Genomic DNA, 50097 nt, shown 5'->3' on the forward strand with positions numbered 1-50097 from the left:
CGCTCCGACGGTGGCCACCGCAGCAGGTGCCAGAGCCTCTGCGTATATCGTTCCCTCACTCGGATTGAATGCGAGCTTGGTCAGGTCAGTAATGGCAGCACTATCTGCGGCGCGGGTGGCTTGGGCGGCAGTCGTGGGGACGTAGCTCGTGCGAAAGGCGCCCTGCGCGAGATCGCCTCCCCACGCGTAGATGCCAGACGTCCCATCGCCAGTGGTCGCAACGGAATCATTCGGCCAGAAATCTCCACGAAGCGCCGTCTCGGTCGACGTAGTCACCGTGAGGCTGCACCGATACCACCCATTCGGCAGCGGCGTGATTGCTGCGCTGGCGCCGGTGAACGTCCCTCCTGCGGCAGCCGCAGTGCTGATGGTTCCATTCGCCAGATTGAACTTGACCGATCCATTGTTCGCTACGGCGCCGGAATCAGAGATAAATAGGTGGACGGAATTGAATTCGGCAGCCTTGAAATGCCCGGTGATCGTGTAGGGCAATGCGCTGGCGGCCTTGGCAATACCGGCTTGCCTTACCCCGTTTGCAGTACTCGACCCCATCACCGCCGCATTGTTGACTACCAGCTTGTCAGCCGACACAGTGCCGTCCGGCGCTGCTGCCGCATTAGCGGAGACCGTAGTCGCCGCCTTTACCCAGGCGGCATTGTCGAACTGCTCGGAATAGAGCAGCAGATTCGTCCGCGACTCCTCCACCAGCAGCCCCCTAGCCGCCAGCGTGATAGGGTCATAGTCCAGGCTCGGCACGTTGGCCGCATCCTGCACCAGCACCCCGCCGCTGCTAAAGCGCATGCGCGTCGACGCCCGCGCAAAGGTGATCAGGTCGGCAAAATTTCGATTGAAAAGCATCCTTCATCCCTTCGATTTGAACACGCTGGTGGTGCCATACGGCCAGGTCGGGTCATCGACCCATGCACGGTAGCCATTGGCGACGAAATCGAGCTGCGCCGTCGGCTCGTTGAGCGCCAGGAAGTCCAGCGACAACGTTCCCAGCCGGAGGTCATCACCGTCGTAGCGGCCCGAGCGCCTACGGCAGACCACTGACAATCCCAGGCCGAGCTTCATAGGCCCACCAGATCGAGGGCAGTCGTCCCTGTCGCGTTCACGCGCAGCGCCCGGATGGGCAGCGTCTCGCCGGATGGACAGTTCTTGAATGTCACCGCCGTGCCATCGCGGCGAATCGCAACGACATCCCCGCCGGTACCGACTCGGATGCTGTTCGCCGGCCGCGCAAAATTGTTGGCCGCGCTGTCGCTCGGTGTGATCGCGAAGTAATCGAACGAGGGATCGGTAAGGCTCGGGGGATTGTTCTGAAACGGATCAGGCATGGCCTACTCCACGTTAGATGGACTGGTAAATCTGGTTTGCGAAGTCGAGCACCACCGTCGGCCCGGTCATCCCGGGGATTACTGCCGGCGGCGCGGGCAGGTTCTGCACGATGCTGGTCCACACGATGGTGGCTACCGGCTTCACGCTGTCGATAGCGGCATAGATGTCTGCGTCGGTTACACCGCCCTGGATCATCGACAGCGATGCGTACGAGGCCTGCGATGGCGTGCTGTAGCCACCCGTAGACGCGCCATAGCCAGCGATATTCGGGATGCCAGTGCCGGCGGGACGGAAGGCGATCACGAACGCCTGGAACGGCATCGACATCGAGCCGTAGGCGCCTGCATAGCCGTAGCCGATCAGCGGTCCACCGTACGCCCCGGTGTCCGCCGGGCGCGTTGGCTCGATCACCACCGGCGTGCGGCCGGTCAGGTCCTGCAGTACCCGGATCAGCCCCGCGCGCGTGGCGCGCTCGCGGAACAGGTTGATCAGGATGCGCGCCCGGAATGAGTCGTCCGACTGGTTGGCCGCGCGCAGCAGCGCCGAGCCGAAGAAGTCGGCCGCGATCATGTCGAGCCAGCCGTCGGTGGCGGACTTGATGCGCGTCTGCAGCCGCGCGTAGCTGAGCAGGCTGTAGATGAAGGCGCCGGTGTAGGCCAGGCCCTGCAGCAGGCCGGTGATGACCGGGGATTGGCTCTCATCGGGAAACCAGCGCGGCAGGTAGCCGCGCAGCCGCCGGTAGACATCGTTTTGATCGCCGACTGCCATTTATGCCACCGAGATCGTAGAAGCCTTGATGGTCTGCTTGGCCGTGGCCACCAGGTCAGCCGTGCTGCCATTCAGAGTAACGCCCGTCACGTTGGTGACCCCTGGCGATGCATCGTAGGCCACCTGTGCCAGGCGGCTATAGGGCAGCGTCATGGTCTGCGCCACCGGGTCGCGCGGCAGCGCGTTGATGAAGTTCGTCAACGCCATGTTGACGAGCTGCCGCGTGGCGGCGCCGTCGTAGCCCGCGCCGATCGTGCAGGTCATTGCCACCGAGGCATTCAACAGTGCCGGCGCGAACACGCCGAAGCTGCTGCACAGCGGACGGACGGCGTCGATCGCGTTCGCCACGGTGGCCAGAAACGTACTGCCCGGCGCGCCTGTACCGTCATCGACCACCACATAGAAGTAGCCCATCTGCACCACGCCGGCGTAGGTCTGGTTCTCCACCAGTGCGTAAGTGACGCCCTGCTTGAGGGACGTGATGGCATAGCCCACGGCATCCTTCGTGGCCTTGGACAGGCTGCGGATGTAGGCGATGAAGCGCGTGCGCAAGGCTGGGTCCGACTCAGCGTCAGCGCCGTTGGCAAAGCTGGCGCCGTTCGTGACGGTATCCACGCCCGAAATCGCCCCGGCGATGACCGAGACCGCCCCGATCACAGCGTTGCCGGCCGCGCCGGCCACCACCGCCAGGACGGGCACGCTCACGCTAGACGTGCCCGCCGCCAGCACATAGCCGCCTAGCGTGGCGCTGTAGGCCGGATTAGTCGTGTCGGCGACAACCGCATACTGCTGCGTGCCGTCGCCCGTCTGGACGGTGGCGCCGACCGGCACCACGGCCTGCTGCGTCGCGGTGAAGCGAGAAAACGTGACTTGCCCGGTCGCGTATGTGGCCGGCAGGCGGCTCACGCCGAAGTCGGCCACCCAGCTGTCCAGGTCGGCACCGCTGGACGTGGCCGCACGCGTGATCGCCAGGACCTGCATGATCAGGCTTTCGAGCCAGACCGTCACCGCGGCGTTCGCCTCCACAACCGCACGCAGGATCGACCCGATCGTGAGATCGAGCAGGACGCTCGCATAGCCCTGAATGGCCGTCACGCTCTCGCGCACCAGCGTGGTGAAGTCCTTCGTGGAAATGGCCATATCAGCGGTTCACGTCAAAGCTGAGGGTTACCGGCTTGCGCGTGGTCGCGCTGGTGTACCGGACGGTCACGGCGAAGCCGGAATTGATCTGCTGCAGGTCCACCTCGGGCTCGGGCTGCCGGGCAACTGCGTCTTCCATCAGGACCTGGCTGCGGATGAGCGCGCGCAGCCCAGGCAGATCGGCGTTCTGGCCGATCTTGGCCGGCAGACCAGCACCGTATTTCGGGTGGAAGATGTACTCACCCGGGTTGGTGACCAATCGGCGCACGATGCGCTGCTGCGTGCGCGTGTCAGCGCTGGCGTGCCCGAGATCGCCGGTCGGCGAGACACCAAGGTCGTTCCCGACCCAGTGGTCGATGTCGTTGAGAAGCTGCGGGGTCATACAGGTGTGCCTGTGTTGGCGCCGCCGTTGCCGTTGCTATGGCGGTGCGTGCTGCCGATGTCGACGCCGTTGTTGTGGATGGTGCCAGTGGTGTCCAGGTTGCCGGTCACCGTCGAGGTGGCACCCGAACCGTTGTCCCCCGAGATGGCCATGCCGCCCTGCCCGGTGATGGTCTGCTCGACCAGCAGCGTGTTGTCCATCTGCACGGGACCGACGAAGTGGTGCAACTGGGCGGTGTACTTGGCCGTGGTCTGTGCCACCACCTCGACGGTGCCATCGTTCTTGAACCGCAGCGCCGACCCGGACCGGTGCACGATCCAGAACTCGCCTGACGGCGCGCCGGGTGGCCTCGCCGCATCGCTGTACAGTCGCCCGCAAACGTAGCCAGTCTCGATTTCGCCCCCGAAGAACTTCACCTCGACCTGGTCGCCTGGGCTGGGCGGCGCGTCCAGTCCCCAGGTATTGCCGACCCATGGCGAGGCGACGGGCAGCCAGCCTGTCAGGGTACGGTCGGGGAAGTCCGGGTCGGCGGGTTCCAGGCGGACCCGGGCTGAAGCGTTACTGGGGTCGTAGCTGGTGACGATGCCGACGCAGCATTCCGCCCGCCCGGCCTGTGCCAGCTCGGCAGCAAGTGCCATCTGGTTGCGAAAGCGCTGCATCATAGGGGCGGCACCGAGTCGGGGTTGTGGTTCTTGGCCGAGATGTCCATCACGTAGCCGCCTTCCAGGCTCATCTGGCGCGTGATGCCATCCACGTAGTAGTCCTGATCGAAGGCGGTCCCGGTGCCCGTCAGGCGTACCAGGGTGGTCTGCGTCAGCACGTTGTCGCCCGGCAGCCGCGCGCGCAACTTCATCTCGTGCTGCGTGATCTCGCGGTGCGTCTTCTCGGCAAGCTTGTTGGCCCGGTCCTGATCCAGGCCACCGCGGTTGATCGGGTAGATTTGCTGGTTTCCGAAGGGCGACGCCTTGCCCGGCTGGATCGTCTTGCCCCGGCTCGGGTAGTAGGCCGTAATCGTCTTTGCCGTCTTCAGTTGCCGGGACCGCACCACCACCGTGACGCCCTTTGCGACCGTCAGGCTGCGCGACAGCCACAAATCCCGCACGTTGGCCAACGGGTTCCCCTGGTCGTCCACGACCCAGCGCAGCTCATAAACGTTGGAAGGCCCACCCACTGGCGCAGACGAGATGCCGCTGAGCTGTTCGTTCAGGTCGTGGTAGCGCTTCTTGTACAGCCCGCGCGCCCTATCCAGGGTTGCCGTCGCCTCTGCCACCTTGGCGAGCCCCGCCTGCTGCGCGGCTGCGGCCGCGGCGTCGTCGCCGGCGGCCACCGCGGCATCCTTCGCATCGGAATCGGCCAGCGCCTCCTTGTTGAGGGCCTTCGCCTTCTCCTGCTCGGCCCGCCACGCTGCCGACACCTCGTCGAACTCCTTCTGCAGGGCGGCCTTGTCCACTGGCACCACCGGCAGCGTGTCTTCCTGCCGCGGCTCGAAATGCAGTTCCTGCCCCTTCACGTAGCAGATGAACCCCTCCTCCGAGGCCAGCCACGTGAGCAAGTCCCACTCGCTGCGCTGATCGACCATCCGCACGTGGTCATAGGCATACAGGCTGCCGGCCTTTGTCGTGGTCGCCGTCACGACAGGCGTCAGCTTGTGTGCCTGCGCCAGCTGGATGGCGATCTCCGACGAGGTCAGGTTCTGGTACTGCATGGACGTCTTAGCGTCGATGAATGCGGCGGTCAGGTCGCGCCCGGTCAGCACCAGGGTGGTGGCTACCGGGTCGTAATCGATGTCGTCGACGCGCCCGTAAATGAGGCTTTGCAGGTCGGATTCGCTGAAGTTGGATGGGTCGCTAGGGAAACCGGCAAAGATCTCGACGAACGCCTCCGTCTGGGTCGCGAACCACGCCGCGTTGGTCTCGGCGGGCAGCGCGGTCACCGCGAAGGACACGCGGAACGTATCGGCCTGGTAGAACGTGTTATTGTCCACCGACCAGTCGATCCAGGCATCCACGCGCACGCCGGCGACCTTGACGATGCCGCGCGGCTGCCGGGAAGCAGGCTGCACAGGGAGTTCGTTCAGGCTCATGAGTTCACCAGCCCGCCAACCTGGTCCTTGGAAGGCGGAATCGTCACCGTCTGGACCGAGGGAGGCAGTTGCGGATCGCCGCCGAGCTGCGGGTTGGCCTTGGCCAGCCCCGTCCAGGCCATGGCGTCTCCCCACTCTTTCGCGGCGATGTCCATCAAGTTGCCGCCCGCTACCGTGACCTGCTTCGCGCTGGCGTAGATCGATCCGACGTTCAACTGCACCCGACCCATGACGCGATCAAGCTGGATCAGCGCCGGCAGCTGCTGCGCCGCCAGGATCTGGCCCGAAATTGTCTGCACCTGGCGTGCAATGGGGTTGTTCGGCAGGATGCCGCCCAGCGTGGTCACGTTGACCAGCGTGTTGTTCACCTGCGCGACGATGCTCTGCGCCTCATTGCGCAGCGCAGCGATCGGCTGCAGCACACTGTTTAATGTGGACTGCGCCGCGTTGGCAAAGCTCGACACGGTGCTGACGGCGTTCTTCACGGTGCCCATCATGCTCGACAGCGAGATGTTGCCGATGCCTGAGACCAAGCTGTCGGCCGAGGCGATGTCGCCGTTGATCAGACTATCGATGCTGGGACCGCCCGTGCCGGCGGTGGAGAGTGTGAGGTCTTCCACCACCTCGCAAGTGATGTGGTACGGGATCTGGTAGAAGCGCTCGAAGTCCGCCCGGAATTCTCGGATCAGCACGGCGTACACCAGCTCAGACCATTTGAGGACCACGGGCGCCCCTGCCACCCGCATCCCATCGAGCGCCCGCGCGCGCGCCAACGCCTTTGGCCCACGCAACCAGCCCGACCACTCGGGTGGCGCAGAAAACGCGCCCATGGCGTCCACGACCTTCACGCCGCCCACCAGACGGTGGACCGCCAGCTGCTGCTCGCCACCAAACGGGATCTTCTCGGGGACTTCTTCGCGATCAAACTGGAAGTCGCCGAGCTGCATGACAAAGTCGGCCATGGCTTATCTCAGTGCTGGCGGGCGCATGCCCATGCCGGTGTCGAAGGTGCCGGGGCCGGTCTGGGGTCGGGCAAGGTCCCGGGCCTGGTGGAAGCTGGTGGCTTCGGCCAGCACCCGACTGTCCAGCTTGATCGCAGTATTCACCTGGACCATCTGCGGCGCAGGGGTGCCGATTGGATCCGCCTTGGCCAGTCGGCGGTCGTTCTGGTCGCTGACATCGGGTGCGAGGTACGCCTTTAGCGCCCGATAGCCCATCCCAATGAAGCCGCCATTCCCTAGCCCGAAATTCGTAAGGGGCGCAAAGGGACCGCCAGCCGCTTTTAGTCGCTCGTTGAGCCCTTCATTCTTCTGACCCCACTCATTCACCGACCGGAAGAACTCGGTGCCGGTGTTCAGAAGCTTCGTCACTGCCGGCAGGATGCCTTTACCCATCTCTGACTTCATTGAATCCCACGCAGCGACAAAGTCCGCCTCGGCGCCTGGCGCGGTTTCTTTCGCTTCCTTGATCGTGCCCTCGACACCCTTGGCATTCTTCACTAGCTTGGCGTCGCGCAGCGCTTGCGCCTGCTGGGTGGTGAAGTTGGCCGCCATATTCGAGCCCTGCCGGTTCGACACCAGGCTGTTTGCGAATGCGATCTTTTCCGAATCAGACTTTGCACCAGCCTTCGCAGCCGCAGCGTCCATGTATTTCATGATCCAGCCAGCGGGGTCCTCGCGCAGCATCTTCTCGTCGACGATGTTCTTCAGCGCCATCGACTTGATAGTCTTGCCGCCCACGCTGCCGCTGGTGACCTCGGTAACCTCCGCGAGGCCGGCGTTCGCCAGCGCCGCCATGGTCTTCTTCGGCGTGCGGCCGGCGATCAGGTTCTGGTACAGCGACATCAGGGCCGTACCGGTGCGGGAACCGCCCTGCTCTTGTGCCAGCGTGGCCAGGTTCATGATCCCCTGGTCGCTCAGTCCCTTGAATGCCGCGCCGCCCGTCTTGGCCATGGCCTCTAGGTCGGTGAACTTGAGCGCACCGCCAGAGCCGGTCACCATGCGCTGGGCCAGATCCAGCCCGCGCATGAACTCTTCCTTGTTGTTGGTCAGGCCGCGCATGTCGTTGAAACGCATGACCGCGCGCACCGCCCCCTCGTCAAGGCTGCCCACCTTGCCGCTGAACAGCACGGAGTTGGCTGCGTTCAGGGCCGCCAGCGTCGGCGCGACCTGCTTGGCGACATCCAGATTGCCGAACATGCCCACGGATTCCCGAAGGGTTTCCATCAGCGTGGCGCTCGACGTGCCGAACACCTTGGTGCCGCGGGCAAACTTGTCGGCATCCTTGTTGACTTCATCGCCCAGGTTCATGGTCCGGAACCGAGCGGCGGCCAACTGGTATTCCTTGCCAGCGTCGTACAGGGCCTTGGTCACGTACAGCCCCGCGAAGCCGGCCGCCACAGGCGCCAGCGCGCCACCGGGCAGCCCCATGCCGACTGCGCCTACCCCGAAGCCGCCTGATCCGACGTGTACGTTTCCGCCGTGGCCGCCAAAACCACCACCAGCGCCGCCGGCAGCTGCGCCGCCGCCGTGACGCCGCGGCACGGGGATGAACCCGCCAGGGCCCGGCAGGCCGGGCGGGCGCTGCCCGCCGCCACCGGCGCCGAGCTGACCGATGAAGGCCGACCGCGATGCCGCGACGCCGGCGGCGTGCACGGCATTCATGCTGCGCGCAAGCTGCGCTGCCTCGGTGTTGGCCCTCCCCATGTTGTTCGCCATGGTGCCGCTGGCGCGCGAAAGACTGCGGATGCCGGCCACATGCGTGTCCATCTGGGCCAGATGTCGGTTCACGTTGGCCGCCAGAGCATCAATCCGCCGGAATTCGGTAGCGAGTTTCAGCAGTTGCGGCGCGATCAGGTCGTTCAGGACCAGGGTGGCGCCGATCTTATAAACGTCGATCATGGTGGCCTATACTCATCATTCCAGAGTCCGTTGCCGAACCCATGCGCCCGCTGAAGATCCGCATTCACGAATGGCTTGCTGACCACATATCGTGGGTGCAGTACCCAGAATTGGAGATCCCCGAGCTGCCGACGCCGCAGCAGCGCATGGCCACGCTGAACCGGCGCGCGCTATGGATTACTGGGGCGATCTTTCTGGTAACGGTTGGCGGCGGCGCCATCGTCGGCGCGATTTCTGGCCTACTTGAGCCGCGGGTTGCGCCAGCTCCGGCCCGCCAGCCAGGCAGCGACAGTCCGGCCAAACCGCGCCTGAATGTCTTTACCGGCACGGATAGCCGCCGGGCCTAGCACAGCGCGCGGCGGAATCGTCCGCGTCCCGAGCTCGTGCCAGACCATCTTCTGGTCGTTCGAACCCACCACCGCCTCAATGCCAATCACCGTCGTCTCGATACTGTCCCGCATCTGCCCGTTGCGCAGCAGTGGTGCGTCGACCGGATAGCCCTTCCGGATCTTGTCGAACTCGGTTTCAGCGGTCAGCTCTTCCCACTTCGCGAACGGGCCGACGGCCGGCTGGTAATGGGCAATCTCCGACTTGGCGATCTTCTGGATCAGCTCAGCGCCCTTCTCAGCGACGTGGTGCGTCACGGCGGGGGCCTCAGCGGCAAGCGCCGTCAAGTGGTTGGCGAAGTCGGCCATGCTGCGAAATGTCCTCATGTCCGCTCCCTGAAGGCCATCGCCTCCCAGTCGAACTTCTCGCCATCAAACTCTCGCATCACCACGCAGGCGGCGAAGCGCTCTTCGGCCGTGTAGGAAAAGGCCACGTCGTACGGCACGCCATTCTTGATCAGCAGCATGGCCTGCCTGAACGCCGGGGCCCGCGCTAGTTTTTTGCGGCTTCCGCGCCCCCGCCGCCGGCAGCGCCATCGATCTTGGCCATGCCCTGCTGCACGGCCACCATACCGGCCTCGTCCAGGCGCTGGATCAGCGCTTCGAGCTCCAGCTTGCTGGTGGGCGGCAGGACCGGCTCGCCATCGATCGCGGCCACATACAGCACCGGCAGGCACATGTACCGGTAGACGCTGTTCTCTGCTGCCTCGGGGCCCATGGCCTCGACCAGGCGGAACTGCGCCAGGATGCCAGGCTTCTTGAGGGTGATCTGGCGCCCGGTCGAATCGGACACCATCGTCTCCGCGGCGGCGCGCGCCACGACTTCTTCGGAGGGGCGAAGGGTAACGGTTGGGGTGCTCATGATTTAGCTGATCCGTTTGCGGCGCGTAGCCATGAAGGTGAGCGAGAGCTTGACCGAGGCGTCTCCAGCGGCCTCGCCGCCATCGTCGAGCGACAGCACGACGCCGTCGTACCGCCACTGGGAAATGGCACCGCTCGGCTCCGATACCGTCTCGTAGATCTGGCACGGCTGCTCGTTGATTCCCGAGTAGTAGTCCGTTTCGAGCTGGTCGAAGTACGACTCGATCTCCGGGCCAGCCCGGTTGACGCCAAACGAGCCGGACCAGCCATCAAAGAAGCGTAGGTGCACAGAGAGGCCGGTGATCAGCTTCACGCGTTCCTGCGTGGTGTCCTGCTTCTTCCGGAAGGTGGTCAGCTTCGGGATCTGCAGTGGACCGGTCGGGGTCTGGATGACCAGCGTGGTATCGCGCCCGACGGAGAGCCCTTGTTGCGGCATGTTGTTCTCCAGAAAGAGAGAAGCCCGGCGAGCCGGGCGGTGTTATCGGGTGCTTACTGCACGATCACGGTGGTCTGGCCGCCCTGTAGGTTGACCAGGAAGTTGCGGACGACCGCCATGTAGCGCGCCTGGACGTTTGCCTGCATCCAGCCCGCGCGGATACGCGCGTCAGGGTTGTTGGTCCTGTCGAGCACGACCTTGTAGGCGTCGATCATCTTGGGCCTCACGTCTGCCATGTTCGACATGAACTGATCCAGACCGGCAAACGCGTTCGAACGGGTATCGTCCTCGTCGTCGAAGCCTTGCAGCTCACCAGTGAACTTCCCGCCCCAGGCATCGATGCTGTACGCGATGTAGTTCGTCAGACGCGTGTAGCTGTCTTCGCGCAACGCCTGGTCACTGCTCGAATTCAGGCCCAGCACGAACGAGAAGTACTTGCCGCCCGGGGACGGGTTGGTCAGTACGTCGATCCCGGCCTGCACCAGTTGCAGCAGCTCGGCGGTCGAATAAGGCTGGTTGTTGTAGGTCCGCTGGGTGGCAACGATGCCCTGCAACTGCTTGTTCAACGTGCTCTTCTCGGGTGACTGGTTGACCATCAGGCCCAGCGCGAACGCTTGCGGCGAGATGAGGCGCACTTGGTTGATGGCCGTGTCGTTCACGTACACCCAGTCGCCGAAGATCACCTTGCCTGCGTATGTGTCGATGCCGGCAGCGCCCTTCGTCGTCGCGGCATTGCCGATGGTGTCGCCTGCCGGCCCGACCATCTGCATATAGGAACCCTCGACCAAGCCAAAGGCAACCTGCGTCGACCAGGTGGTCGAGTCGTCGCAGTCGGCCAGAGCAATCACGCTGGCGCCGGACTTGCGCAGGGCGTACATGCCCTTGCGGGGCGCCGTGTCCGTGCCCAACAGCATCGAACCGGTGACGGAGGTCGCCCCGTCGGTGCCACCGATGAGCGAGATGGTGGCCGGCAGGGTCGGGGGCGCGGCACCGGCACCAGCGGTGGCCACGCACATCGTCGACGGCCCCCGGAACTGGCTGTTGCCAAAGTTCACGGCCTTGACGAGGTTGTCGCGCAACGTGGCGCCGGCGCCCGGGATGTTGTCATAGACCTCAGGTTGGTAGCCGGCCAGCGTGATGGTCAGCTTGGTGGTGCTGGCCGCGGTGCCAGTGCCCAGGATCGCGGAGATGCTATTGCCCAGCGAACCGGTGTACTTCGACGTGAGGGTCACGAAGTTCGTGCTGAAAGTAGCGGCTGCGGCCACGTCGGTGCCGTCGGTCACGCGCACGAGCGCGAAGGCGCCAACGTTCCCCTGCATGGCGGCCCAGTTGAGCACGGTCAGCAGGTCGTACTTGCGCGCCTGCATCGGCCCGAACACCGCAGCACCGCCAGGATAGTCGGAGACCGGAACGGGCACGCCGACCGGCCCCCAGGTGGCCGTGCCAACGATCCCGCCGATGTTGCTCGGCACGCCGTTGATGGGCGCCGGGCCCGGTGGTTGGATGGCGACGATGACGCCAGGCACCTGCTGTGCCGTCAGGTTCACCTGCCCTGCTTGAACAACGGTCATGGATGGCTCCAGAAACGAAAAGAGCCACCCTCAGGTGGCCCGCATTGATGCGATGTGGGTTACTTGGACTTGGCCGGCGGGGCGGCCACCTTGACAACGTTGTTCGACTGCTCGGACGCGAGGACGACAGCCACCTCCTGAGCATCAGTGATCTCGTCGCCGATCTGGTAGCCGTTGAAGGGTGAAATGACGCGAAGAATCATGGTGGGCCTCACGTGTAGATGGTTTTGATGACGGCTGGCGCGTCGTTCTCGACGACGACCTGGCTCTGTGTCACCTCGTATTGCTGTGCCAGCACAGTTGTCGAATATTCGATCCAGCACGCTAGGTCGCGGCGATAGATCCGCTGCTTCTGTGCACTGTCGTCCCAAGAGTTCGACAGCGCGCGCGAGCGCAGCGTGCCAAACGACCCGTCCGGCAGGGTGATACGGTTGATGCCGGCCAGCGCAGAGTCAACGGCACCGCCCAGAAGATCCCGACTGTCATAGCTGTTTGCCCAGACAGAAATCAGGAACTCCTGATCCTGCCTGCGCACCTCGCGCTGCCTCGTCGCGGCGCCGCCAACGCGCGGCGAAATCGACGCTTCATGCAGCGTGGCGCTCTGGTAGACCTGGTTCACAAAGTCCAGCATCAGCGTCGCACCCTGCGAAATCGTGATCACCGGGCCGCTCGAGGTGGTGCCGGGGAAATCTGTCACGATCTGCGTCGCGAGCGCGGTAGCAATGCCGGTCAGCGTGTCGCCAGCCTGCACCGAGTACACGTACGCTCTTCCGTCGATCACCAGAGCAAGGTTCTGCGGTGTGGAAACGCTGCCACCCACCGTAACCACCTGCCCCGCCACACTCAACGTGATGGTACGCAGGGGCGGCGCCACGGTGCGCCACTTGGAAATGGCGCTGTCCACGGGCTTTACTGCGCGCGGGAAGACGCTGACGTTGATGATGTACTGAGGCAGGTCCGCGTCGAGTTGCGCCGGCATGGGCCAGCCCGCATAGACGCGCACGCCGACGCCGGCCACTGGTGTCTGACCAGTTCCGTTTGGATACACGGTCTGCGCGATCAGCGCTACCAGCGCGCGCGAGGCGTCGGAGAGATCTGCCATTACGCCTCCAGCCGCTCAGCCAGCAGGTTATGCCCCAATGAATTCCAATACGGCGCCGTGACCTGGTAACGCTGCCCCAGATCGTCCACGACGATATCGCCGCGCTGGACGGCGCCCAGCGTAAGTCCGCCGAGCGGGATGAACACGCGCCAGAGGGTCCGGTTTGCGGCATCCGCTGGCAAGCCGGCTTCGGGGCGCGCACCAGTGCTCTTGTGCTGGATCGACGCGGGCAGCCCGGTCGCGATCGCCTGCTCGAGAGCCAGACCGGCGCCCGACGGTGGCAATGCGCCGAAACCGGTCTGCGCCGCCTGGCGCAGGATGCTGACGGTGCGCGGGTAGATGAAGCTCATACAAAGGCCAGTACGCGGAACGGATCGAGCTTGCGCCGCGTATCCGGGTTGATCTGCGATGCGCTGAAGCGCTCGATCTCGGTGTCGCCGGCGCGGTATTTCTTCATGTCGCCCATCTCGGGCGTGGCCTGGATCGCCTGGATCAGGCTCGCGCAAGCCGTTTTGACCTGCGCCGGCAGGTTGACGTACTGGTAACCGGCCACGTAGCGCAGCTTCACCTCGGTGTAGTAGGCCAGCAGGATGCCGGCCGGTACCCACACGTTCCCGGTTGCCGCGTCGAACCCGGCCGCCGTGACGTTGAACAGCTCCCACGCCGGCGGGCCGCCGAACTTCTGCAGCGAGGCGATCAGGTTGAAGTCTTCCAGGTTGAACCGATTCGAGTCACCGCGGCGCCCGTAGCCGTAACGCCCGGTGCCGGCGATCAGGCGCATCAGCGGGCGGCGGCTGGTGCTGGTCAGCGGCCGGCCATCCGGGATCCGCCGCTGTTCCTTGATGACAAGGTCGGAATCGACGGTGGCGCCCGCGCTGTGCGCGAACAGCACCTGCTGCAGCAGCAGAACCGTCCCGGAGATCGACGCGATCACGCAGGCCTCGACTGTCGTCGGGGCGGTGCGATCGAGCACGACCACGTCGCCAACCTCGAACATGGCTGCCATCGCGCCGGCGTCGACCGGCACGTTCTGTCCAGGCGCGATCGCCGCGGGCAGTTGGAACGAGAACGTCGGATCGAGCGCCTTCATGTAGGCCGGCAGGCCCTTCGCGTCAGGCACCCAGATCAGACCTTCGGGGCGGCAAAGGTACGCATCGATCAGCGTCGAGGCCGCGGTGACCTGGTCGGCCGTAGCCGTCGGCACGCCGAACGCCGCATAGTCGCTCGGCTGCAGGTACACGCTGCTGGACATGGGTTACTCCGGCACGATGATGGGGCTGCGCTTGGCCAGATCGTTGTTCAGCAAGTAGCGCCCGAGGTTTTCCGACACCTCGGCCACACCCTCGACGAACACGACGTTGAACTGCTTGGGCTTCCGATCCTTCCCCTTGCCCTCGACGAAGTCGGAGATCGGGTGCGAGACGCCGGGGGCGACCATCAGGGTGTGCTTGCCGCGGCTGCCAGGACGATAGACTTTCATGCGGGGGGCCTCAAACGAAGAGGGCCGGTGCGATGCCCGGCCCATGTAAGGGAAAACAGCGATGCCACGGGGAAAAAAGACCGGGCGACTGCAAGCCGCCCGGCAAACGCTGCCCCCACGGCAACAACTGGTTAAGCGCGATTCACCACCACCAGCGCGTGAGCGTAGGTGGCGCCCTTCACGATCATGGTGTCGAACTTGACGCCGACGAACTGGCCGGACAGGTTGCCGACCAGGCCGAGCTGGAACATGCGCGGGTTCGGGTTGTAATCCGCGCCCGAGATGACGGGGATCTCGATTTCGGATTCCATCAGGATGGCCGCGTAGTAGTTCTGGTTGCTCGCCGGCGGTGCGCTAGCACCGTACTTGGCGGTGGTGTCGGTCGGCATGAATGCATCGCCGATCAACGGCAGCTTGCCGGCCTGCGTCGAGATCGCGGCCACCGTCACGCCGGCGGTCACCTCCATGGTGTCGAGCGTGATCTTGGATGCCTTGGCTTCCTGGTCGATGTAGTCGCCGAGCACCGGGTTCAGGTAGATCGCCGTCGGGCGGGCGTTGTACGCCGGGTTGGCCAGGATATTCGCCACGGCGGTCTTCAGGCCGTCGATGATCGAGGCGCCCGGCGCGATGGTGGTGGTGACGCCAATCTGCGCCAGCGCGCCCATCCACTCCAGGGTGGTCGGCGAGCTCATGCTGGTGTCGGTGCCAGCCCAGAACATCTTGGCGCGCTTCACCTCGATGCCGCTGATGATGTCGTCGACGTCCTTGGCGACCACCGAGGCGAACTGGCCTTGCTGCTCGGTCACATCCTTGTCGAACAGCGACAGGTTGGACTGAGCGGTCACGGCCTTGATGAAGGCCGGGCGCTCGACGCGGGTCGGGCCGGTGGCCGTCGCGGACAGGTTGCGCGGGTCAACTGCGGCGCCAGTCGCGATCGCGGTCTGCTCGAAGTAGCGGTGCGGGTGGCCGGTGGCCGGCACCTGGGGCACGCGCTGCAGGGTCACGCTGGTGCGACGCACCACGTCCATGATCTCGCGTTCGAAGATCGGGACCTCGATGGCGCCGGTGCCGAGATAGTCGGCTGCGGCCTGCAGGGACATCATTTCTGCTTGTTTGACGGACATGTTTTCTCCTGATTCCTTTGTGGACGCCGCTTACTGCTTGGTCGCGCTAAGCACGCCGCTGGCCATCAGCTTCAGCTTCGTCTCGATGGCATGGCGCCCCTTGATGCCCTGGGCTTCCAGCACCTTGTCGACGTCGGTCGCGGTCAGCGTGCCGGCCTCGGCGGAAGCGGTCAGGCTGTGCTTGTCGAGCAGCAGCTTCACCTCGGGGCTGAGCGTCTTGCGCTCGGGTTCCTTCGAGCCGTTGAAGGCGGCGGCACTGAGGTCCGTGACCTTGGTGGTCGCGGCGTCGAGCGCTTCCTGCATCGGCTTGAGCGCCGCAGCGACGGCGGCAGCGATCTGCTTCTCGGTACCGTCGCCACCCTTCTCGGCACCGGCTTCCACCCGGCGATTCAGGTAGTCGTGATCGGTGTAGATGTGCGGAATGTTGCCCTTGATGGCATCCGATTCCATCGCGGCGGCCATGTGGCGCAGCACGTTGGCGTGGCCTTGGGTGGCGTGGGTGCCGATGCCGGCGGCTTCCATCGAGGCGGCGCACGAGCGCAGTGCTTCGACGTGCGGCTTCACGCGGTCGCGGGTGGCACTGGCTTCCAGCGCGGCCTTGGCGGCGCCGGCTTCCATGCCCTCGACCTTCTCGCCAATCACCTTGACGGAGTTGGCCAGGCCGCTCACGGCCAGCAAGAGCTCTTCCATTTTGTCCATATCAATCTCCGGGTCGGCCTGTGCGGCCAGTGACGTAGTGGTGTAGGCGGCCAGGTCCTTGTAGAGGACGGCGGCGCCGGTAAAGGTGATGTGATCAACTACCCACGGGTCGGCTTCCAGGTTCCGGATGCGGGCGTCGGCTTCATAGCTGAAGCCAAGATCGTCCTGCTCGGATTGAATCAGCGCGACTTCCTCGGGGAAGTCCTTGGCGTAGAAGAAGCCCGCGATGTGAATCGCGTCCCCTTCCACGAATGCCTCGGTGATGAGGCCGATCTTCGAGCGGCTGTCGTGACCGTCGAGGTTCCGCTTGAAGTCGACGGCCATGCCCAGCAGCGAATCGATCGCCGCCTCGGCCACCGCCTTCGAGATCAGCGTCTTGTGCCCGTTCGCGCCGCCGACCGGGTTATCGGAAGGCGTATCAAGGCGGGTCAGGATGCCGGTGAAGGGGTGCCGGTTCGGGTGGCCAGCCACCTCGGGCACGGCAAGGCTCATCGCCTCGAAGGAAAACGACGCCGTGAGGCGCCAGTCCGCCGTGCTGATGCCGAGTTCATGCGCCCGCGTCAGGATGCGATCGCGCGCCAAGTTCCGTTCCGTGTCGCTCAGGCCCTTGGTGTCGCTGACCATATTCCACGCCATACGAACATGATTCGCGTCGTGAATGGGTAGCGCCCGCTTGCCTGGCACTGCGAAGTCGGATCCCGGCAGGCGGTCGCGTTGTTCTTTCGTGAGCGCCATGGGTGTTCCTTACAGCAGGTTCTCGAACCAGTCGAGCACGTGGCGGTATTCCTCGGCCACCTGGCTTTGGCTGGCTGCGATGGTGTTGCGCAGCTCGGCCAGCTTCACCTCGATGGCGTTCAGCACGCCGTGGGTGGCATGCTCGCCGGCCTTGGCGGCGTCGGCCGCCGCGCTGCTAACTGCTTCGCGCAGCGTCTGGCGCGCGGCCGGGAAGACTTCGGCAACCGCTTCTTCGGCACCACTGACGGCGCCGGCCAGCGAGTCGATGGGTTCATCCGGGGTCGACAACGGCAGCGGTGCGACAGCGGTCGTATCCGTGTTGAGCTGCACAGCAGCGCCCGCGCCAGCGGCATCGTTCGGCGGCGTGCCGCCCTGCCCCGCGCCGTCCTGCGCGCCGGCGGCATCGCCACTGGTTGCTGCGCCCGCCTTGGCGGCGTCGGCAACGGTGGTGTCGGCCGAGTCCGCCTTGGCGGCGGCGGCAGCATTCGTGTTGGCTTTTGCCATCTCGCCCCCTTAGAGCAGCGCTTTGATCGACGCGACCAGCGCGTCGGTGTTGGTGCCGAGGGCGCCAACCTGGTTGAGCTTCAGCCGCAGCTGGCCGACGAGGATCTCGATCTCGTTGATGGCCGCGGCGGTCTGCGGGTTCTTGGCCTTCTCAGCCGCCAGGCGCTCAGCAGAGACCTGTTGATGTCCGTTTGCCATGTTCTGGCTCCTACGAGAGCGACGCGATCACGGTCTGGATCGTCGCGATGTTGGCGTCGCCGTTCGGCAGACGAGCCGAAAGGGTGGTCAGGGTGGCCGCCAGTTCCTGCGCCTTGGTGATGGCCACACCGAGCAGGCTGGCGACGTCCGCGCCATAGGCTTCGGTGCTGCCGTTTTCCGCCGGCGTCGGGGTGATGGCGGTGAGAGTGGTAACGATGCCCATGTGGCCCCTTTAGGCGGTGATTACGACGTCGAAGGTGCCGGCGGCCAGCGTGTTCGCGGCCAGGCGCGGCGTGAGCGTGACGTTGAAGCCGACGGCCGTCTTGGCGCTGACGAACCAGGTGGCATCCTGGCCGGGGCTGACCACCACGGCGTACTTCGGCGGCAGCTTCAGGCCGCCCACGGCGACGGTGACCGCGGCGCCCGCGCCCCCGCCGACGCCATTGGCCACACCGATGATCGAGCCGAGGACAACCCGGTCGTTCAACTGCGGCTTGGCGCCATCCGGCGCCGAAACGGTATGGGATTCAAAGCTCATGGGCTCTCCTGTGTGGGCACGCGCCCAATGAAAAAGCCGCCCGAAGGCGGCCGGTGGTGGCGGGCGATGCGCCCCTATTCCTTGGTGGCGAGGTCGGGATTCATCGTCTTGGCGCCCTGGGCCCCCTTGACGGCGATCTCGACGTCGGCATACGTCATGTCCGCCCAAGCGCTCTCGAGCGGGGGCTGCCCCAGCTTCTCGCGCTGCTGGTTCGGCGTGATGGCGTTGTTCTTGTAGTACTTCTCGTAGATGTCGGCCGTGGCCTGCTCGTCATCGCGGTCCAGGCCGAGGAAGCGAAACCAGATCTGCGAGTAGCCCAGTTGGCCATGAATCGACTTGCGATTGATGTACGACTGGATCAGGCGCGCCAGCGGCGTGATGGTCACGTCCCAATCGGCGTCGTCCGATACCTCGGCGGTGCTGCGGTTCACGTCCTGCACCACGCCGAGCTTCATCGGACTGATGCCGAACGCGATTGCGATCTCGCGGATCACGAATTCCTGGTACTTCAGGAACAACGCATCGTCGTTCGTGCCCCGCAGCTTCAGGATCTGGGCTTCGTCAAAGCCGATGATCGGCGTCTGGCCCTGCCCCTCGATATCGTCGCGCCAGTAGTTCCGGAACGACTGCAGCGACGCAGCATCCATGCCCTTGAAGTTGAGCAGGTTCTCGGGCTGCGCGTTCGTCGTGAGCTGGCCGGCGTACTCGCCAACCCCCAACTGGCGGTTGATCGAGTCGAACGCTATTTCAAGTGGCCCCGCGCTGTACGGCGAGGACGTGTTCGGGTCCATCCGGATGTAGACGAGTTCATCATCCGTCAGGTCCTTGCCGTGCACGCCGCCGACGTTGCCGTAGCCGATCACCTGGCAGTAGCGCGCCTCGTTGCGGCCGCCAGCCCAGCCGGGATAGATCTGGATCGAGAGCGCATCGACCGGCCACATCCACAGCGGGCGCGCCGGGTCGCTGCCGACCTGGTGCTCGTAGGTGCCGGCCGCGCCGATCAGCAGATCCTCGACGAGCTGCTCGACGAACGACCGGAAGCTGTCATCGCGGTTCGGCGACTTCAGGCAGTTCGTGGTGACGTCGATCTGCTGCTGCAGCGCCCGGTTGCCCTTGACGCCGGGGATCGGCGATACCTCCCATTCCAGCTGGGCAATCGGGTTCTTGATGTAGTTGATAGCCCGGCGCGCGTACGGCGTCGAGGCGAACTTGCGCAGGCTCGTCGGCGACGGCTTGATCAGCGGCCGGTCCCGCATGTACCGCTGGCCGCCCAGGCTCATCAGCCGGGCGTAGGCCTGCGTGTCGCGCTGAGGCGCCTTGCGCAGCCGGCCCGCCACCAGAGCCTTGAATCGGTCGAGAAATGCCATATGGTTCCTATACGCTGCCAAAGGCAAATTTCGGCTTCACAACCGGCCAGCGCGAGACGATGAAGTAGCCAAGCGCGTCTGGCGGGTGGTCCTTGCCGGAGGCTTTGTCAGGCATGCCGTTCTTGTCATACACCTGCTGCTCAAGGCACTCGGTCACGGTCGGGCACTTCCGCGTGTTGACCTTCAGCGACCGGATGCCCGCGCCACTCAGGATCGATGCGTTCACGGCGTTCACCCGGTCTTTCACCGCCGGGTTCGTCGGATTGACCTTCACGCTGATGCCGTGGTCCCGCAGGATCTGCAGATCCGACAGCGAGGCATTCACCGTCTTGTGAGCCTGCCCGCTGGCATCTGGATACGCAGTGATGTGGTGCCCCGGGAATCGCGCTTTCAGCAGCGCTGCCATCGCCGGCGTATCCCGGACTTCCGTCAGTTCATCCAAGATCATCGGGTATCCGAAGCGGTCCACGCCGATCACCGCCGTGCAGTTGTAGACGTTGAAGTCGATGCCAACGTGCAGCGGCTCGTTCGGCAGGATCTCCGCGTCGGTATTGTTCTTGCGCCGGTCAAAGTCCGGATACACCGCACCGCTGGTCAGGTTGACGAACAGCCCTTCCAGATACGCTTCAAGCAGCTGCGGCGGGTAGATCGCCCGCAGCTGGTCAACATAGCCGTCCGGCAGGTACGGGTTACTCGACGTGGGCGCGCGGTAGAGCGCGTATCCATCCTTGGGATCCTTCTCCCAGGCCTGATAGACGAACCGGAAGCCTTCCGGTGTGGTCGCGATGGCGAGCGTGTTCTTCTCGCCGTTGGGCTTCTTCTTGCGGCACCGCGCGAGGCACTTGCGCCAGGCGTTGCCGGCCTTCTTCTCTTCGAGCGTGTCGAACTCGTCGATGCCGCCATCCGAGATCTCGAACCCGACGATCCGGTCCGGATTGTCCAGCGTCCGGAAGATCACGCTGCCGCCGGTCGAGAGCTTCAGTTCCTTGTCCGACTTGTTCAGCTTGTGCCGGATCCGCATCGAATCCAGCCGCTCCTCGAACTTCGGCCATGCGATCAGGCTGATCAGGTCGTAGGTCGGCGCGAAGTACCCGACGTTGAACTGCGGGTACAGCAGCTTCTTGATCATCAGCCGCGTCACCAGCGCGTCCGACTTGCCCGCGCCGAACCCGCCAACGAAGGCCGGAAACTGAGAGTCCGAGAAGACGAATTCTTCCTGCGGCGCGGTCAGCGCGAGATCGATCTCGAGTTCATTCATTCGACTTGCTGGAGCGGCGCACGGTAATGCGGATCGACTGAGGCGCGGCCCGGTCGGCATTGAGCTCAGCCAGCTGCGCGCGCTTCAAGTCGGCGTCCAGTGCCTGGTTGATCAGCACCAGGCGCCGCGCTTCCAGCGACTCGATCCGGCCGGTCAGCCGGTCGATGATGCTGACGTAGTCCCTGCGCTTGGTGTGGACCTCGGTGCTATCACCGTCCTTGCCGCCCTTCTTCTTCACCGCCGAGTCCAGCTCCAGCTTCTCGCCGTTCTGACTCTCCAAGGCCAGCGCTCGAGCAAGCCGGATGCGCGTCAGGCGCAGCTCGTCGTCGACGCCGCCCAGTTCAATGGCGTTGAAATCGCCCTGCTCTTCCGCCGTCAGGTGCTTGCTATAGAGGGAACCCGGCTTGACCGCGTTCTGATTCGTCTTGGGCGACTTGCCGCCGTGCATGCGGCAGCGCCCGTTGGCCATTGCAGCGTTCTTGCACGGGGCGCCCGAGCGTGTTTTCGCCCCGCACACGTCGGCCATGTGGGCCTCCTATGAGCCGGCCTGGACCTGCCTTGCATGGGGTGTTTTTCCAGAACGGCAGGTCTGGGCCGTTTATTCGTCACTCCTGAGGGTCAGGAAACAGGTCATCCGACACGTCCACATCGCCGCACGCGGCCACCGCCCGCTTCCAGTCGCCCTTCACGAACACCAACACGTTCTGGTGCGCCTTCCCTAGCTTCCGGCTGGCGCTGAACTGCTTGGCCGCGCGGATGGGCAGGCTCCCCAGCGCCGTCAGCAGGATGGCCTCGTTATACAACTGCATGCCGGCGTCCAGAAACGCCTCGATGGTGTCGGCCACGAAGTTGCGGTAGCACCCGGTACCGCGGTGGCTGCGCACGTCGCCGACGACGAAGCAGGCGAAGCGGTCGGGCTTGAGCTGCCCCACCGCACCGGAGATCACCTCACGGTAGGCGGTCACGAATGCCGGATAGTCCATCGTGGACAGGTCCGCCGGGTCATCCGAGTAGCGTTCCAGGTTCGCATATGGCGGGCACGAGAACACGAAATCCGCCTCGACATCCGCCAGGTGCTGCCCGATGTGCCGGCTGTCGCCCACGTGCCAGGCTGGCGCGGGGTCGCCGGCGTGCAACAGATCCAGCTGCGCACGGTTGGCCTGCACCTGCTCGGCCCGCAGATCCATGCCGATGTACTGGCGCCCCAGGCGCGCCGCGACGATGCCGCGCACGCTGCCACCCGCGAACGGGTCCAGCACCAGGCCGTCCGCCGGGCAGAACCAGCGGTACGCCAGCTCGCACAGCACCGGGTCAAAGATGCTGGTGCGATGCTGCGCAGGCGCGCCGCGATCTGCCTTCTGCTGGTCGGACGCCGACGAGAATGCCGGCGCGTCGCGGCCCAGCTCGGACTGGATGCCCAGCGCCAACCACGCCTTCTTGCGGTCCTGCCAGTCCGCGTCGCGCGCATTGAGCGTGCTGAACGGCGGGACCATGAACTGCTCGGCCAGCGAGCGACCGCCGCCCGTGGGACCGGGTGATGGCGGGTCCAGCAGCTCGGCCAGCTCGCCCGCGTCGAAGCCGATCACCGACAGGTCGAAGTCCGCGTCGCGCAGGTCCGCCAGCTCAATCGCCAGCAGGTCCACATCCCAGCCGGCGTTCTCGGCCAGCTTGTTGTCCGCCAGGATGTAGGCGCGCCGCTCGTCTGCTGACAGGTGCGACAGGTCAATCGTGGGCACCTGGCCCGGCGTCGGGCAGTTGGCAATCGCCTCGCCTGCCGCCCACATCAGCGTGGCGGCCTCGATCCGGCCGTGTCCGGCCAGCAGGTCGTCGCCGGCGACCAGCGCCGGGTTGGTCCAGCCGAACTTGCGCAGCGAGGCCTGAATCTGCTCGATCTGGCCGGCGCTGTGCGTCCGCGCATTCCGCTCGTACCGGACCAGCTCATCCGCCGCGCGGTAGGCAATGGCGAGCTCGTCGGTCTTTTTCATAGGCGGGAATAATGCGCGGGACGGGGAAGAAAATAGCCCGGCGGGAGGCCGGGCAATCCACCACGGGGTGGGTGGAGGAGACACTGGTATCGGCTACGAGCGAAGCTCATAGCCTTGGTGATGGTGCTGCATGCGGGTAGCGGCTACGGACGCATACGCTACGCCGTGCAGGGCTGCACCGTATTTGGCACATTAAATGCCTGCGCGAGCTTATTGATTCGCCTGCGACACGTTGCGCCACTTCACTCGTCGCGAAGTACACAAAATTATTTACTCAAGCCCTTGCCTTGGTAAACATTTTTGATTACTATACATCCATCGCAACAAACAACGGAGGTGCGGTGAAGCAAAGTGAGTTTGTCCGGTGGCTATCCCAACAGGGGGCGACCTTCAAGCAAGGCAGCAACCACTTGAAGGTCTACCTGAACGGAAGGCAAACGGTGATCCCAAGACACACCGAACTGAAGAAAGGAACGGTAGAAGGGATCAAAAAACAACTGAACCTAAAGTGAGGGCGGCCCCGAAAGGGGCTTGTCCCGCGACGCTTCACCGCACTGATCGAAAGGACCAGCATGCAATATCCCGCAGTCTTTACGCCGGACGTTACCGATGACGGTCGTCCGGCTGGCTTCGTCGTTTCCTTCCGCGACATCCCCGAGGCCATCACCCAAGGCGATACCGAAGCCGAGGCGCTCGATATGGCCGCCGACGCGCTTCTCACCGCGATGGATTTTTACTTCGAGGACAAGCGCCCTGTTCCGCCACCTTCGAAGGCCGAGGAGGGGGAACGGCTTGTTGCCCTTCCCCTCAGCGCGGCGGCCAAGGTTTTGCTGCTCAACGAGATGCTGGCGCAGCAGGTGCGCCCCAGCGACCTGGCAGCCCGCCTGGGCACTACGAAGCAAGAGGTGAACCGGCTAATCGATCTCGGCCATACGACCAAAATCGACCGCATCGCGGAGGCATTGGCAGCGCTCGGCAAACGCCTTGAGCTGAGCGTCGCGTAGCGGATGGATCAGGCGTCCGGCATTCGCCAGGGCGCCTGAATCCACACGTCCCAGAGCAGGAACCAATGGGGCGGCAGGAACATGGCTGGCTCCAGGTCTGCACCCAGTTTCCTGTCGCCATTGACGTCAGCAAACTGTCATAAAGCGGGTCTAAGGTAAGAGTTCGCCCCCTCTGCATTCCCAATGCAGCAGGGATTTCTGGAATCACTTACCGGAGGCACTATGTCTGTCAGTCTCAGGTGCTGGTCTGAAGACGGCGAGGAAGTCCTCGACGTGCCACAGTCCGCGCTAATCTTGGCGTTCGCACCTCACACGACGTTGCCACCACCGAAACAGGCGGTAGACGTCAAAGAAGAAGCCATCAAGTGGACGATGCCAGACGACCCTGATCGCTTTGGCGATTACGCGTAGCAAGTACGCCTAAGTGCCCAAAGCAAAAGGCCCGCGAGGCTGAACCTGGCGGGCTGCAAAAAAGCAAAAAGCCCGCTTGCGCGGGCTTTGGACGTAATTCGCAGGTGTATCGAATACGAGCCATTTTTGTGCACGATTTGCACATTGTCAAGAAAAACTCGGAAAACGGCCCTACGCAGCCTCCTCGACGCCGACCATCCGCGCGGCCTTCAGGCGACCGTCAATCGCCATCCAGGCGACCGCCTCAACGCCCGGCGCCGCGTTCAGACCCTTGCGGCCCTTCTCCCCTTCGATCCACAGCTTCAGCTTCGCGTTCTGGTCGCTAACCGTGTTGCGGTGCGCGCCGCACGCCTCGGCGATGTCGGCCAGATTGACCTTCACCCCAAAGATCTTTTCCAGGATCGACCGGCGCACGCGGTAGTGCGAGAACGACCCGGACAGCTGCTGCATGGCGCGCTCGGTCAGCCAGACGATGGCGTCAGCCCACTCCTTGTTGGGCAGCTGCCCGCTGCAGCATGGCCGGGTGCACTCGCACGGCACGTCGCGCGGCGCAACGCGCGCGGTCAGCACGGCCTGGTGCAGATCGGGCAGCGTACCCAATTCTCGACGGATCATGCCGGCCTGCGCCGCGCCATCGACGCCGACAAGCCCCTTGCCGGATCCGATCTGCGGCGTCATGGCCTTGTTCATCGCCGACGCCTGGTACTGCTGCCCGGAAAAGTTGAACGCGAACACGAGCGCCGCGTGAGAGCTATCGAACAGGCGTTCTTCGGTCATGGTTTCCCCAGTCAATTTCATTCCTTCAAGCCGCTTGTAGCGGCAGTTGTTCCACGCTGACGCACACACCGGGCGCGGTGCTGTAGCGCTTGCTGATGCGGTACTCGACCGCCTGGGCGTCGTCGACCCAGACGATGCCGTTCATGCCGTCCTTGACCGCCTTGAGCACGTTGTCGGCGTCCGGCTTCTTCGTCGCTGCCACCTGTCCAGCCGCGGCCAGCTGCTGGCGCTTCTTCGACCAGCTGCTCGGGATCTGCAGGTTGATGTCCAGCCACAGCTCCACCGGTCCCTCGATGGGCGGCTTACCGGCCATGGCGGCGGTAGCGGCCAGCTTGACGAGGTTCTCGTAGCGTGCGGTCGGCTCGGGGGTGTAGGTCCGCACGAACCCACCCTGGCGCGAGAACTTGGGGCGCCCCTTGGCCACCGGCTGCCCGGGCACCGAGAACTCAACGCGGCGCAGCGGCGTGCCGGCGAACAGCGATGTCGTCATGTCCGGTTCCTTTCCGCCCAACGGGCTGTAACCTCGTTCTCGATCTCCGTCGCCATGGTGTCGCCGTCGCGCCGGCGCCAGTAGTCGATCCATGCGCGCCGGATCTCGACGTGGGGCATTTTCAGCAGGAAGCGCACGCGGCAGCAGACGTGGTTGAAGTCGAGGCGGCCGCCCTTGGCCCTGCACAGGTCGCACTGCTCGAGCTGATTCATGCGGCCACCTGCCCCGGCGTCACGCCGTGAAAAAATCGGTACACGACCTCGAACTCGTTCGGGTTCATCCGCTCGGCCTTGCTGACCTCGCGCTCGACCAGCTGCAGGTCACCCGAAGCCTTGATGACCCGCCGGCGGAACCAGATCGGGTGCTCGTCGGCGCGCTGCGGCGCAAGCTGCAGCTCGTCGGCCTTGGCCTGCACGCCCTCGGGAGTTTCGTCCCAGCCGGCCGCCGGCGGCGCAGTGCGCAGCTCGGCCAGCGCCTCGTCCACGAACGGCTCAAGGAACCCAGGGTGCACCGGCCCAGGGTCCTGATCGGCCGTCCGTCGCGCGCACGCGAGGGCATGAGCCCGGAGCAACACGGGCATGGCGATGCGGCGGTCCGCAAGCCGGAGCAACGCCTCGTGCGCGCGCGAGGACAGGGCGACAGTTTTGCCCCGCTCGGCTTCCAGCTGCACCAGGTGGTTTCCGATTTCATCGGCGGAAAGCGGCGGCGGCGATGCCGAGTTATCCACAGGGCCACCCACGGTTGAGTCACAGTCGCCGCCGCTATGCTTTTGGTTATTGGGTAGTGGGGAGTGGTTACCCATGACAGGTGCCATGACAGAATCCGTGACCTGTTGTGACATGTCACGCTTTTCAGGTGTGACAGGCCGTGACGGGTAGCGTGACAGAAGCGCCTCTAGCTCCTTCATCGGGGTGTTATATGGCGGGACCACGCCATGACCGGCAAGCGCTTCGAACATCGTCTTCCGACGCTCGCGTGACCTGCGCTGCCGTTCCCGGTTGCCCTCCTTGGTGTTCTTCTTCTCAGGCTGCTCGGGGCGGTCCCAGTACTCGGCCAGGATCTCCATGGCGCGTTTCTGCACGAGGCCCTCATCGGTGCGCTCAAAGAACTTGCCGACCACGTAGTCGACGGCCTTGCGCTCCGTCGCGCTTGTAGCGCGCGCCATGCGATAGACCTCCTTCCGGTCCAGCGGCAACGGCTTCTCTGTCTGGTAGAGCTGATCGAGCAGGCGGCCATACGCGCCATCCTCGAGCATTGACAGACCCACCGTGTCGCGGATGTAATCGCCAATGTGGCGCTCGTAGTAATTCATGCTGCTCTCGCAATCGCAGGCAATGGCTGCTCTGCTGTATCCAGGGCCAAGCGCATGCGATCTAGCAAATCACGCAGGCGTCGCACCTCGGCATCCTCTTCCAGCCGGCGTGCTGCTGCGTGCGCGGCGTTGGTAATCTCAAACGTTCTGGCGTCGGGCTGAAGGCCCAGCGCCTGCGCCAGCTCGGCGCGCGCGCCATCAATCCGCGCTGCGTCTCGCTCGGCGTTCTTGCGCGCGTCGTCCAGGGTCTTGCGGTACTCGGCCTCGGCCGCCTTTGCGCTCTTGTTCAGGCTCTCGGTCGCGGACTCGTAGCGGTACCGCGCGGCGCGCCGGTCGTGCAGCAGCCGCGACACTTCCTTGCCGAGGCGCTGCTCGACGCGATGGATCAGCGAGTACTCGTCAGCCACATCGGCGAACCGCAGCTTCACTTGGCGCTCAAGCCCGTCGATGAGCAGCTTGATCCAGGCCTCCAGCGGCAAGTTCTCGACCGGGCGAAGCGTGGGCGCCTTGGCGGCACGCCAGCCGGCCTCGCTGCGCAGCAGCAGGCCGCAGCCCTCGGGAATATCGCCCTTGGTGATCAGCCCGGCCGGCGCGGCAAAGGTCACGCCAGCGGCATAGCGCAGGTAGCTCTGCCACTTGCCGGCAGTCACGTCGCGGCGGAAGTCGGCCACGGAGATCTTGACCTCGTAGGCCAGCGGCGTGAAGCGGGTGAAGCTGAACGGCAAGCTGTAGGCGTCGGGCCGCGGCGATCCGACTGGGCCCATCTGCATGTTCGTCCAGACCATACGCTGGGTCTTCTCGCGCAGGTACTGCGCCAGGTCTTCCTGCAGGGCGTCGTGGGTCCAGGTCATGCAAGCAACCTCAACTGTGAAACTTCTCGCTCCAGGGCGGCCGAGCAGGAAGGGTTCAGCCACACCACCTCCGTGCGCGATCGACCACCGTCTGCCATGTGGCGCCGTTCGTGCCTCTCCCAATCCGGGTAAAGCTCGGTGTCGTAGAGCTCGCTCGGATAGCCGGAAAGAACCACCATCGAGCCAGACTCGCGGAGTACTGCGGCCAGTTTGCGGTGGTCGTCGTCGGTCATTTCGTGCCGGTACCCGTGCGTTTTCGCCGACCGGCCCTGAATGGCAGACCTGGTGCTGTGCGCGTAGGGCGGGTCGGCGTAGATCAGCGTGCCAGGGTTGTCCATCCGCACGATCACCTCGAGCGCGTCGCGGTTCTCCGGCAGTACTCCCTGCAATCGGCGGGTGAAAGACGGAATAGCGTCCGGCCATCGCATCCACTCGGCGGACGGCAGGCCGCGCCCTTCAGTCAACTTCGATCGGAATCCGGTACGGCATCCCCGCGTCGCACTGTCGCTGCCATGGCCGAAAAAGGAACGCACGATCAGCTTGTGCGCACCGTCGATGTCGTCGACGGCCGGCTCATAGGACCAGTCGAATTCCTCGCGCGAGAATGGCGTCAGCAGTACGCGCCGCTGCAACTCGAGCGCTTTGTCTTGGTTGCGCAGCACGCGGAACACGTTGACCACCTGCCCGTCGAGGTCGTTGTAGCACTCAGCCGACACACGCTCTTTCTGCAGCAGGATCCCGGCGCCACCGCCAAACGGCTCCACATAGCAGGTATGGGCCGGGAAGAATCTCAGGACCCAGGGCGCGAGACGAAACTTGCTGCCGTGATACCGCAGAACGGGGCGCGTAACTGGCGAAGAACTGGCAGCGCTCACGCGTGGACCTCGTCGCAAACCTCATCCTCAACCGGCACGCCGCTGATCGGGCGCAGGTCGGCGTCGTAGCAGTCGAACTCAGTGTCCATGCCTGACACCCACGGCTTGTCTGCGTCCATGACGCGCAGCGGCGCGCCGGCCGTCTCGCACAACCAGGCTGAGCCATCAGTGATCCAGCGGCCCGGACCAAGCACCCGAACGATGTGGCCGAGATTCTCGGGATAGGGGTCGCGCGCGATGTAGGCGAGATCCCCAGGTTTGCAGTTCATCAAACATCCTCCTCGGGCGGGTCGGCCCAGCCGACCATCAGCTTCGCCTGGTAGCGCGTGTAGCCCTCCTCGAGGAGGTCGCGGTACCGCTCATAGTCAGCGTCGATGCCGGGATAGTGGCAACCCGCACACCACCGCGAGCCGTACACCTGCACTTCCTTCCGGCACTTGTAGCAATGCCCGTGACTCGTGCTCATGCCGGCCTCGCAATCCGCACGTACTTCAGCGGGCAGTGCGGCGCGGTGTGGCTGCTGCTTCCGCAGTTGGCGCAACGCAGATCGGCTTTCATGCCTCACCCCTCATGCGCCGCGCAGCGATGGCGGTATCCATCACGATCTTCTGCTGGTGGCCGTCGATAGTGGCAATCACCTCCAGGCCGGTGTAGTTGCCCATCCAGCCCAACCACTTCACGGTGGATGCGTCCAGGGTGACAGCCATCCCCTTCTCTTTGAACTGGCGCCGCGCGGCGCCAAGGATGCGCGCGGCGGTATCGGGCCGGCGCTTCTTGCCGACGAAGTGCTCTTGGAACGCGGCGCCCATGATGAAACGCACGGTGGCGAAGCGCTTGCTGAATTGGTCGTGTTGCGGGTTCATTTCCGGTTCCCCTCGTTATCCCAGTCGCGCCCGAGCAGCTTCGTGTGGTCCAGCGCCGCGTAAGGCCACTCGACCACCGCGGCGCGCATCGTGGGCGCGTGCTCGCGCTTGCGCATGGATACGAAATAGCGATTCAGGATCGCGGCCTCGCGCTCTGCCGCGTCCTTCGACGGTGCGGGAACGATGTCGTCCGGCCCCTCGATGTGGATCGCCCACAAGGTGTCAGCGCAGCTCATCGCCCCACTCCCATGGATATCGCCACCATCAGGGCCAGCACCACCAGCACCCAGCCGTTGCACAGGTCGTCCATCACTGCCGCCCTCCCCTCTGGTACTTGTCGATCGCCCCACGCAGCTTCGCGCGGGCCTTGGTGAGCTGGCTCTGTGCCGCATTCACCACGGCGATAGAAGCCTCGACACGGTCATCGCGAATCGGCCCGTGCGGGCCCTCCTGCGGATACCAATCAGCGATTTCCTCGCGGTAGCGCAGCAGCTCCACGGCGCGCGCGGCCTTGGCCGCATTGCGAACGCGAAGTTTGGTCTGGACGTCGATGGCCAACTGGCCGATCTCGCTCAACATCACGCGCCCCCCAGTCCCTTCTTGGCCAGACAGCGCAGCGCCTCGTACTCTTCGCGCGGCACGCAGACGACGCTGGCGTCGCCGGGCGCGACGACGTCCAGCTCGAGTACTTCGAGCAGCTGGCAAATCTTTGCGAACGACAGGCTGTGCCCGCTGTTGTTCAGGAAGCGCGAGAAGTTCGTCGGCTCGACGCCGATCAGCTCTGCGACGCGCTTCTGGGTCATGGGAGCAACGCGGTTCAAAACCATCGATTCCAGGCTAGGCATGCGGTGCTCCCGTGTGCATTAACCGTTCCATAAGATTCAATCCAACGAGACAACGCAGCTGGCGCGCCGAGGCCGCCGGCAGGAAAAGGGAAAAATGGGAAACGGATGCCATCACCGAGCGCCCCAGCAGGAAGCGGCCCGGCCGGCGCGTGCGCGCCTGCTTCGGTCATGTGCAGCCATCTGCGTACGTCGCAGCATGGTGATTCCCCCGGTCGGGCCGCAGCCCGTTCAGTTGTGGTACGCCGAGAGGCGCAGCAAAGGTCGAATTGGTCGGGTCGCTTTTAAGCGGCCTCGGGATGGTCTTCGTGGGTGGCGGCCTTTGGCTTTCGCGGCCGCTTCGGCGGCGCATCCCTCGGCGCGCCGACGCGCGACGCTCGCACGAAGGCCCAGTCGACCCTGTCGTTCAATTCCTCGCATGTCACTGCGCCGCCCGTGATGCGCTCGATCACCGGGCATTGCTCGGCAGAGATCGGGCGCTTCCCGGCGATCCATTGATAGACGAGCCCTTGGGAGACCCCGAGCAGCTTGGCAAAGGCCGCCTGGCTGGTCTTGGTCGAGTCGAGGTATTCGGCGAGTTTCATAAACACAATACTAGCATAGCTAGTGACAAAAGGAATAGCTATGCTCGTTGTGGAATCTAATAGCATTGCTAAACTCGCGCGCATGACGCGAGCAAGTAACTCCCTGGAGCAGTGGCAAGTCGAAGACTCCGTTCGACTGAAGGCGCTATACAACGAACGCAAGGGCGGGTTGAGCCAGGAGGAGTTCGGCAGCCGGTTCGAAATCGGCAGTCAGGGCATGGTCTGGCAGTACCTAAACGCGCGCCGCCCACTGAACATCAAAGCCGCGACCGGCTTTGCTCGGGGCCTGGGGATTGACGTCGACGCGTTCAGCCCCCGCTTGGCGGAAGAGATCCGGCGCGCATCGAGCTCCATCACCGAAGCCGTCCCAGTCCCCTCTGCTAGTTCGCTGGACTCGGGGCGCCCTGTCGACCGGCTGACTCTTGTTATGGCTGAGCAGCAGCTCGACCCAGCGGCTCTCGCCAAGGTACTGGGCGTCGAGGCGGCCGTCGTTCGTGCCTGGCTCGAGGGCGACGGCACTAAGCTTCCTCTTCATCACATCGTGAAGTTGCAGGAGACGTACGGTTACAGCCCGAAGTGGCTAGCGAATGGCAAGGGCGATAGCAAGCTTTCCGGCCAAATCGAGCCAGAGCTCGACGAACCTAGCCTCGCCTTCGACATAGTAGAAATCCCCCCAAACAGCTTCCGGCGCATCCCAGTGGTTGGCATGGCACAACTCGGCGACAACGGCCACTTCTCGGACATCGAGTATCCAGTCGGCCACGGCGATGGCTTTCTCACGTTCCCCACGAACGATCCCGACGCCTATGGGCTTCGATGCAATGGCGATTCCATGCGCCCGCGCATCAAGCACAACGAATTTGTCGTGATCGAGCCGAACCGCGCAATTACCAACGGCGACGAGGTCCTGGTGAAGTCCCAGGACGGCCGCGTCATGGTCAAGGAACTGGCCTATGTCCGCGACGGTGTCGTGCACTTGTCATCTGTGAACGAGCGCCACGGCATGCTACGGATTCCGCAAGACCAGGTCGATCGGATGCACTATGTCGGCGGCATTGTGAAGGCGTCGGCTTGGCGGCCGGACTAACGGAGGGGACCCCATGAGAACCGTTCTTGCTTCGCTGCTGCTGGTGGCGACTGCCTCTGCGAACGCTCAAGCCACGATTCAGACCGCCCCGGGCCCAGGCGGCAATACCCGGATCATGACCCCCTGGGGGGACTACGTAGCGGTCATGCAGGCCGGCACTCTCTTCGTGATCCCCGAGGCGGACTACGCGAAAGGGCTGATTAAGGATTTCGCCAGGAAGAACAACCAAGAGGAAGTGAATCTGGTTGGGGTGGGAAAGACCTACGTCAGTAGGAATAGCGTGACCGTACAGGTCGGCGCAGTGAAGCTCCGAGAGGTATCCGAGTCCATCGTGATCGGGGTACCGGCAAACAAGAAGCTCGGCCGGCCGCCCAAGCCGAAGGATTCCGAGTATGTCCAGTTCATGTGGACGCAGCAAGGAACTGGCAAAATCGGCATGACTCTGGCCATCGACGGGCGGACGCTCAAGCCCAATGTGTGCGGCAGCGACATGGGTTTCTTCCACTGCGAGTTCACCGTCTCACATAGCCTGATCCCCAAGCCAGCCACCGCCGTCTTTCTGCAGACCGGCCAAGCTCCAGGCCTTTGGGAGTTGGAGGCGTTGAGCCGGGCGCACCACGATGCTCTCAAGCGCAAGTACGCGGAACTGAAGATGCCTGTCGACAAAGAGGACGCGGCAGATCTTGCAGCGATCAGGAAGATAGATCCATCGATACCTATCAGCATCTCGGATTGAGATCCTACTGCGCTCGGCCTGCGGCCGGCTTAAGTACGGCAGCACCATGCAGCGCCAAGCTAGACTGAGACTCGTGAGAAGAATGGAAAATGGAAGAAGATCGGGAAATAGCAGATGCTGCGCGCAGGTTGTCAATTATCGCGAACGCCCATGTGGAATTGATGGCGCGGCTTCACGATTTGCTCAGCGCGGCCACCAAAGAAATCCGGGAGCGATCGGAAAACGACGAGCCAGCGCAGGAAGATCGATCGCTCGCCGACTTCCTGATTAAGCTAACAAGTGCGTTGGAAGATAGCCTAAACACAACGAAGGGGGCAATTCGTGGGCACGGTGAGTAAATTGGAGGATGCTGTTAGGCGAATTAGCCCACCGAGGCCACCTATTGACGGAGGCGGCGGCGGCGGAGATGATGACGGCATGGAAGCCCGAGTCAAAACCCTCGAAGAGGCAATCGGCGGCGTCAAACAAGACGTCGCTGTTATCCGTTCGAACTATGCGACGCGTGAAGACTTAGCCGGCGTTCGTACGGAAATGCAGGCGCTGAAGGCCGAGCTGCATAAATCTCTTAATGACCAAACCTGGAAGCTGATCGGCGCAGCGGCGGTACTTTCCGCCGCCGTCTATGCGTTCGCCAAGTACGTGCATTAGCGGCCTCCGTTGCCCTCCAGAAACCTGCTTCGGCGGGTTTTTGTTGCCCATTCATCACGGCTTCAGCGCCGCCCTGACCCGCGCATCCAGACCCAGCCGGTAAAGGGTCGCCCCCACGTCCGTCAGCAACACCCTCTCCTTCCCCTGAATAGCCGGATCGGCCAGAAGCACGGCCAGGCCGGCTATCGCATCGTCGATCGGTAGCTCGACTTCTTCATTCAGCGCCAGTTGCTCGAACTGGCGAATCACGTCGTCCGGTTCCATCCCACCTCCCCAGGCTCACCCCAGATCAGTCTAGGCCGACAGCATGACCGCCGCGAGGCGGCTTTTTTTTTCGCCTCGCGCACCACCGGATTCTGGTGCCCGCTATCAAAACTAGCACAGCTATTAAAACAAACAATTGAACGTGACTAGCTTAGCTATTGAAATGAACGACTAGCATCGCTAGTATTCATACACCGCTGAAGTTCGCAGCGGTTCGCCGGAGACAGAAATGACCGCCACCCGCCTTACGCACAACGAATGCCATGGTATCGCCACCCCCCAGGTAATCCGCCTGATGGCTTGGATCGATCTGCACGACCGGCCGGCCCTGACGACCTTCGATGCCGCCGACGGCACGCTGACGGTCACCAGCATCGAGTGCCACAACGGCGTCGCCCGTGAGGTGCAGGAAACCATTCCGGCCACCGTGGCCGCCGCCCGCGACCTGCTCGGCTACTGATCGGGACTGGCCATGACACCCGCCCAAATCCTTAGCCACCTGTCTCCGCAAGAACGGACCGACGCGCTGGCGAAATTCCTGCAGATCGAGAACTTCGATTACTCGGGCATGACCCGCGAGGACCACGACATCGTCCAGCTCGGCCACTACACCGACCTGCACGACGAGTTGGTCGCCAAGGCACGCGCCAGCGTCGAGATGGACCAAGAGCGCGCTACCGAGGCTCGCGTAATGCGCCAAGCCACGCCGAACCACCTTCTGTTCAACGGCACGGGAGTGATGGCGTGACCGCCGACCAGGCCGCGGCGCGCCAAGCCTCGCGCGACAACCTCACCCGCGAACTGGCCGGCGCACTGCAGACCGCGCGCACTTGGCTCAACAGCGACAGGTGGCGCTTCGGCACCGCTGAGCAGCGCGACGCATGGGAAGGCTTCACGAAACACCTCGACGACGTTCTCGCACGGGCAAAGGACCTGGCATGACCACCACCACCGAGTCCCCCAACGCCTACGGCACCACCGCCGAGCTGGCGTTCCTCAAGCACCTGGGCGGCCAGCTGACGCGCAAGGTCCTGCTGCGCAACTACATCGCCGCGGCGCAGCGCCGCACGGTGTGGGGCTCGATCGACAAGTACCGGGTGCTGGGCTACGCCGCGAAGCTGCTGGCCGAAGCCGAGGGCGCCGAGCAACTCGTGGCGAGGGCGGCATGAGCGCACGGCACAACGGCGGCCCGGCGTTCCCATGCGTCGAAGCGAGCCAGAACAACACGACCGGTGAGACCACCGTGCACCAGTGGGGCAGCCCCGGCGTCACGATGCGCGACTACTTCGCCGCGCGCGCGCCGCAAGAGATCCCGGCTTGGTTCCAAGGGCCGGAGGGTCACGTGCTCATTCGCCCGCTGCCTGGCGACCGCATTGTCCCGTGGGCCGATAACTGGCTTCAGGACCCCTGCTACGACCTGGTCGACGTGGTCGAGGACGATGCGCGCGACGAAGCGATCGCGTTCGAGGCCCTCATGCGCGACTTCTGGGCGGCGCAGACGCGCGCAAAGCAGGAACAGGAGATCGCCCGCTACTTCGCATGGCGCTGGCACTACGCGGACCAGATGCTTGCCGCCGGCGCTGCGGAGCTGCAGCAATGATCGCCCGCCTGCGCAAGCTCGCGCGCCACCCGGTCGCCCAGCTGATTGGCCTCTGGATCGGCACCACCGTGGCCATGGCCGCCCTGTTCTGCGTCTACGACGCGGCCCAGGCCAAGCCGAGCCCCATCAAGCCCACCGCTCACCGGAAGCTCACATGATCGCCCGTCCCATCGTCCCCGGCCGCAGCTACCAGGTGCATGGCGCCGGCCTGGATCTGACCGTGCTCGCCACCAACCCAGCCGATGCCATCTGCATCGCCATCGACTTCATCAAGGAACCGCAGCAATGAACATCGTCACCATCCGCGCCAGCTCGCTGGCCGAGTTGTTTGATTGCCCGGCGCGCTGGGAGGCCAAGCACCTGCTCGGCATGCGCATGCCTTCCGGTCCGGGCGCCCACCTAGGCACGTCGATCCATGCCGGCACGGCCGCGTTCGACCAGGCGGAACTGGACGGCCAGCCGATCACCGCTGACGACGCCGCCGGCGCGCTGGTTTCCACGCTGCGGGACAAGAGCGCCGAGGTGGACTGGGAGGACACCAACCCGGCAGAAGCCGAGCGCATCGGCCTGGCGCTGCACGCTCGCTACTGCGCCGAGATCGCGCCGCACCAGCATTACATCGGCGTCGAGGTGGCTTGCGAGCGCCTGGAGATCCCCGAACTGGGCATCGCGCTGACAGGCACCACCGACCGCGTGCGCACCACCGCCGCCGGCGCGGGCATCTCCGATCTGAAATCAGGCGGGCGCGCCGTGGGCGCCGACGGCATCGCCGTAACAGCCGGGCACGGCCCGCAGTTGGGCGTCTATGAGCTGCTCGCCGAGCACGCAGTCGGCATCCCCATCACCGCGCCCGCACAGATCGTCGGGCTGAACACCGGCAAGACGGCCGCCGCGCAGCGCGTCGGCGTGGGCGAGATCGACTCGCCGCGCACGGCCCTGCTGGGCACCGAAGAGAAGCCCGGCCTGCTGCAGCACGCCTCTCGGCTGATTCATTCCGGCGCCTTCTACGGCAACGGCAAATCCGTCCTGTGCTCGCCGAAGTACTGCCCGCGGCACGCCACCTGCCACTACAAGTCCTGACACCTACCGCTGACCGAGACCACGACCATGAACACCGCAACCGCCACCCTTGAACAGATGCGCGCGCCCGCTGTGCGCGAGCCCGCCCCCATCGTCACCATGGGCTTCGGCTCGTCGCAATCCTTCGAACTCATGCAGCGCGCCGCCAACCTGCTGTCGTCGTCCACCCTAGTGCCGGCAGCCTACCGCAAGGTGGTCGAGAAGCTCGACAAGTACGGCAACGTGAAGGAATCGCGCGAGAACCCTAATGCGCTGGCGAACAGCGTCGTGGCGCTCAACATGGCGCAGCGCATGGGCGCCGACCCGCTCATGGTCATGCAGAACCTCTACATCGTCGAGGGCCGTCCGTCCTGGTCGTCGCAGTGGATCATCGCCGCCGTGAACGGCTGCGGCCGCTTCTCGCCGCTGCGCTTCGACATCAAGGTACTCGGCAAGAAGGTTGTCGAGCGTGTCGAGACCGTCTGGGAAAACGGCAACCGCAGCAACGTCGTCAAGAAGGTCGAGATCGTCGACAAGGTGGCCATTGCCTGGGCGGTGGAACGCGAGACCAAAGAGCGCCTGGAATCGCCGCCCGTGACCATCGAGATGGCCGTCAAGGAAGGCTGGTACACGAAGAACGGCAGCAAGTGGCAGACCATGGACGAAGTCATGCTGCGCTACCGCACCGCCAGCTTCTTCGGGAAACTCTACGCGCCCGAGCTGCTGATGGGCCTGCAATCCGTCGAGGAAGCGCAGGACATCATCGACCTCAATCCGGACGGCTCGTACACCGTGGCCAGCACCTCGGTGGAAGAGCTGCGCGGCCGTGCTCGCCCCGCAGATGTTGTCCAACAGGGCGCCACCGATCCGATGAATCCGCAACCCGGCTGGCAGGACGGCGCATATGACGCCGAGCGCAAACCGGCGCAGCCCGAGCGCAAGCAAGCGGCCGCCTCAACCGAAGTCGAAAAACAGGAAGCCGGCAGCGCCCAGCCAGAAGACGAGCCGCCGCTGGATGACGGCCAACAGGTCGACCAGGAAGGGACGACCGACGGCGAAGCCGCCCTCACCTTTCAGGACGTGAACCGCGAGCTGCTGACGGCCAAGACCATCGACGACCTGGACTATGCGCGCAGCCTGATCAAGCAGATCCCCGACGAGAAGGCCAAGGCCACCCTGAACTCGGTAGCGGCGCGCCGCATGCGCGAACTGGCGCCGCCGGATGAGGCCGCCGCCGCTCAGCCTGCCCGCCGTGCACGCGCGCCAATCAACGCCGACTGAACGATCACGGGGGAAAGCGGATGCCACGGAGTCTGCCGCCGACCGGAAGGCGGCGTAGCAAGGCCGGCGGATGCAGCGAGTACCCCACCCCGACACCTGACAGGACACAGAGATGAACCAATCGCCTGAATTCAAGAACACCCTGAACATGACCGCCGGCACGCTGGGCAAGGATCTGCTGTCCGCTCTCGTGTTGGAAATGAAGATGATGCCCGACACCTGGGTGAAGCTGTCGCAGAAGAAGCAGGACGACATCCTCGATCGCCTGCGCAACCGCGTCGACACGTCCGTGAAGATGGCCGTCCACCTGATCGCCAGTCAAGGCCGCACCGTGGTGGTAGGCGACCTAGACAAGGTGACTTTCAAGGGCGGCGCGCAAGCAACGATCAAGATCGGCAAGTCGGCGCCCAACCTGCACGGCCTGGTCGATGCCGAGGGCCAGGCCGTGATGCTTGTCCTGAGTGGCGACAACGAATTCACCGACGGCATGGATGAAGTGCGCGGCGAATCCGACCAGCGCGCCTTTGACCTCGGCAAGGAATACACCGACGGCGATGGTGACGGCATGCCCGGTACCGACGGCGCCCCTGCCGACGACAACGTGGTCGACGCCACCTTCACCGAAACGCCGCTGGCGATCGAGCAGCAGCCCCTGCGGGAAGAGCTCGAAGCCGCGCACGAGGCCGGTCACAAGGCTGCCAGCGAAGGCAAGCCCGAAAGCGACTGCCCGAAGATCGCCGGCCAGCTCTGCATCGCCTGGGTCAAGGGCTGGAAGCGTTGGCACGAAGAGCAGGCCGGTGCCGATCCGCTTTACGACCAGGTCGTGGCCTTCGTGGTCGAAAAGCAGAAGGTGAGCATCACCCTCATCCAGCGCCACTTCAAGATTGGCTACAACCGCGCCGGCCGCCTGATCGAGCAGATGGAAGCCGATGGCGTCGTGAGCTCGCCGGACCTCGAAGGCCACCGCAACGTGCTGCGCACCACCGAAGAACAGGAGTAACTCGCCATGCGCATCACCGCCATCCACGCCCGTAACTTCCTCGGCATCCGGGCAGCCGACATCATCCCGGCCACGCCGGTGACCCTAATCTGCGGGCCTAACGGCGCGGGCAAAAGCTCGATCCAAGAGGCCGTCCGCATGGCGCTCACCGAGGAAACCGTGCGCGTGGGCCTGAAGAAGGAATACGGCAAGCTGCTGCGCGATGGAACCGAATCCGGCTCGATTGTGGTTTCCGTTGGCCCACAGGCAAACAGCATCGTGCTGCCCTCCGGCAAGGCCACCAAGGGCATTCCCACCGACACTCGCACGCCGTTCGTGCTGGATGCCCAGCGCTTCGCCCGCATGGATGTGAAAGAGCGCCGCGCGTTCCTGTTCGACCTGATGGGCCTCAAGATTGGCACCGACCAGGTGCGCGAGCGCCTCGTGGCGCGCGGCTGCAACGCCAAGAAGATCGAGGCCGTGCTGCCGCTGGTGCGCGCCGGCTTCGACGCGGCCGCCAAGGAAGCCGGCGGCAAGGCCACTGCGGCCAAGGGCGCCTGGCGCGAGCTGACCGGCGAGACCTACGGCAGCGTCAAGGCGGCCAGCTGGGTCGCCCCAGTGCCCGCCGGCGCCGAGGATCCGGCCGAGCTGGCCAGCCTGATCTCCGAGTCCGAAGACACCATCAAGGTCCTGTCCACCGAGGCCGGCGAGCTGCAGCGCCAGCTGGGCGAGATCGACGCAGCGGCGCGTCAGCGCCAGCAACGCGCCAGCCAAATCGCAGACCTGCGCGCCAAGGCCGAGCTGCTGCCCAAGGCACAGGACACCGCGGCCCGCGCGCTGGCCGAGCGCGACGCGTTCCTGCCCAAGGTGGCCGCCCTGCGCGACGCCGCCGGCGGCAAAGTAGCGGGCATGCCCTGCACCTGCCCGGACTGCGGCGCCATGCTGCTCTTCCTGGCCGGCCAACTCGCCAAGTACGAGCCGGCACAGATCGACCCGGAGGCCGCCGGCCGCCTGCCCGAGTACGAGCGCAGCCTGACCGTGCTGGAAAACGCGCTGAAGAGCCGCATCACCGAGCGCGACGCCGCCGACACCGCGGCGAAGCAGCTGCGCCTGCTGCAGGACCAGGCAGCTGGCGAGGCCACCGACAGTGCCGACGACGTGGAGCGTCAGGCCATCGCGAGCCGGCTGGAAGCCATCCAGGGCAGCATCACCCAGTTCGGCAAGGATCTGGACGCCGCCCGCGCTTCGCAGCGCGCAGCCGCCCAGGCCGGCGAGATCACCAAGCGGGCCGGCCAGCACCACGCCGACGTGGCCGCGTGGGATGCGCTTGCCGAAGCCCTCGGCCCCAGCGGCATCCCCGCCGACCTGCTGTCTGAGGCGCTGGACCCCATCAACGAGCGCCTGGCAGCCGCTGCCAACCTGTCCGAATGGTTCCGGGTCGGCATCGAGAAGGACATGACCATCGCCGCCGGTGACGGCCGACCCTACGCCTTGCTCTCCGAGTCCGAGAAGTGGCGCGCCGACGCGATGATCGCCTATGCCATCGGCGCCCTGACCGGCCTGCGCCTGCTGGTCCTGGACCGCGCGGACGTGCTGATCGGGCCGGAGCGCGACCGCCTGCTGTATTGGCTCGACGACCTGGCCGCCACCGATGCGATCGACACCGCGCTGATCTTCATGAGCCTCAAGTCGCCCCCGGGCGCGCTGCCCGAGTCGATCACCTCGTTCTGGATCGCCGACCACGAAGTCGGGACCGTCAGGGAGGCCGCGTGATGGTGAGCACGGCACAAATGATTACCCGGTTGGAAGGGCTGCTGGGCACCAAGGACCTCAACGACTGGGAAGCCAGCTTCGTGCGCGCGCTGGCGGCACGCATGCACGCCGGCGAGGTGACGAAGCTCACCGGCAACCAGGTCGACAAGCTGGACGAACTGCATGGGAGGCACTTCTCGTGAACACGGCACCGCAACGCCGGATCATCCGGATGCCTGAGGTCCGCACTCTAGTCGGCCTGAGCGAGGGCGCCATCCACGAACGGATCAGGGAAAAGAAGTTTCCTTCCCCGATTAAGCTCGGCCGCGCAAGCGGGTGGATCGAGGAAGAGATCCAGGCGTGGATCGACGCGCAGATCAAAGCCACGCGTGGAGATCACTGATGCCGCGCGCCATGAAATTCACTCGCAAGTCGGTGCTGACCTATCTGCAGGAACGCACGGGCCAGCGCTTCACACCGACGCAGATCGCGAACAACTTCAAGCGCAGCACAGCCGAGGCGCGCGAGGTGCTGGACGACCTGCACGAAAACGAGCTGATCCGCAGCGGCGTCGACGGCACCACCCGCGTGTTCTTCGTCGCCGCGCCGGGCGGCAGCGAGCCCCGCCCCGAACGCATCGTTGGCCGCGGCGAGCTCAAGGGCTGGGAAGCCGGCCTGCGCCGCTTTGAGGCGCTTTGCATGACCGCGCGGCGCTGAGACAGACGCCGAGAGAACAGCAGCACCAACCACCGCTACCCCCACAGGAACGACATCATGACGCCCATCCTCTTCTACGACACCGAGACCTCCGGCCTGCCGCAATGGAGCCTGCCCAGCGAAGATCCCAGCCAGCCGCACGTCACGCAGATCGCGGCCGAGCTGCACGACGAAGACACCGGCACCACGCTGGCCTTCATGGACCTACTGATCAAGCCCGACGGCTGGACCATCCCAGAGGAACTCGAGACGCTGACAGGCATCACCAACGAGAAGGCCACGCAGTTTGGCGTGCCCATCGAGCAGGCGCTCTCGCTCTTCATCGACATGTGGAAGAAGGCGCAGATGCGAGTCGCCCACAACGAGTCCTTCGATATGCGGATGGTGCGCATTGAGCTGATGCGCCAGCTCGACCACGACGAGGGATTCCATGAACAGTGGAAGACCGCCCCCGCCTTCTGCACTCAGTCGAAGAGCACCAAGATCATCAACCTGCCGCCGACCGAGAAGATGTTGGCCGCCGGCCGTCGCACGCCCAAGTCGCCGAATCTCGGCGAAGCCTTCCGGCACTTCACCGGCACTGAGCTGGTGGGCGCGCACAACGCCGCCGTCGACCTGGGCGCCTGCCGCACCGTGTACTACGGCATCAAGCGGCATCTCGCTACGGCGGCATGAACTGCCACGTCGCACTGGTCGTCACCGTCGCCGGCATGCTCATCTGCCTGGTGATCGGTGGCTACGCCCATTACCGCCTGCTCAAGAAGATGGCAGGCGAGGACAAGGAACCGAAGTGAGCCAGCAAACCGAAACCCGCGAATTGACGCCGGACGCCCAGGCGGACCGCGATGCATTTGAATCCACCTTTGGCACGGGCAACTGCTCCTGCCATCTCTCGCCGCCTTGCAATAGCTGTGTGCACCCGGGCAACCCCAGCAATCAGGATGAGGATGACAACTGCTGGCAGCCGGCTCAGCGCGGCGTCGTTGGTGCGCCGGAGCGCATCGTTCTTTGCGTCGGCGACGCGCCGGATGGAACGGCTTTCGCCGATCTGCACGAAGTGACGTGGTGCGCGGAGAGCCAGAATGCGGCCGACATCGGGTATGTCCGCTCTGATCTCGCCGCTCCCCCGGCACCTGTTGGCGGGGCGGAATGGGACATCGAAACAGTCAGCAATGCGTTTTCGACCGTGCGCTATGTCCTCGGCGTCCCCGCTGCGATGGCCGGGACCACACCGCGCCAGCACTGGCAGGAAATCGTAGCCGCCATAGCTGCATGGCCCCTCGTCGGTGACGCTCTGAACCGGAAGCGGGGGGAAGCGGCAATTCGTGCCCAGTCCGCTCCCCTCAATGAGGGTGGTAGCGAGCCAATCGGGCATATCCACAAGGACGCCATGCGTCGCCTGTTGGCTGGGGATACCGCCGCGATCCGGCAAAAGTCCTATGGTGATGATGGCGTGGCAATCTATGCACGCCCGCAACCGGTGGCGATCAGTGAGGGTGGCAAGGGCGAGGGGGTGCAATACGCGAAGACTGTCGACGCACCCTATGCGCCGATCTCGCAACCGAGCGCCAGGGCGCTGGCACTACTGCACGATCTGTTTGGCGTCCACCTGTTGTCTGGCGATCTCGATTTTGATTTCGACGGCTGGTTCGCTATCGAGGACATGCATCGTGTCCGCGCCCTCCTGGCCGCAGAGCAGCCCAGCGAGGACAAGCTTGACGCAACCCGGTTCGTCTCGTTCGTCGGTGCGCTCGTGGCCGACGCGAACGGCGAGCCTCTCACGGAAGACCAACGGCGTATCCGCGCAGCGTTTCAAGGGAAAGGCAAGCTCACGACCGACATCGTGCGGAAGTGTATCGACGCCGCAATCGTGAAAGGTGCCGCATGAGCGCCGGGCACCTGACAGAGCGCGAATCGCACTGGAATCGCGTTGTTGCGCGCGATCTGGATCGTAAGCACCGGAAGTGGCCGCTTGGCACGCCAGTCGCCGTTAGAACGCCTGCCGGCTATCTGCGCGGCCGCGTCGTCAAGCACTGGCGCAAAGGTGAGGTGCAGCACGGCGCTAGCGTCGAGTTTCCGCAGCTCGTCGACATGGAAGATGCCAACGGCGCGCGCTACTGCCACGTCATCCCGTTCCGCAGCATGAAGCCAATCGCAAAAGGAGAGGGGAAGTGAGCCGCGATCCGAACGCCGGGAAATACCAGCGCCTGGCGAAGCAAGAGTTCTCCATTGCCGAGAAGGTACTGGCCGACGCTGGCGGCCGTCTCCAATGGGGCACCAACGACTACGAGGCATTCCGCTTCGTTTCGCCGGATGTGACGCTGATCTTCTACCCGCACAAGACCAGTGGTACCGGCAACACGAGCATCCGTGTGCGTGACCAGGCGAGCAAGAAGAAGGGGAAGGCCGCTCATCTGATGGCTCTGCTGTACATCGGCGCCGGGAACAACAACACCTTCTACTGGAAGGACATGGAATACAACACCGTCCACCGCGTGGCTCAGTCTGCCGGACTGGAATGCGGCTGGGCCGCGAAGGAAGCACCATGACTGAAAGCACCCAGAAACTGAAGCCCTGCCCGTTCTGCGGACAACCGGCCGCCACGAAGATGAGCGATGGTTGGCACGCCGCTGGCTGCGCCACGTATATGGCCCCGGGCGTGCTGTGCTATGGGCAGTCCATCGCCCTGCAATACAAGACGGAATCCGAGGCCATTGCAGCGTGGAACAACCGGGCTCCCACGGGGGCCGCAGCGCCGGAGGGCCGCCCGACCGGTGAAGACACGCGCAGCACATTGCCCTACCCCATCGACCCGACGGATGCGCTGACTGAAGTACTCGGCCTGATGCTCTACACCACCACGCCGATCGCGCACGCGATGCGCGCGGCTGGCACGGACATCCCGACCAAGTGCGAAGCCGAGCAGGCGCACGTCCTGCACTGGCTGATCCAGCTGGCGCTGCAGCACGGCGACGCCTGGCGCGAGAAGGCGCGGGCGAGCATGGAAGAGCTGCGCGCGGCAATGGGCGACTGCAAGGTCAGTGTCACCACCGAATCCGCGCCTTGCGCCGGCGTCTCTCTCCCCCTCAACACAAAGGAACGCGCATGATCCGCCGCAAATACAAGACGTTCGGCATGTGCTGCGGCCTCGGCGGCGGCGCCAAGGGCTTCACGAAAGCCGCTTCCCAGGTAGGCAACATGGTCGCGACCTGGGAGTGCATCGGCGGTATCGACGTCGACCCGGCCGCCGCGCGTGACTTCGAGACGCTGGTCGGCGTGCCCTGCACCGTCATGGACCTCTTCACTCGCGAGCAGTACACCGCCTTCTGGGGCAAAGAGCCGCCGGCTGGCTGGCGCGAGGCCACGGCCGCCGACATCCGGCGCGCCGCCGGCAATGAGCGGCCGAACTGCGTGTTCATCTCATCGCCGTGCAAGGGCGCGTCCGGGCTGCTGTCCGAGGCCCTGAGCCGCACGCCGAAGTACCAGGCGCTCAATGAGCTGACGCTGCGCTGCGTGTGGCTGATGTGCGAAGCCTGGAAGGATGACCCCGTCGAGCTGATCGTATTCGAGAACGTGCCGCGGCTGGCAACGCGCGGGCGGCACCTGCTCGACCAGATCAACCAGATCCTGCGCCACTATGGCTATGCTGTGAACGAGACGACGCACGACTGCGGCGAGATCGGCGGGCTGGCCCAGAGCCGCAAGCGCTTCCTGCTGGTGGCGCGGCACATGGAGAAGGTCCCGGCCTTCCTGTACGAGCCGGAAATTCGCCGCCTGCAGGGTGTCGGTACCGTGCTGGGCCGTATGCCGCTGCCTGGCGACGCCACCGGCGGCCCGATGCACCGCGTGCCGTCGCTGCAGTGGAAGACCTGGGTGCGGCTGGCGTTCGTCGAGGCCGGTAGCGACTGGCGCAGCCTGAACAAGCTGGCGGTGCAGGACGGCTACCTCAGCGATTACCTGATCCTGCCGGAACGCCGGTCGGGGCACCTGGGCGTCATCGAATGGAACGAGCCGACGGGCACGGTGGCCGGCGAGTCGCTGCCGACGAACGGTGCTTTCAGCGTAGCGGACCCGCGCACGCGGCCCTCCGATCGTTGGAACCACGGCCAGAACTACGGCGTTGTGCAATGGGATTCCCCCACCGGGACCATCAGCGGACAGCAATGGCCTAACCAAGGACGCTTCGCTGTCGCCGACCCGCGCCACGCCGGCCCCGCCAAGCACAACAACGAATTCCGCATCGTGCCGTGGGACCAGGCCGCCGGCGCGGTCACCAGCGCCCACGGCACCGGCCAGTGCGTACAAGATCCGCGCCGGACCGGCCCGACCTTTGGCAAGTACGCCGTGACGCCTTGGGATACCGCCACCGGCACCGTGATCTCGGGCAGCACGACCGGCCAGGGTGCATATGCCGTGGCCGACCCCCGCCCGGGCATGCGGCGCAAGCGCGGCGACCACTACCTGACCGGTGGGCACTATGGTGTGGTGGGTTGGGAACAGCCGAGCGGCGCAGTATCGGCAGCTGCTGGCCACGACAACGGCCGCTGGTCGGTCGCTGATCCGCGCCTGCCCGCAGCGAACGACAAGCTGGTGGCGATCATCCGCGCGCTGGACGGCACCTGGCACCGCCCTTTCACGACGCTGGAGCTGGCCGCGCTGCAGTCGTTGATCGAGCCGGAGGAATACCTCGAGTTGGACGGGCTGAGCGATCAGGCCTGGCGCGAGCGCATCGGCAACGCCGTGCCGCCGGACGCCGCGTGCGCGATCGCCGAGGTCATGGGCACCACCCTGTTGCTGGCCGAGACCGGCGAGACGTTCAGGCTGTCGGCCACGCCGGTTTGGGTGCGGCCGGTGGCGATGGCGCTGTCGGTGGCACAGCCTGCGGAGGTCGCATGAGCGAGCCCAAGACATTTTGGAGCCCGGCGCGGCGCGCGCGCGACCACCATCGCGCTGGTAGCGAAGCGCCCGAGCCGAGGCTATTTGATCGTGTCAGCCACAACTGCAAGCGCCCACCCTGCAAAGAGGCAGACAGCAACCCAGCCGGAGGCGATAAGCGCGATGTCACGCCAATTCATTGCGCGGCTCCTTCAGCTGTCGATCGCAATAGGGTTAAGGGTAGTAACGATCACCAAAAAATCACGCGGTGAGATGTGAAGAAATATTGCGACGCACCCAAGTCGTGACGGCAATGCAGGACATGGAAAGAACGTCCATGCCCGACATATCGGCGCTGGAAAGCAAACCTTTAGGTATTTGGCATGAGCGAAACCACAAAAATCGAATGGACCGACGCCACGTTCAACCCCTGGATCGGCTGCACCAAGGTGTCGCCGGCCTGCGACCACTGCTACGCCGAGGTATCCACGCCGGCCCGCGCGCTGGGCGTGACCTGGGGCGCCAAGGAAGACCGGCACCGCACGTCGGCCGCCAACTGGAAGCTGCCGCTGCGCTGGAACGCCCAGCACGATGAGTTCTTCGCCGCGCACGGCCGCCGCCGGCACGTCTTCTGCGCCAGTCTGGCTGATGTGTTCGATAACGCCGTCAGCGCGCAATGGCGCTTTGACCTGCTCCGGCTGATCGTCGACACGCCCAACTTGGATTGGCTGCTGCTGACGAAGCGCGTCGGCAACGCCGCGGAGATGCTGGAGCAGGCCATGCGTGCGCTCACAGTTGGCCGCGAGGGATGGCGCGACAACTACCTGCCCAACGTCTGGATCGGCGCCACGATCTGCAACCAGGAGGAGGCCGACCGCGACATCCCGAAGCTGCTGGCGGTGCCGGCGCGCGTGCGGTTCCTGTCGATGGAGCCGCTGCTCGGGCCGGTGGACTTGCGCCTGCCGACACGGACATGGGCCTTTAGTGACGGCCACCTGGGATGCGACCACTGCTGCAACGGTGATCGCTGCGACGATTCCACGCATACGGACCGCGCCTTCTGCGGCCACTGCCGCGGAACCGGCAATGGGCGTCCGATCGACTGGGTGATCGTCGGCGGCGAGAGCGGCGCCAGCGCGCAGCCGATGCATCCGAACTGGGCGCGGAGCCTGCGCGACCAGTGCGCGGCGGCCCGCGTGCGATTCCTGTTCAAGCAATGGGGTGAGTGGCGACACATGGACGTGGAGGAGCAGAAGGCCAAACCAGACGCAGTAGTGCGCGGCCGCGTCGCCACATGGCCTGATGGCACCGTGGGTCATGGCGACTACCGGCTCAATGGTGGCTACGGCAGGTCAGTCTTCAAGATGGGTAAGAAGGCCGCCGGCCGCCTGCTTGACGGCGTGCAGCACGATGGATTCCCGGAGATCAAGGCATGAACATCCCCGACAAACTCACCATGCGCGAGACCGCGCACGGCCACGGCGCCCACGGCATGGCCTTCTACTGCTATGAGGACACCGCTGGCCTGGGCGTCCAGATGGAGGCGCGCCGCGAGAACGGTCGCTGCGCCTTCATTGAGACGTGGTTTCGCGAAGCGCTGCCGGAGCGCAAGTTCGCCACTTTGGCCGAGCTCAGCGCCGCAGTGGCCGCGTTGACCGATGAGCAAGTGGAGGCCGAGGCTGCCCAGTACCCACGCTTCCGCAGGATCGCGCCCGACACCTGCGGCAATGCCTGCCGGCTGTGCCCAAGGCCGCCCTACACGGGCGAGCGAGTGAAGCACGACACCTGGCGCGTGCAAGTCGCGAGGGGCTGGCGCGCCGTCACGGACTGGAGTTGCAGCCTGTGCGATACCCACTTCAACCAGTTCGACGGGAAGCCGGCTGAGCTCATCGCAGCGCTCGAAGCCGAGGTTGCAGATCGCAAAGCCCGCGGCGCGGCGAAGGGGCTGCCATGATGAAGGCCCTATCTATCCGCCAGCCATGGGCGTGGCTGATCGCCAACGGCCACAAGGACATCGAGAACAGAACCTGGGCGACGAAGTACCGCGGCACGGTGCTGATCCACGCCAGCCAGGGCATGACGCGCGGTGAATACGAGGATGTCGTCGACTTCCTGCTACTGGATCCCCGATTGCATGAGGCCGCACATGCATTGCCGTCGCACGACGCCCTCGATCGCGGCGGCATCGTCGGCCAGGTTGAAATCGTGGACTGCGTGCGCGCCAGCGATTCGCCATGGTTCTTCGGGCCGGTTGGGTTCCAGCTACGCAATGCTCGGCCGCTCCCCTTCCGCAAGATCAAGGGCACGCTCGGCTTCTTCGGCGTGCCCGACAGCCTTGTCGAGGTGCCGGCATGACGGTCTACGTCGACGACGTGCGCGCGGCCTACGGCCGGATGGTGATGTGCCACATGATCGCGGACACCGATGCGGAGCTGCACGCGATGGCGGCACGCATCGGCGTGGCGCGCCGCTGGCACCAGAAGCCGGGCACCGAGCGCAGTCACTACGACATCGCACTGAACAAGCGCACCGCGGCCGTCGCGGCCGGCGCGATCGAGATCACCTGGCGACAGACCGGCGCGATGGTTGCGCGGCGGCGCGCTACTGGCCAGCTCGGCGCGCCCGCGGACGCCGAACAGTGGCATCTAGGCCACCTTGCCGCGCGCCGCGCCGCAGCTTAGCAACCACACGCGTAAAACGCATTTACCCGTGTGATGAGTAGAAACAGGAAAGCAGTGGAAGCAGCAGCAAAACGAATCATCGAATTGACCCGCCAGGCTTGGCGAATTGGAGAAAGCAAGTGAGCGACACAGACCTGATTGAACGCCTCGCGGCCGCGGTGGCGGAGCGCGTCCAGCCGGCGGTACCGTTGAAGGTGCAGCTGTGGAGTACTGAGGCGATCGCCACATACCTGCAGCGCCCGGCGCAGGTGATCCGTGAACGCGTCGTCTGTCTGCCCGGCTTTCCCCGCCCTATCCGACTGCCTGCCCTCTCGGGTGGCAAGGCCACGGCGCATCCCCGCTGGAAGGCAGCCGAGGTAATCGCCTGGGCCGAGTCCTATCAGGACAAGCCGCGCAAGGGTGACTAGCGGAGCATGGTCGCCACGTCGGCGGCCGACTCGTTGTAATAGGTCATCAGCTCATTGAGATCCGTGTGTCCCGTCAAGCGCGCCAGCGCGAGTACGGGCACCTTCTTCGCGAGGCGAGTGATTGCCTCGTGACGCGTGTCGTGGAAAGTCACGTCCAGCACGCCAGACCGGTCACGCCCCTTCCGGAAGAGCACGTCCCGACTCGCGTCCGTGAGGTTGAACAGCGGCTTGCCATCCTCCACCGGTGGCAGCATCTCCAACAGTTCAATCGCTCGGGGCGAAAGCGCCACGTCCCGCGCGCCGCCGTTCTTCGTAAGCGGCAAGTGCGCGACCCAGGCGGTCTTATCCACCGTCTTGCTGGTCAGCCCCAGGATCTCGCCCGAGCGCATTGCTGTCTCAATGGCGAAGAGGAAGGCCACGGCCACGCGCTGGATCGGAAGCCCAACGGGCAACCCATCCTGAAACTGCAGCGCCTGGGTGATCTTGGTGATCTCGTCGTCCGAGATACGGCGAGTGCGCGGAGGGCTATCGGCGGGTCGGCGCACCTTCTTCATCGGCTCCGTTACGAGCCAGCCCCATTCCTCCCTGGCCACCTGCAGCGCATGCGATAGCAACGACATCTCGCGGGACACCGATGACCCCGCGACTTCCTGGGCGCGCGCGTCGCGCCAAGCCGTGATATGGCTCGGCTGCAGGTCGACAAGCTTGATGTCACGGAACGGCTTGCCGTTGATCTCCTTCCGGCCGATCAATTCCAGGCGCAGCAACTCCCAACGCGAGCCGCGTTTGGTCGGGCTTACCTTCTTCTGGTATTCGTCGAGCACGTCACCTACCGTATGGGTCTTGCTACCCTGCCCGCTGGAGATCGCGCGCAACTCGGTCTCGCGTTTCGCGGCCCATGCCTGCGCCTCGGCCTTCGTGTCGAAGTAGCCGCTATCGCGCTGACCTTTGACGTACAACTCGGCACGCCAGCCGGAACCGATTCGCCTGAATGACGCCATGCCTAATCTCGCCCTATCTATTCGCCGTCACTTTGCGGCACGCCGATTATAGGCCGGGTTGGCGTAATCCTTAGCGTAATTTTGGCGTAACGCTACTCAGTTTCGTGTGGTTTGGAGTGGTTTTTACGCCAGATCTTCGAGCATCA

The 50097-nt window shown here is 64.8% G+C and carries 77 protein-coding genes (1 of these 77 only partly in view); 32 read left to right on the forward strand and 45 right to left on the reverse strand.

What is annotated here, in order from left to right; genetic code table 11:
- The 30 genes from AC1Q7Q_RS26585 to AC1Q7Q_RS26730 all read right to left on the reverse strand — a co-directional run.
- A protein-coding gene (locus AC1Q7Q_RS26585) for a phage head spike fiber domain-containing protein (protein ID WP_492370714.1) crosses the window boundary here: on the reverse strand, window positions 1-858 show its 5' portion. 366 nt of this gene lie to the left of the window's left edge; the window shows 858 of its 1224 coding nt (coding positions 1-858); its start codon is at window positions 856-858; the stop codon falls past the left edge of the window.
- A gap of 3 nt (window positions 859-861) precedes the next feature.
- A complete protein-coding gene (locus AC1Q7Q_RS26590) occupies window positions 862-1074 on the reverse strand; it encodes a hypothetical protein (protein ID WP_492370715.1) in 213 nt (70 codons plus the stop codon).
- Window positions 1071-1337, reverse strand: a complete 267-nt coding sequence (locus tag AC1Q7Q_RS26595; RefSeq protein WP_492370716.1) for a spike base protein, RCAP_Rcc01079 family — start codon at window positions 1335-1337, stop codon at window positions 1071-1073. Before AC1Q7Q_RS26595 ends, AC1Q7Q_RS26590 begins: the two co-directional genes overlap by 4 nt.
- Before the next feature lie 13 nt (window positions 1338-1350).
- Entirely contained in the window at window positions 1351-2106 is a 756-nt protein-coding gene (locus AC1Q7Q_RS26600) for a UCP028438 family phage-derived protein (protein WP_492370717.1), read from the reverse strand.
- Window positions 2107-3246: a baseplate J/gp47 family protein gene (locus AC1Q7Q_RS26605; protein ID WP_492370718.1), complete on the reverse strand. Its 1140-nt coding sequence runs from the start codon at window positions 3244-3246 to the stop codon at window positions 2107-2109.
- Between the two features lies 1 nt (window position 3247).
- A complete protein-coding gene (locus AC1Q7Q_RS26610; RefSeq protein WP_492370719.1) occupies window positions 3248-3628 on the reverse strand; it encodes a phage tail protein in 381 nt (126 codons plus the stop codon).
- Entirely contained in the window at window positions 3625-4290 is a 666-nt protein-coding gene (locus AC1Q7Q_RS26615; protein ID WP_492370720.1) for a phage baseplate assembly protein V, read from the reverse strand. Before AC1Q7Q_RS26615 ends, AC1Q7Q_RS26610 begins: the two co-directional genes overlap by 4 nt.
- Window positions 4287-5711 (reverse strand): hypothetical protein, encoded by a 1425-nt coding sequence (locus AC1Q7Q_RS26620; RefSeq protein ID WP_492370721.1) that lies wholly within the window; start codon window positions 5709-5711, stop codon window positions 4287-4289. The genes AC1Q7Q_RS26615 and AC1Q7Q_RS26620 overlap by 4 nt, the downstream gene beginning before the upstream one ends.
- The gene (locus AC1Q7Q_RS26625; RefSeq protein WP_492370722.1) at window positions 5708-6673 is read right to left on the reverse strand and encodes a hypothetical protein; all 966 of its coding nucleotides are present in this window, start codon (window positions 6671-6673) and stop codon (window positions 5708-5710) included. Before AC1Q7Q_RS26625 ends, AC1Q7Q_RS26620 begins: the two co-directional genes overlap by 4 nt.
- Before the next feature lie 3 nt (window positions 6674-6676).
- A complete protein-coding gene (locus AC1Q7Q_RS26630) occupies window positions 6677-8611 on the reverse strand; it encodes a phage tail tape measure protein (protein WP_492370723.1) in 1935 nt (644 codons plus the stop codon).
- 239 nt (window positions 8612-8850) lie between these two features.
- Window positions 8851-9306 carry a phage virion morphogenesis protein gene (locus AC1Q7Q_RS26635; protein WP_492370724.1) on the reverse strand — a complete coding sequence of 152 codons (456 nt, stop codon included), beginning with the start codon at window positions 9304-9306 and terminating at the stop codon, window positions 8851-8853.
- A gap of 14 nt (window positions 9307-9320) precedes the next feature.
- Window positions 9321-9464 carry a hypothetical protein gene (locus AC1Q7Q_RS26640; protein WP_492370725.1) on the reverse strand — a complete coding sequence of 48 codons (144 nt, stop codon included), beginning with the start codon at window positions 9462-9464 and terminating at the stop codon, window positions 9321-9323.
- A 26-nt stretch (window positions 9465-9490) separates the two neighbouring features.
- Window positions 9491-9859 carry a hypothetical protein gene (locus AC1Q7Q_RS26645; protein ID WP_492370726.1) on the reverse strand — a complete coding sequence of 123 codons (369 nt, stop codon included), beginning with the start codon at window positions 9857-9859 and terminating at the stop codon, window positions 9491-9493.
- Between the two features lie 3 nt (window positions 9860-9862).
- Entirely contained in the window at window positions 9863-10294 is a 432-nt protein-coding gene (locus AC1Q7Q_RS26650) for a hypothetical protein (protein WP_416048945.1), read from the reverse strand.
- 53 nt (window positions 10295-10347) lie between these two features.
- On the reverse strand, window positions 10348-11865 hold the full coding sequence (locus tag AC1Q7Q_RS26655) for a phage tail protein (protein WP_492370727.1): 1518 nt from the start codon (window positions 11863-11865) through the stop codon (window positions 10348-10350).
- Between the two features lie 59 nt (window positions 11866-11924).
- On the reverse strand, window positions 11925-12068 hold the full coding sequence (locus AC1Q7Q_RS26660) for a hypothetical protein (protein ID WP_492370728.1): 144 nt from the start codon (window positions 12066-12068) through the stop codon (window positions 11925-11927).
- A gap of 8 nt (window positions 12069-12076) precedes the next feature.
- Window positions 12077-12967, reverse strand: a complete 891-nt coding sequence (locus tag AC1Q7Q_RS26665; RefSeq protein WP_492370729.1) for a hypothetical protein — start codon at window positions 12965-12967, stop codon at window positions 12077-12079.
- Window positions 12967-13317 carry a hypothetical protein gene (locus AC1Q7Q_RS26670; RefSeq protein ID WP_492370730.1) on the reverse strand — a complete coding sequence of 117 codons (351 nt, stop codon included), beginning with the start codon at window positions 13315-13317 and terminating at the stop codon, window positions 12967-12969. Before AC1Q7Q_RS26670 ends, AC1Q7Q_RS26665 begins: the two co-directional genes overlap by 1 nt.
- A complete protein-coding gene (locus AC1Q7Q_RS26675) occupies window positions 13314-14219 on the reverse strand; it encodes a hypothetical protein (protein ID WP_492370731.1) in 906 nt (301 codons plus the stop codon). Before AC1Q7Q_RS26675 ends, AC1Q7Q_RS26670 begins: the two co-directional genes overlap by 4 nt.
- A gap of 3 nt (window positions 14220-14222) precedes the next feature.
- Window positions 14223-14447: a hypothetical protein gene (locus AC1Q7Q_RS26680; protein WP_253927236.1), complete on the reverse strand. Its 225-nt coding sequence runs from the start codon at window positions 14445-14447 to the stop codon at window positions 14223-14225.
- 131 nt (window positions 14448-14578) lie between these two features.
- Window positions 14579-15571, reverse strand: a complete 993-nt coding sequence (locus AC1Q7Q_RS26685; RefSeq protein ID WP_492370732.1) for a hypothetical protein — start codon at window positions 15569-15571, stop codon at window positions 14579-14581.
- A gap of 30 nt (window positions 15572-15601) precedes the next feature.
- Window positions 15602-17005: a DUF6582 domain-containing protein gene (locus AC1Q7Q_RS26690; RefSeq protein ID WP_492370733.1), complete on the reverse strand. Its 1404-nt coding sequence runs from the start codon at window positions 17003-17005 to the stop codon at window positions 15602-15604.
- A gap of 9 nt (window positions 17006-17014) precedes the next feature.
- Window positions 17015-17509 carry a hypothetical protein gene (locus AC1Q7Q_RS26695; protein ID WP_492370734.1) on the reverse strand — a complete coding sequence of 165 codons (495 nt, stop codon included), beginning with the start codon at window positions 17507-17509 and terminating at the stop codon, window positions 17015-17017.
- A gap of 9 nt (window positions 17510-17518) precedes the next feature.
- Window positions 17519-17707 carry a hypothetical protein gene (locus AC1Q7Q_RS26700; protein ID WP_318233114.1) on the reverse strand — a complete coding sequence of 63 codons (189 nt, stop codon included), beginning with the start codon at window positions 17705-17707 and terminating at the stop codon, window positions 17519-17521.
- Window positions 17708-17717: 10 nt separating this feature from the next.
- The gene (locus tag AC1Q7Q_RS26705) at window positions 17718-17930 is read right to left on the reverse strand and encodes a hypothetical protein (protein ID WP_492370735.1); all 213 of its coding nucleotides are present in this window, start codon (window positions 17928-17930) and stop codon (window positions 17718-17720) included.
- Window positions 17931-17939: 9 nt separating this feature from the next.
- Complete coding sequence (locus tag AC1Q7Q_RS26710) at window positions 17940-18245, reverse strand: hypothetical protein (protein ID WP_492370736.1); 306 nt, start codon at window positions 18243-18245, stop codon at window positions 17940-17942.
- A 74-nt stretch (window positions 18246-18319) separates the two neighbouring features.
- Entirely contained in the window at window positions 18320-19612 is a 1293-nt protein-coding gene (locus AC1Q7Q_RS26715) for a phage portal protein (RefSeq protein WP_492370737.1), read from the reverse strand.
- A gap of 7 nt (window positions 19613-19619) precedes the next feature.
- A complete protein-coding gene (locus tag AC1Q7Q_RS26720; RefSeq protein ID WP_492370738.1) occupies window positions 19620-20930 on the reverse strand; it encodes a phage terminase large subunit in 1311 nt (436 codons plus the stop codon).
- On the reverse strand, window positions 20863-21396 hold the full coding sequence (locus AC1Q7Q_RS26725; protein ID WP_492370739.1) for an HGGxSTG domain-containing protein: 534 nt from the start codon (window positions 21394-21396) through the stop codon (window positions 20863-20865). Before AC1Q7Q_RS26725 ends, AC1Q7Q_RS26720 begins: the two co-directional genes overlap by 68 nt.
- Before the next feature lie 79 nt (window positions 21397-21475).
- Entirely contained in the window at window positions 21476-22855 is a 1380-nt protein-coding gene (locus AC1Q7Q_RS26730; protein WP_492370740.1) for a DNA methyltransferase, read from the reverse strand.
- 341 nt (window positions 22856-23196) lie between these two features.
- On the opposite strand from AC1Q7Q_RS26730, the gene AC1Q7Q_RS26735 reads away from it, so the two are divergent.
- Together AC1Q7Q_RS26735 and AC1Q7Q_RS26740 are read left to right on the forward strand one after the other, a co-directional pair.
- Complete coding sequence (locus AC1Q7Q_RS26735; RefSeq protein WP_492370741.1) at window positions 23197-23367, forward strand: type II toxin-antitoxin system HicA family toxin; 171 nt, start codon at window positions 23197-23199, stop codon at window positions 23365-23367.
- A gap of 60 nt (window positions 23368-23427) precedes the next feature.
- Entirely contained in the window at window positions 23428-23859 is a 432-nt protein-coding gene (locus tag AC1Q7Q_RS26740) for a type II toxin-antitoxin system HicB family antitoxin (protein ID WP_492370742.1), read from the forward strand.
- 582 nt (window positions 23860-24441) lie between these two features.
- On the opposite strand, the gene AC1Q7Q_RS26745 is transcribed toward AC1Q7Q_RS26740, so the two are convergent.
- From AC1Q7Q_RS26745 to AC1Q7Q_RS26805, 13 genes are all read right to left on the reverse strand, one after another.
- Window positions 24442-25047 (reverse strand): DNA-binding protein, encoded by a 606-nt coding sequence (locus AC1Q7Q_RS26745; protein ID WP_492370743.1) that lies wholly within the window; start codon window positions 25045-25047, stop codon window positions 24442-24444.
- Window positions 25048-25072: 25 nt separating this feature from the next.
- Window positions 25073-25537 carry a RusA family crossover junction endodeoxyribonuclease gene (locus AC1Q7Q_RS26750; RefSeq protein WP_492370744.1) on the reverse strand — a complete coding sequence of 155 codons (465 nt, stop codon included), beginning with the start codon at window positions 25535-25537 and terminating at the stop codon, window positions 25073-25075.
- Entirely contained in the window at window positions 25534-25749 is a 216-nt protein-coding gene (locus AC1Q7Q_RS26755) for a hypothetical protein (protein ID WP_492370745.1), read from the reverse strand. The genes AC1Q7Q_RS26750 and AC1Q7Q_RS26755 overlap by 4 nt, the downstream gene beginning before the upstream one ends.
- Window positions 25746-26849: a YdaU family protein gene (locus tag AC1Q7Q_RS26760; RefSeq protein ID WP_492370746.1), complete on the reverse strand. Its 1104-nt coding sequence runs from the start codon at window positions 26847-26849 to the stop codon at window positions 25746-25748. The genes AC1Q7Q_RS26755 and AC1Q7Q_RS26760 overlap by 4 nt, the downstream gene beginning before the upstream one ends.
- Window positions 26846-27700 carry a hypothetical protein gene (locus AC1Q7Q_RS26765; RefSeq protein WP_492370747.1) on the reverse strand — a complete coding sequence of 285 codons (855 nt, stop codon included), beginning with the start codon at window positions 27698-27700 and terminating at the stop codon, window positions 26846-26848. The genes AC1Q7Q_RS26760 and AC1Q7Q_RS26765 overlap by 4 nt, the downstream gene beginning before the upstream one ends.
- Window positions 27697-28575 carry a DNA adenine methylase gene (locus AC1Q7Q_RS26770; protein WP_492370748.1) on the reverse strand — a complete coding sequence of 293 codons (879 nt, stop codon included), beginning with the start codon at window positions 28573-28575 and terminating at the stop codon, window positions 27697-27699. The genes AC1Q7Q_RS26765 and AC1Q7Q_RS26770 overlap by 4 nt, the downstream gene beginning before the upstream one ends.
- The gene (locus AC1Q7Q_RS26775; protein ID WP_492370749.1) at window positions 28572-28844 is read right to left on the reverse strand and encodes a hypothetical protein; all 273 of its coding nucleotides are present in this window, start codon (window positions 28842-28844) and stop codon (window positions 28572-28574) included. The genes AC1Q7Q_RS26770 and AC1Q7Q_RS26775 overlap by 4 nt, the downstream gene beginning before the upstream one ends.
- Window positions 28844-29041, reverse strand: a complete 198-nt coding sequence (locus AC1Q7Q_RS26780; protein WP_492370750.1) for a hypothetical protein — start codon at window positions 29039-29041, stop codon at window positions 28844-28846. Before AC1Q7Q_RS26780 ends, AC1Q7Q_RS26775 begins: the two co-directional genes overlap by 1 nt.
- 88 nt (window positions 29042-29129) lie before the next feature.
- Entirely contained in the window at window positions 29130-29438 is a 309-nt protein-coding gene (locus AC1Q7Q_RS26785; RefSeq protein WP_492370751.1) for a hypothetical protein, read from the reverse strand.
- Window positions 29435-29674 (reverse strand): PIN domain-containing protein, encoded by a 240-nt coding sequence (locus tag AC1Q7Q_RS26790; protein WP_492370752.1) that lies wholly within the window; start codon window positions 29672-29674, stop codon window positions 29435-29437. Before AC1Q7Q_RS26790 ends, AC1Q7Q_RS26785 begins: the two co-directional genes overlap by 4 nt.
- Before the next feature lie 73 nt (window positions 29675-29747).
- Entirely contained in the window at window positions 29748-30017 is a 270-nt protein-coding gene (locus tag AC1Q7Q_RS26795) for a hypothetical protein (RefSeq protein WP_492370753.1), read from the reverse strand.
- Window positions 30017-30283: a CII family transcriptional regulator gene (locus tag AC1Q7Q_RS26800; RefSeq protein WP_492370754.1), complete on the reverse strand. Its 267-nt coding sequence runs from the start codon at window positions 30281-30283 to the stop codon at window positions 30017-30019. Before AC1Q7Q_RS26800 ends, AC1Q7Q_RS26795 begins: the two co-directional genes overlap by 1 nt.
- Before the next feature lie 281 nt (window positions 30284-30564).
- Entirely contained in the window at window positions 30565-30864 is a 300-nt protein-coding gene (locus tag AC1Q7Q_RS26805; RefSeq protein ID WP_447428677.1) for a helix-turn-helix domain-containing protein, read from the reverse strand.
- A gap of 40 nt (window positions 30865-30904) precedes the next feature.
- On the opposite strand from AC1Q7Q_RS26805, the gene AC1Q7Q_RS26810 reads away from it, so the two are divergent.
- The 4 genes from AC1Q7Q_RS26810 (at window position 30905) to AC1Q7Q_RS26825 (ending at window position 33335) form a co-directional block, all read left to right on the forward strand.
- The gene (locus AC1Q7Q_RS26810; RefSeq protein ID WP_492370755.1) at window positions 30905-31951 is read left to right on the forward strand and encodes a S24 family peptidase; all 1047 of its coding nucleotides are present in this window, start codon (window positions 30905-30907) and stop codon (window positions 31949-31951) included.
- A 13-nt stretch (window positions 31952-31964) separates the two neighbouring features.
- On the forward strand, window positions 31965-32687 hold the full coding sequence (locus AC1Q7Q_RS26815; protein WP_492370756.1) for a hypothetical protein: 723 nt from the start codon (window positions 31965-31967) through the stop codon (window positions 32685-32687).
- 89 nt (window positions 32688-32776) lie between these two features.
- Complete coding sequence (locus tag AC1Q7Q_RS26820) at window positions 32777-33025, forward strand: hypothetical protein (protein WP_492370757.1); 249 nt, start codon at window positions 32777-32779, stop codon at window positions 33023-33025.
- A gap of 79 nt (window positions 33026-33104) precedes the next feature.
- On the forward strand, window positions 33105-33335 hold the full coding sequence (locus AC1Q7Q_RS26825; RefSeq protein WP_492370758.1) for a hypothetical protein: 231 nt from the start codon (window positions 33105-33107) through the stop codon (window positions 33333-33335).
- 54 nt (window positions 33336-33389) lie between these two features.
- On the opposite strand, the gene AC1Q7Q_RS26830 is transcribed toward AC1Q7Q_RS26825, so the two are convergent.
- Window positions 33390-33599, reverse strand: coding sequence for a hypothetical protein (locus tag AC1Q7Q_RS26830; protein ID WP_492370759.1), 210 nt, complete (start codon window positions 33597-33599; stop codon window positions 33390-33392).
- A 229-nt stretch (window positions 33600-33828) separates the two neighbouring features.
- Here AC1Q7Q_RS26830 and AC1Q7Q_RS26835 point away from each other — a divergent pair, with 229 nt between their 5' ends.
- The 26 genes from AC1Q7Q_RS26835 to AC1Q7Q_RS26960 all read left to right on the forward strand — a co-directional run bounded on the left by AC1Q7Q_RS26835 (window position 33829) and on the right by AC1Q7Q_RS26960 (window position 48950).
- Window positions 33829-34059 carry a hypothetical protein gene (locus tag AC1Q7Q_RS26835; RefSeq protein WP_492370760.1) on the forward strand — a complete coding sequence of 77 codons (231 nt, stop codon included), beginning with the start codon at window positions 33829-33831 and terminating at the stop codon, window positions 34057-34059.
- Window positions 34060-34071: 12 nt separating this feature from the next.
- On the forward strand, window positions 34072-34347 hold the full coding sequence (locus AC1Q7Q_RS26840) for a hypothetical protein (protein WP_492370761.1): 276 nt from the start codon (window positions 34072-34074) through the stop codon (window positions 34345-34347).
- Entirely contained in the window at window positions 34344-34541 is a 198-nt protein-coding gene (locus AC1Q7Q_RS26845) for a hypothetical protein (RefSeq protein WP_492370762.1), read from the forward strand. Before AC1Q7Q_RS26840 ends, AC1Q7Q_RS26845 begins: the two co-directional genes overlap by 4 nt.
- The gene (locus AC1Q7Q_RS26850; RefSeq protein WP_492370763.1) at window positions 34538-34768 is read left to right on the forward strand and encodes a hypothetical protein; all 231 of its coding nucleotides are present in this window, start codon (window positions 34538-34540) and stop codon (window positions 34766-34768) included. Before AC1Q7Q_RS26845 ends, AC1Q7Q_RS26850 begins: the two co-directional genes overlap by 4 nt.
- Window positions 34765-35199 (forward strand): hypothetical protein, encoded by a 435-nt coding sequence (locus AC1Q7Q_RS26855; RefSeq protein ID WP_492370764.1) that lies wholly within the window; start codon window positions 34765-34767, stop codon window positions 35197-35199. The genes AC1Q7Q_RS26850 and AC1Q7Q_RS26855 overlap by 4 nt, the downstream gene beginning before the upstream one ends.
- Window positions 35196-35357: a hypothetical protein gene (locus tag AC1Q7Q_RS26860; RefSeq protein WP_492370765.1), complete on the forward strand. Its 162-nt coding sequence runs from the start codon at window positions 35196-35198 to the stop codon at window positions 35355-35357. The genes AC1Q7Q_RS26855 and AC1Q7Q_RS26860 overlap by 4 nt, the downstream gene beginning before the upstream one ends.
- Entirely contained in the window at window positions 35354-35488 is a 135-nt protein-coding gene (locus tag AC1Q7Q_RS26865) for a hypothetical protein (RefSeq protein ID WP_492370766.1), read from the forward strand. The genes AC1Q7Q_RS26860 and AC1Q7Q_RS26865 overlap by 4 nt, the downstream gene beginning before the upstream one ends.
- Window positions 35485-36279: a RecB family exonuclease gene (locus tag AC1Q7Q_RS26870; RefSeq protein WP_492370767.1), complete on the forward strand. Its 795-nt coding sequence runs from the start codon at window positions 35485-35487 to the stop codon at window positions 36277-36279. Before AC1Q7Q_RS26865 ends, AC1Q7Q_RS26870 begins: the two co-directional genes overlap by 4 nt.
- Window positions 36280-36306: 27 nt before the next feature.
- Entirely contained in the window at window positions 36307-37539 is a 1233-nt protein-coding gene (locus AC1Q7Q_RS26875) for a hypothetical protein (RefSeq protein ID WP_492370768.1), read from the forward strand.
- Between the two features lie 112 nt (window positions 37540-37651).
- Window positions 37652-38539, forward strand: a complete 888-nt coding sequence (locus AC1Q7Q_RS26880) for a DNA translocase FtsK (RefSeq protein ID WP_492370769.1) — start codon at window positions 37652-37654, stop codon at window positions 38537-38539.
- Window positions 38540-38545: 6 nt separating this feature from the next.
- Window positions 38546-40291, forward strand: a complete 1746-nt coding sequence (locus AC1Q7Q_RS26885) for an AAA family ATPase (protein ID WP_492370770.1) — start codon at window positions 38546-38548, stop codon at window positions 40289-40291.
- 17 nt (window positions 40292-40308) lie between these two features.
- Window positions 40309-40473, forward strand: a complete 165-nt coding sequence (locus AC1Q7Q_RS26890; RefSeq protein WP_492370771.1) for a hypothetical protein — start codon at window positions 40309-40311, stop codon at window positions 40471-40473.
- A complete protein-coding gene (locus AC1Q7Q_RS26895; protein ID WP_043345505.1) occupies window positions 40470-40673 on the forward strand; it encodes a helix-turn-helix transcriptional regulator in 204 nt (67 codons plus the stop codon). The genes AC1Q7Q_RS26890 and AC1Q7Q_RS26895 overlap by 4 nt, the downstream gene beginning before the upstream one ends.
- Window positions 40673-40987 (forward strand): hypothetical protein, encoded by a 315-nt coding sequence (locus AC1Q7Q_RS26900; protein ID WP_492370772.1) that lies wholly within the window; start codon window positions 40673-40675, stop codon window positions 40985-40987. The genes AC1Q7Q_RS26895 and AC1Q7Q_RS26900 overlap by 1 nt, the downstream gene beginning before the upstream one ends.
- 57 nt (window positions 40988-41044) lie before the next feature.
- A complete protein-coding gene (locus AC1Q7Q_RS26905; protein WP_492370773.1) occupies window positions 41045-41662 on the forward strand; it encodes a 3'-5' exonuclease in 618 nt (205 codons plus the stop codon).
- Window positions 41659-41781 (forward strand): hypothetical protein, encoded by a 123-nt coding sequence (locus AC1Q7Q_RS26910; protein WP_492370774.1) that lies wholly within the window; start codon window positions 41659-41661, stop codon window positions 41779-41781. Before AC1Q7Q_RS26905 ends, AC1Q7Q_RS26910 begins: the two co-directional genes overlap by 4 nt.
- A complete protein-coding gene (locus AC1Q7Q_RS26915; RefSeq protein WP_492370775.1) occupies window positions 41778-42875 on the forward strand; it encodes a hypothetical protein in 1098 nt (365 codons plus the stop codon). Before AC1Q7Q_RS26910 ends, AC1Q7Q_RS26915 begins: the two co-directional genes overlap by 4 nt.
- A complete protein-coding gene (locus AC1Q7Q_RS26920) occupies window positions 42872-43162 on the forward strand; it encodes a hypothetical protein (RefSeq protein ID WP_492370776.1) in 291 nt (96 codons plus the stop codon). Before AC1Q7Q_RS26915 ends, AC1Q7Q_RS26920 begins: the two co-directional genes overlap by 4 nt.
- Window positions 43159-43536, forward strand: coding sequence for a hypothetical protein (locus AC1Q7Q_RS26925; protein ID WP_492370777.1), 378 nt, complete (start codon window positions 43159-43161; stop codon window positions 43534-43536). The genes AC1Q7Q_RS26920 and AC1Q7Q_RS26925 overlap by 4 nt, the downstream gene beginning before the upstream one ends.
- The gene (locus tag AC1Q7Q_RS26930; protein ID WP_492370778.1) at window positions 43533-44096 is read left to right on the forward strand and encodes a Lar family restriction alleviation protein; all 564 of its coding nucleotides are present in this window, start codon (window positions 43533-43535) and stop codon (window positions 44094-44096) included. The genes AC1Q7Q_RS26925 and AC1Q7Q_RS26930 overlap by 4 nt, the downstream gene beginning before the upstream one ends.
- Window positions 44093-45883 carry a DNA cytosine methyltransferase gene (locus AC1Q7Q_RS26935; RefSeq protein ID WP_492370779.1) on the forward strand — a complete coding sequence of 597 codons (1791 nt, stop codon included), beginning with the start codon at window positions 44093-44095 and terminating at the stop codon, window positions 45881-45883. The genes AC1Q7Q_RS26930 and AC1Q7Q_RS26935 overlap by 4 nt, the downstream gene beginning before the upstream one ends.
- 362 nt (window positions 45884-46245) lie before the next feature.
- Window positions 46246-47298 carry a phage Gp37/Gp68 family protein gene (locus AC1Q7Q_RS26940; protein ID WP_492370780.1) on the forward strand — a complete coding sequence of 351 codons (1053 nt, stop codon included), beginning with the start codon at window positions 46246-46248 and terminating at the stop codon, window positions 47296-47298.
- On the forward strand, window positions 47295-47816 hold the full coding sequence (locus AC1Q7Q_RS26945; RefSeq protein WP_492370781.1) for a hypothetical protein: 522 nt from the start codon (window positions 47295-47297) through the stop codon (window positions 47814-47816). The genes AC1Q7Q_RS26940 and AC1Q7Q_RS26945 overlap by 4 nt, the downstream gene beginning before the upstream one ends.
- Entirely contained in the window at window positions 47813-48217 is a 405-nt protein-coding gene (locus AC1Q7Q_RS26950) for an ASCH domain-containing protein (protein ID WP_492370782.1), read from the forward strand. Before AC1Q7Q_RS26945 ends, AC1Q7Q_RS26950 begins: the two co-directional genes overlap by 4 nt.
- Window positions 48214-48543 (forward strand): DUF4031 domain-containing protein, encoded by a 330-nt coding sequence (locus tag AC1Q7Q_RS26955; RefSeq protein ID WP_492370783.1) that lies wholly within the window; start codon window positions 48214-48216, stop codon window positions 48541-48543. Before AC1Q7Q_RS26950 ends, AC1Q7Q_RS26955 begins: the two co-directional genes overlap by 4 nt.
- A gap of 119 nt (window positions 48544-48662) precedes the next feature.
- Window positions 48663-48950, forward strand: coding sequence for a hypothetical protein (locus AC1Q7Q_RS26960; RefSeq protein ID WP_492370784.1), 288 nt, complete (start codon window positions 48663-48665; stop codon window positions 48948-48950).
- On the opposite strand, the gene AC1Q7Q_RS26965 is transcribed toward AC1Q7Q_RS26960, so the two are convergent.
- Entirely contained in the window at window positions 48947-49951 is a 1005-nt protein-coding gene (locus AC1Q7Q_RS26965) for a site-specific integrase (RefSeq protein ID WP_492370785.1), read from the reverse strand. The genes AC1Q7Q_RS26960 and AC1Q7Q_RS26965 overlap by 4 nt on opposite strands.
- Between the last annotated feature and the right edge of the window lie 146 nt (window positions 49952-50097).

It is taken from the genome of Cupriavidus sp. GW823-FHT07A04 (genome assembly GCF_058794615.1).

Bases quoted from the DNA above. Each gene is read 5' to 3' on its own strand.
- AC1Q7Q_RS26890 (WP_492370771.1), top strand. From the start codon at position 40,309: ATGATTACCCGGTTGGAAGGGCTGCTGGGCACCAAGGACCTCAACGAC.
- AC1Q7Q_RS26730 (WP_492370740.1), bottom strand. From the start codon at position 22,855: ATGAAAAAGACCGACGAGCTCGCCATTGCCTACCGCGCGGCGGATGAG.
- AC1Q7Q_RS26595 (WP_492370716.1), bottom strand. From the start codon at position 1,337: ATGCCTGATCCGTTTCAGAACAATCCCCCGAGCCTTACCGATCCCTCG.
- AC1Q7Q_RS26725 (WP_492370739.1), bottom strand. From the start codon at position 21,396: ATGGCCGACGTGTGCGGGGCGAAAACACGCTCGGGCGCCCCGTGCAAG.
- AC1Q7Q_RS26750 (WP_492370744.1), bottom strand. From the start codon at position 25,537: ATGACGACATCGCTGTTCGCCGGCACGCCGCTGCGCCGCGTTGAGTTC.
- AC1Q7Q_RS26710 (WP_492370736.1), bottom strand. From the start codon at position 18,245: ATGAGCTTTGAATCCCATACCGTTTCGGCGCCGGATGGCGCCAAGCCG.
- AC1Q7Q_RS26940 (WP_492370780.1), top strand. From the start codon at position 46,246: ATGAGCGAAACCACAAAAATCGAATGGACCGACGCCACGTTCAACCCC.
- AC1Q7Q_RS26630 (WP_492370723.1), bottom strand. From the start codon at position 8,611: ATGATCGACGTTTATAAGATCGGCGCCACCCTGGTCCTGAACGACCTG.
- AC1Q7Q_RS26605 (WP_492370718.1), bottom strand. From the start codon at position 3,246: ATGGCCATTTCCACGAAGGACTTCACCACGCTGGTGCGCGAGAGCGTG.
- AC1Q7Q_RS26950 (WP_492370782.1), top strand. From the start codon at position 47,813: ATGATGAAGGCCCTATCTATCCGCCAGCCATGGGCGTGGCTGATCGCC.
- AC1Q7Q_RS26740 (WP_492370742.1), top strand. From the start codon at position 23,428: ATGCAATATCCCGCAGTCTTTACGCCGGACGTTACCGATGACGGTCGT.
- AC1Q7Q_RS26620 (WP_492370721.1), bottom strand. From the start codon at position 5,711: ATGAGCCTGAACGAACTCCCTGTGCAGCCTGCTTCCCGGCAGCCGCGC.
- AC1Q7Q_RS26820 (WP_492370757.1), top strand. From the start codon at position 32,777: ATGGAAGAAGATCGGGAAATAGCAGATGCTGCGCGCAGGTTGTCAATT.
- AC1Q7Q_RS26610 (WP_492370719.1), bottom strand. From the start codon at position 3,628: ATGACCCCGCAGCTTCTCAACGACATCGACCACTGGGTCGGGAACGAC.
- AC1Q7Q_RS26765 (WP_492370747.1), bottom strand. From the start codon at position 27,700: ATGACCTGGACCCACGACGCCCTGCAGGAAGACCTGGCGCAGTACCTG.
- AC1Q7Q_RS26660 (WP_492370728.1), bottom strand. From the start codon at position 12,068: ATGATTCTTCGCGTCATTTCACCCTTCAACGGCTACCAGATCGGCGAC.
- AC1Q7Q_RS26780 (WP_492370750.1), bottom strand. From the start codon at position 29,041: ATGAGCACGAGTCACGGGCATTGCTACAAGTGCCGGAAGGAAGTGCAG.
- AC1Q7Q_RS26850 (WP_492370763.1), top strand. From the start codon at position 34,538: ATGACCACCACCACCGAGTCCCCCAACGCCTACGGCACCACCGCCGAG.
- AC1Q7Q_RS26875 (WP_492370768.1), top strand. From the start codon at position 36,307: ATGAACACCGCAACCGCCACCCTTGAACAGATGCGCGCGCCCGCTGTG.
- AC1Q7Q_RS26790 (WP_492370752.1), bottom strand. From the start codon at position 29,674: ATGAGCTGCGCTGACACCTTGTGGGCGATCCACATCGAGGGGCCGGAC.
- AC1Q7Q_RS26815 (WP_492370756.1), top strand. From the start codon at position 31,965: ATGAGAACCGTTCTTGCTTCGCTGCTGCTGGTGGCGACTGCCTCTGCG.
- AC1Q7Q_RS26695 (WP_492370734.1), bottom strand. From the start codon at position 17,509: ATGGCAAAAGCCAACACGAATGCTGCCGCCGCCGCCAAGGCGGACTCG.
- AC1Q7Q_RS26955 (WP_492370783.1), top strand. From the start codon at position 48,214: ATGACGGTCTACGTCGACGACGTGCGCGCGGCCTACGGCCGGATGGTG.
- AC1Q7Q_RS26840 (WP_492370761.1), top strand. From the start codon at position 34,072: ATGACACCCGCCCAAATCCTTAGCCACCTGTCTCCGCAAGAACGGACC.
- AC1Q7Q_RS26640 (WP_492370725.1), bottom strand. From the start codon at position 9,464: ATGCTGCTGATCAAGAATGGCGTGCCGTACGACGTGGCCTTTTCCTAC.
- AC1Q7Q_RS26920 (WP_492370776.1), top strand. From the start codon at position 42,872: ATGAGCGCCGGGCACCTGACAGAGCGCGAATCGCACTGGAATCGCGTT.
- AC1Q7Q_RS26860 (WP_492370765.1), top strand. From the start codon at position 35,196: ATGATCGCCCGCCTGCGCAAGCTCGCGCGCCACCCGGTCGCCCAGCTG.
- AC1Q7Q_RS26715 (WP_492370737.1), bottom strand. From the start codon at position 19,612: ATGGCATTTCTCGACCGATTCAAGGCTCTGGTGGCGGGCCGGCTGCGC.
- AC1Q7Q_RS26885 (WP_492370770.1), top strand. From the start codon at position 38,546: ATGCGCATCACCGCCATCCACGCCCGTAACTTCCTCGGCATCCGGGCA.
- AC1Q7Q_RS26835 (WP_492370760.1), top strand. From the start codon at position 33,829: ATGACCGCCACCCGCCTTACGCACAACGAATGCCATGGTATCGCCACC.
- AC1Q7Q_RS26760 (WP_492370746.1), bottom strand. From the start codon at position 26,849: ATGAATTACTACGAGCGCCACATTGGCGATTACATCCGCGACACGGTG.
- AC1Q7Q_RS26705 (WP_492370735.1), bottom strand. From the start codon at position 17,930: ATGGGCATCGTTACCACTCTCACCGCCATCACCCCGACGCCGGCGGAA.
- AC1Q7Q_RS26675 (WP_492370731.1), bottom strand. From the start codon at position 14,219: ATGTCCAGCAGCGTGTACCTGCAGCCGAGCGACTATGCGGCGTTCGGC.
- AC1Q7Q_RS26615 (WP_492370720.1), bottom strand. From the start codon at position 4,290: ATGATGCAGCGCTTTCGCAACCAGATGGCACTTGCTGCCGAGCTGGCA.
- AC1Q7Q_RS26910 (WP_492370774.1), top strand. From the start codon at position 41,659: ATGAACTGCCACGTCGCACTGGTCGTCACCGTCGCCGGCATGCTCATC.
- AC1Q7Q_RS26755 (WP_492370745.1), bottom strand. From the start codon at position 25,749: ATGAATCAGCTCGAGCAGTGCGACCTGTGCAGGGCCAAGGGCGGCCGC.
- AC1Q7Q_RS26865 (WP_492370766.1), top strand. From the start codon at position 35,354: ATGATCGCCCGTCCCATCGTCCCCGGCCGCAGCTACCAGGTGCATGGC.
- AC1Q7Q_RS26965 (WP_492370785.1), bottom strand. From the start codon at position 49,951: ATGGCGTCATTCAGGCGAATCGGTTCCGGCTGGCGTGCCGAGTTGTAC.
- AC1Q7Q_RS26800 (WP_492370754.1), bottom strand. From the start codon at position 30,283: ATGCCTAGCCTGGAATCGATGGTTTTGAACCGCGTTGCTCCCATGACC.
- AC1Q7Q_RS26810 (WP_492370755.1), top strand. From the start codon at position 30,905: ATGCTCGTTGTGGAATCTAATAGCATTGCTAAACTCGCGCGCATGACG.
- AC1Q7Q_RS26590 (WP_492370715.1), bottom strand. From the start codon at position 1,074: ATGAAGCTCGGCCTGGGATTGTCAGTGGTCTGCCGTAGGCGCTCGGGC.
- AC1Q7Q_RS26600 (WP_492370717.1), bottom strand. From the start codon at position 2,106: ATGGCAGTCGGCGATCAAAACGATGTCTACCGGCGGCTGCGCGGCTAC.
- AC1Q7Q_RS26805 (WP_447428677.1), bottom strand. From the start codon at position 30,864: ATGAAACTCGCCGAATACCTCGACTCGACCAAGACCAGCCAGGCGGCC.
- AC1Q7Q_RS26645 (WP_492370726.1), bottom strand. From the start codon at position 9,859: ATGAGCACCCCAACCGTTACCCTTCGCCCCTCCGAAGAAGTCGTGGCG.
- AC1Q7Q_RS26650 (WP_416048945.1), bottom strand. From the start codon at position 10,294: ATGCCGCAACAAGGGCTCTCCGTCGGGCGCGATACCACGCTGGTCATC.
- AC1Q7Q_RS26665 (WP_492370729.1), bottom strand. From the start codon at position 12,967: ATGGCAGATCTCTCCGACGCCTCGCGCGCGCTGGTAGCGCTGATCGCG.
- AC1Q7Q_RS26700 (WP_318233114.1), bottom strand. From the start codon at position 17,707: ATGGCAAACGGACATCAACAGGTCTCTGCTGAGCGCCTGGCGGCTGAG.
- AC1Q7Q_RS26635 (WP_492370724.1), bottom strand. From the start codon at position 9,306: ATGGCCGACTTCGCCAACCACTTGACGGCGCTTGCCGCTGAGGCCCCC.
- AC1Q7Q_RS26905 (WP_492370773.1), top strand. From the start codon at position 41,045: ATGACGCCCATCCTCTTCTACGACACCGAGACCTCCGGCCTGCCGCAA.
- AC1Q7Q_RS26930 (WP_492370778.1), top strand. From the start codon at position 43,533: ATGACTGAAAGCACCCAGAAACTGAAGCCCTGCCCGTTCTGCGGACAA.
- AC1Q7Q_RS26855 (WP_492370764.1), top strand. From the start codon at position 34,765: ATGAGCGCACGGCACAACGGCGGCCCGGCGTTCCCATGCGTCGAAGCG.
- AC1Q7Q_RS26670 (WP_492370730.1), bottom strand. From the start codon at position 13,317: ATGAGCTTCATCTACCCGCGCACCGTCAGCATCCTGCGCCAGGCGGCG.
- AC1Q7Q_RS26830 (WP_492370759.1), bottom strand. From the start codon at position 33,599: ATGGAACCGGACGACGTGATTCGCCAGTTCGAGCAACTGGCGCTGAAT.
- AC1Q7Q_RS26625 (WP_492370722.1), bottom strand. From the start codon at position 6,673: ATGGCCGACTTTGTCATGCAGCTCGGCGACTTCCAGTTTGATCGCGAA.
- AC1Q7Q_RS26900 (WP_492370772.1), top strand. From the start codon at position 40,673: ATGCCGCGCGCCATGAAATTCACTCGCAAGTCGGTGCTGACCTATCTG.
- AC1Q7Q_RS26825 (WP_492370758.1), top strand. From the start codon at position 33,105: ATGGAAGCCCGAGTCAAAACCCTCGAAGAGGCAATCGGCGGCGTCAAA.
- AC1Q7Q_RS26775 (WP_492370749.1), bottom strand. From the start codon at position 28,844: ATGAACTGCAAACCTGGGGATCTCGCCTACATCGCGCGCGACCCCTAT.
- AC1Q7Q_RS26655 (WP_492370727.1), bottom strand. From the start codon at position 11,865: ATGACCGTTGTTCAAGCAGGGCAGGTGAACCTGACGGCACAGCAGGTG.
- AC1Q7Q_RS26720 (WP_492370738.1), bottom strand. From the start codon at position 20,930: ATGCCGACCGGGCCGCGCCTCAGTCGATCCGCATTACCGTGCGCCGCT.
- AC1Q7Q_RS26870 (WP_492370767.1), top strand. From the start codon at position 35,485: ATGAACATCGTCACCATCCGCGCCAGCTCGCTGGCCGAGTTGTTTGAT.
- AC1Q7Q_RS26945 (WP_492370781.1), top strand. From the start codon at position 47,295: ATGAACATCCCCGACAAACTCACCATGCGCGAGACCGCGCACGGCCAC.
- AC1Q7Q_RS26685 (WP_492370732.1), bottom strand. From the start codon at position 15,571: ATGTCCGTCAAACAAGCAGAAATGATGTCCCTGCAGGCCGCAGCCGAC.
- AC1Q7Q_RS26880 (WP_492370769.1), top strand. From the start codon at position 37,652: ATGAACCAATCGCCTGAATTCAAGAACACCCTGAACATGACCGCCGGC.
- AC1Q7Q_RS26935 (WP_492370779.1), top strand. From the start codon at position 44,093: ATGATCCGCCGCAAATACAAGACGTTCGGCATGTGCTGCGGCCTCGGC.
- AC1Q7Q_RS26680 (WP_253927236.1), bottom strand. From the start codon at position 14,447: ATGAAAGTCTATCGTCCTGGCAGCCGCGGCAAGCACACCCTGATGGTC.
- AC1Q7Q_RS26745 (WP_492370743.1), bottom strand. From the start codon at position 25,047: ATGACCGAAGAACGCCTGTTCGATAGCTCTCACGCGGCGCTCGTGTTC.
- AC1Q7Q_RS26690 (WP_492370733.1), bottom strand. From the start codon at position 17,005: ATGGCGCTCACGAAAGAACAACGCGACCGCCTGCCGGGATCCGACTTC.
- AC1Q7Q_RS26795 (WP_492370753.1), bottom strand. From the start codon at position 30,017: ATGTTGAGCGAGATCGGCCAGTTGGCCATCGACGTCCAGACCAAACTT.
- AC1Q7Q_RS26785 (WP_492370751.1), bottom strand. From the start codon at position 29,438: ATGAACCCGCAACACGACCAATTCAGCAAGCGCTTCGCCACCGTGCGT.